This is a genomic window from Stieleria bergensis, from assembly GCA_007745635.1.
Classification (GTDB): Bacteria; Planctomycetota; Planctomycetia; order Pirellulales; family Pirellulaceae; genus Stieleria; species Stieleria bergensis.
This window is the reverse complement of sequence record CP036272.1, coordinates 1,517,806-1,575,476: the sequence shown is the minus strand read 5'-3', so window position 1 is coordinate 1,575,476 and position 57,671 is coordinate 1,517,806. Positions and strand designations below refer to the sequence as shown.

At 56.0% G+C, this 57,671-nt stretch carries 35 protein-coding genes and 1 pseudogene (1 of these 36 running past the window's edge); 27 read left to right on the top strand and 9 right to left on the bottom strand.

What is annotated here, in order from left to right; all coding sequences use genetic code 11:
- The 7 genes from SV7mr_RS05210 to leuD form a co-directional block, all read left to right on the top strand.
- Nucleotides 1–210, top strand: partial view of a DUF1501 domain-containing protein gene (locus SV7mr_RS05210; protein WP_145269877.1) — the 3' portion only. It extends 1,191 nt beyond the left edge of the window; 210 of the gene's 1,401 nt are visible here — the last part of the coding sequence; its start codon lies beyond the left edge, outside the window; the stop codon is at nt 208–210.
- Nucleotides 211–213: 3 nt separating this feature from the next.
- On the top strand, nt 214–2,667 hold the full coding sequence (locus tag SV7mr_RS05205; protein ID WP_145269874.1) for a DUF1549 domain-containing protein: 2,454 nt from the start codon (nt 214–216) through the stop codon (nt 2,665–2,667).
- Between the two features lie 30 nt (nt 2,668–2,697).
- On the top strand, nt 2,698–4,878 hold the full coding sequence (locus tag SV7mr_RS05200; protein WP_419188119.1) for a hypothetical protein: 2,181 nt from the start codon (nt 2,698–2,700) through the stop codon (nt 4,876–4,878).
- Between the two features lie 133 nt (nt 4,879–5,011).
- The gene (locus SV7mr_RS05195) at nt 5,012–8,104 is read left to right on the top strand and encodes a c-type cytochrome domain-containing protein (protein ID WP_145269870.1); all 3,093 of its coding nucleotides are present in this window, start codon (nt 5,012–5,014) and stop codon (nt 8,102–8,104) included.
- Nucleotides 8,105–8,267: 163 nt separating this feature from the next.
- Complete coding sequence (queA, locus tag SV7mr_RS05190) at nt 8,268–9,371, top strand: tRNA preQ1(34) S-adenosylmethionine ribosyltransferase-isomerase QueA (RefSeq protein ID WP_145269868.1); 1,104 nt, start codon at nt 8,268–8,270, stop codon at nt 9,369–9,371.
- 338 nt (nt 9,372–9,709) lie between these two features.
- Complete coding sequence (gene leuC, locus SV7mr_RS05185; protein ID WP_145269865.1) at nt 9,710–11,134, top strand: 3-isopropylmalate dehydratase large subunit; 1,425 nt, start codon at nt 9,710–9,712, stop codon at nt 11,132–11,134.
- Nucleotides 11,135–11,188: 54 nt separating this feature from the next.
- Nucleotides 11,189–11,782, top strand: a complete 594-nt coding sequence (gene leuD, locus SV7mr_RS05180) for a 3-isopropylmalate dehydratase small subunit (protein WP_145269863.1) — start codon at nt 11,189–11,191, stop codon at nt 11,780–11,782.
- A 98-nt stretch (nt 11,783–11,880) separates the two neighbouring features.
- On the opposite strand, the gene rarD is transcribed toward leuD, so the two are convergent.
- Nucleotides 11,881–12,816, bottom strand: coding sequence for an EamA family transporter RarD (rarD, locus tag SV7mr_RS05175; RefSeq protein ID WP_145269861.1), 936 nt, complete (start codon nt 12,814–12,816; stop codon nt 11,881–11,883).
- Between the two features lie 461 nt (nt 12,817–13,277).
- On the opposite strand from rarD, the gene SV7mr_RS05170 reads away from it, so the two are divergent.
- From SV7mr_RS05170 to SV7mr_RS05150, 5 genes are read left to right on the top strand one after another with little or no spacing between them, the layout of a single operon-like run.
- The gene (locus SV7mr_RS05170; protein ID WP_145269859.1) at nt 13,278–14,186 is read left to right on the top strand and encodes a DUF58 domain-containing protein; all 909 of its coding nucleotides are present in this window, start codon (nt 13,278–13,280) and stop codon (nt 14,184–14,186) included.
- Entirely contained in the window at nt 14,183–16,657 is a 2,475-nt protein-coding gene (locus SV7mr_RS05165) for a BatA domain-containing protein (RefSeq protein WP_145269857.1), read from the top strand. The genes SV7mr_RS05170 and SV7mr_RS05165 overlap by 4 nt, the downstream gene beginning before the upstream one ends.
- Nucleotides 16,654–19,038: a hypothetical protein gene (locus SV7mr_RS05160; RefSeq protein ID WP_145269855.1), complete on the top strand. Its 2,385-nt coding sequence runs from the start codon at nt 16,654–16,656 to the stop codon at nt 19,036–19,038. Before SV7mr_RS05165 ends, SV7mr_RS05160 begins: the two co-directional genes overlap by 4 nt.
- A 36-nt stretch (nt 19,039–19,074) precedes the next feature.
- Nucleotides 19,075–25,206 (top strand): hypothetical protein, encoded by a 6,132-nt coding sequence (locus tag SV7mr_RS05155; protein WP_145269853.1) that lies wholly within the window; start codon nt 19,075–19,077, stop codon nt 25,204–25,206.
- Complete coding sequence (locus SV7mr_RS05150) at nt 25,203–26,324, top strand: prenyltransferase/squalene oxidase repeat-containing protein (protein WP_145269851.1); 1,122 nt, start codon at nt 25,203–25,205, stop codon at nt 26,322–26,324. Before SV7mr_RS05155 ends, SV7mr_RS05150 begins: the two co-directional genes overlap by 4 nt.
- Here SV7mr_RS05150 and SV7mr_RS25085 read toward each other — a convergent pair.
- Entirely contained in the window at nt 26,315–26,524 is a 210-nt protein-coding gene (locus SV7mr_RS25085) for a hypothetical protein (RefSeq protein WP_419188118.1), read from the bottom strand. The two genes, SV7mr_RS05150 and SV7mr_RS25085, sit on opposite strands and share 10 nt — an antisense overlap.
- On the opposite strand from SV7mr_RS25085, the gene bshB1 reads away from it, so the two are divergent.
- Nucleotides 26,523–27,260 (top strand): bacillithiol biosynthesis deacetylase BshB1, encoded by a 738-nt coding sequence (bshB1, locus tag SV7mr_RS05145; RefSeq protein ID WP_145269849.1) that lies wholly within the window; start codon nt 26,523–26,525, stop codon nt 27,258–27,260. The two genes, SV7mr_RS25085 and bshB1, sit on opposite strands and share 2 nt — an antisense overlap.
- 84 nt (nt 27,261–27,344) lie before the next feature.
- Here the strand turns inward: bshB1 and SV7mr_RS05140 are convergent, their stop codons facing one another.
- Nucleotides 27,345–29,207 (bottom strand): hypothetical protein, encoded by a 1,863-nt coding sequence (locus SV7mr_RS05140; RefSeq protein ID WP_419188117.1) that lies wholly within the window; start codon nt 29,205–29,207, stop codon nt 27,345–27,347.
- Nucleotides 29,185–30,075, bottom strand: a complete 891-nt coding sequence (kdsA, locus tag SV7mr_RS05135; protein ID WP_145269845.1) for a 3-deoxy-8-phosphooctulonate synthase — start codon at nt 30,073–30,075, stop codon at nt 29,185–29,187. The genes SV7mr_RS05140 and kdsA overlap by 23 nt, the downstream gene beginning before the upstream one ends.
- A gap of 238 nt (nt 30,076–30,313) precedes the next feature.
- Between kdsA and surE the strand changes: the two genes are divergently transcribed.
- Nucleotides 30,314–31,075: a 5'/3'-nucleotidase SurE gene (gene surE, locus SV7mr_RS05130; RefSeq protein ID WP_145269843.1), complete on the top strand. Its 762-nt coding sequence runs from the start codon at nt 30,314–30,316 to the stop codon at nt 31,073–31,075.
- Between the two features lie 5 nt (nt 31,076–31,080).
- Here surE and SV7mr_RS05125 read toward each other — a convergent pair whose 3' ends face one another.
- Together SV7mr_RS05125 and SV7mr_RS05120 are read right to left on the bottom strand one after the other, a co-directional pair.
- On the bottom strand, nt 31,081–31,797 hold the full coding sequence (locus SV7mr_RS05125; RefSeq protein ID WP_145269841.1) for a PEP-CTERM sorting domain-containing protein: 717 nt from the start codon (nt 31,795–31,797) through the stop codon (nt 31,081–31,083).
- Between the two features lie 278 nt (nt 31,798–32,075).
- Complete coding sequence (locus SV7mr_RS05120; RefSeq protein ID WP_145269839.1) at nt 32,076–33,077, bottom strand: hypothetical protein; 1,002 nt, start codon at nt 33,075–33,077, stop codon at nt 32,076–32,078.
- A gap of 378 nt (nt 33,078–33,455) precedes the next feature.
- Between SV7mr_RS05120 and SV7mr_RS05115 the strand changes: the two genes are divergently transcribed.
- From SV7mr_RS05115 to SV7mr_RS05055, 13 genes are all read left to right on the top strand, one after another.
- Complete coding sequence (locus tag SV7mr_RS05115; RefSeq protein ID WP_419188447.1) at nt 33,456–34,565, top strand: glycosyltransferase; 1,110 nt, start codon at nt 33,456–33,458, stop codon at nt 34,563–34,565.
- A 119-nt stretch (nt 34,566–34,684) separates the two neighbouring features.
- Nucleotides 34,685–35,290, top strand: a complete 606-nt coding sequence (locus SV7mr_RS05110) for a lysophospholipid acyltransferase family protein (RefSeq protein ID WP_145269835.1) — start codon at nt 34,685–34,687, stop codon at nt 35,288–35,290.
- A 224-nt stretch (nt 35,291–35,514) separates the two neighbouring features.
- The gene (gene guaA, locus SV7mr_RS05105) at nt 35,515–37,110 is read left to right on the top strand and encodes a glutamine-hydrolyzing GMP synthase (RefSeq protein ID WP_145269833.1); all 1,596 of its coding nucleotides are present in this window, start codon (nt 35,515–35,517) and stop codon (nt 37,108–37,110) included.
- A gap of 2 nt (nt 37,111–37,112) precedes the next feature.
- Nucleotides 37,113–38,789 (top strand): energy-dependent translational throttle protein EttA, encoded by a 1,677-nt coding sequence (gene ettA / locus SV7mr_RS05100; protein ID WP_145269831.1) that lies wholly within the window; start codon nt 37,113–37,115, stop codon nt 38,787–38,789.
- A gap of 141 nt (nt 38,790–38,930) precedes the next feature.
- On the top strand, nt 38,931–39,170 hold the full coding sequence (locus SV7mr_RS25080; protein WP_419188116.1) for an RNA polymerase subunit sigma: 240 nt from the start codon (nt 38,931–38,933) through the stop codon (nt 39,168–39,170).
- A 132-nt stretch (nt 39,171–39,302) separates the two neighbouring features.
- Nucleotides 39,303–43,460 carry a hypothetical protein gene (locus SV7mr_RS05090; RefSeq protein WP_145269827.1) on the top strand — a complete coding sequence of 1,386 codons (4,158 nt, stop codon included), beginning with the start codon at nt 39,303–39,305 and terminating at the stop codon, nt 43,458–43,460.
- Between the two features lie 90 nt (nt 43,461–43,550).
- Entirely contained in the window at nt 43,551–45,071 is a 1,521-nt protein-coding gene (locus SV7mr_RS05085) for a rhamnulokinase (protein WP_145269825.1), read from the top strand.
- Nucleotides 45,072–45,091: 20 nt separating this feature from the next.
- On the top strand, nt 45,092–45,700 hold the full coding sequence (locus SV7mr_RS05080) for a 5-formyltetrahydrofolate cyclo-ligase (RefSeq protein WP_145269823.1): 609 nt from the start codon (nt 45,092–45,094) through the stop codon (nt 45,698–45,700).
- Nucleotides 45,701–45,898: 198 nt separating this feature from the next.
- Nucleotides 45,899–46,900, top strand: coding sequence for a ketoacyl-ACP synthase III (locus SV7mr_RS05075; RefSeq protein WP_145269820.1), 1,002 nt, complete (start codon nt 45,899–45,901; stop codon nt 46,898–46,900).
- Nucleotides 46,901–47,299: 399 nt separating this feature from the next.
- The gene (locus tag SV7mr_RS05070; protein WP_419188115.1) at nt 47,300–47,860 is read left to right on the top strand and encodes a YqgE/AlgH family protein; all 561 of its coding nucleotides are present in this window, start codon (nt 47,300–47,302) and stop codon (nt 47,858–47,860) included.
- 28 nt (nt 47,861–47,888) lie between these two features.
- A complete protein-coding gene (locus SV7mr_RS05065) occupies nt 47,889–48,782 on the top strand; it encodes a metallophosphoesterase (RefSeq protein ID WP_145269816.1) in 894 nt (297 codons plus the stop codon).
- Nucleotides 48,775–50,307: a sensor histidine kinase gene (locus SV7mr_RS05060; RefSeq protein WP_145269814.1), complete on the top strand. Its 1,533-nt coding sequence runs from the start codon at nt 48,775–48,777 to the stop codon at nt 50,305–50,307. The genes SV7mr_RS05065 and SV7mr_RS05060 overlap by 8 nt, the downstream gene beginning before the upstream one ends.
- A gap of 192 nt (nt 50,308–50,499) precedes the next feature.
- Nucleotides 50,500–51,186 carry a winged helix-turn-helix domain-containing protein gene (locus tag SV7mr_RS05055; protein ID WP_145269812.1) on the top strand — a complete coding sequence of 229 codons (687 nt, stop codon included), beginning with the start codon at nt 50,500–50,502 and terminating at the stop codon, nt 51,184–51,186.
- A gap of 1,362 nt (nt 51,187–52,548) precedes the next feature.
- Here SV7mr_RS05055 and SV7mr_RS05050 read toward each other — a convergent pair.
- The 3 genes and pseudogenes from SV7mr_RS05050 to SV7mr_RS05040 all read right to left on the bottom strand — a co-directional run.
- Nucleotides 52,549–52,844 (bottom strand): annotated as a pseudogene (locus tag SV7mr_RS05050) (IS256 family transposase); the annotation flags it as partial.
- Nucleotides 52,845–54,032: 1,188 nt separating this feature from the next.
- Complete coding sequence (locus SV7mr_RS05045) at nt 54,033–56,366, bottom strand: S9 family peptidase (RefSeq protein WP_419188114.1); 2,334 nt, start codon at nt 56,364–56,366, stop codon at nt 54,033–54,035.
- Between the two features lie 216 nt (nt 56,367–56,582).
- On the bottom strand, nt 56,583–57,422 hold the full coding sequence (locus SV7mr_RS05040; RefSeq protein ID WP_145269808.1) for a phosphatase PAP2 family protein: 840 nt from the start codon (nt 57,420–57,422) through the stop codon (nt 56,583–56,585).
- Between the last annotated feature and the right edge of the window lie 249 nt (nt 57,423–57,671).

Below are 57,671 nucleotides of genomic sequence, written 5' to 3'. Positions count from 1 at the left end.
GCCGGCGGCGGCATGAAGGGCGGACAAGCGATCGGTGCAACCAATCGAATGGGTGAAGAACCTGTCGAACGCCCCGTCGACATGCAAGAAATCGTTGCCACGCTTTATCATTGCTTGGGCATCGATACCCAAACGGTCACGATGAATGATCCTACTGGCCGACCTCAGTTCCTGGTCGAAAAGTCGCCCATCGCCGAACTCGTAGGCTAGGTCATGTTCCGATCATTCTTGCACATCAACCTAGCAGTGGTGCTGCTATTGGTTTCAGCGGTTGCCAGCGCTGATGAATTGTCCATCGACAACATCGACGGCAAAGCGGCCACACAACTGGAAGGCAGCGATGCTCGCTTGCAACTGATTGTGACGCAAACCAACGACCGCGGTTTGCAAACGGACCAGTCGACTGCGGTGACCTATGTTGCCGCGCCGGAGGCAATCATTGCAATTGACTCCGACGGGTTGGTCACCCCGCTTGCCAATGGCTCTGTCACCGTTACAGCCACCAGCCCAGAGGGCTTGTCGGCTCAGGCAACGTTAACCGTCAGTGGAATGGACCAGAGCAAGCCCGTCAGTTTCCATGGTCAAGTCACACCGATTTTCACCAAGCTTGGCTGCAACGGCGGTGGTTGCCATGGCAAGATCGCTGGTCAGAATGGCTTTCGACTTTCGCTGCTTGGCTTTGATCCAGCCAGCGACCATCGACGCCTGGTTTCAGAGTCTCGTGGACGTCGCGTTTCGATTGCCGCGCCTCAGCGCAGTTTGCTGCTACAGAAAACCGTCGGCGACCTCCCGCACGGCGGCGGTGCACGGACCGATCGCGATTCATACGAATACCGAGTGCTGCGGCGTTGGATTGCCCAGGGCATGCCAAATGACAGTGGCGAGATTCCCCAGGTGACCTCGATTCGTGTCTACCCCTCTGTGCGCCGGATGTTGCCCAGCACTCAGCAACAACTGGCCGTGATCGCGACCTACAACGATGGCACTCAAGAAGACGTCACCCGCGCGGCGGTCTACGAATCCAACGACAGCGCCATGGCGGAAGTCACCGCAACGGGCCAAGTCGCCTGCGCCGACGCAGTCGGCGATGTCGCCGTGATGGCTCGCTATCAAGGACATGTCACGGTGTTCCGTGCCGAGATTCCACTGGCTGCTGAAACTCAGATGGCAGCGACCGACTTTGGCAAAGACTGGCCCGTCAACGCCGTCGATCAGCAAGTCCATCACAAACTGGCATCGTTAGGTATCCCGCCATCACCGCTCTGTGACGACGCCACCTTTTTGCGGCGCATCACCCTAGATTTGACCGGCCGAATGCCGACCGTTGAAGAAACGCAGGCCTTCACTGCCGACAGCGCCGCTGACAAACGTGAACGCGCAATCGATCAACTGCTGGCCAGCGACGACTACGCCAGCTTCTTTGCTCGCAAGTGGGGCGTGATCCTGCGAAACCGCCGCACACCTGGCGCACTTCAAGCACAGAACATGTTGTTTCATCACTGGCTGAAAGAATCTTTTCGGACCAATAAGCCCTACGATCAGTTGGTGAGCGAACTACTGACCGCTCGCGGAACCCTTTACAGTAACCCAGCGGTCGCTTGGTTTTCGCAGGTCAAAGACCAGAACGAACGGGTCGAAGACATCAGCCAACTGTTTCTGGGCCAACGCATTCAATGCGCCCGTTGTCACCATCACCCCTATGAAAAGTGGAGCCAGCAAGACTACGCTGGCTTGCAAGCGTTCTTCTCAACCGTTGCCACAGACAACTTCGATGGACAGACAACGTTCATCAATCGCATTGCCTCGCCATCGGCAAGGAACCCAGGCAACGGGCAATCGGTAGCGCCGATCGGGCTGGATAGCGAAGCCAAAGTGATTGATCAGATCGATGATCCACGCGAAGAACTCAGTCGCTGGATGACTGCGGCGGACAATCCGTTCTTCGCCAAGTCGTTGGCAAACCGCTATTGGAAGCACTTTATGGGACGCGGCCTGGTCGAGCCCGAAGACGACATGCGCGTCACCAATCCCCCCAGCAATCCAGAATTGCTTGATGCCTTGGCCAAGCACCTGATCGAGAGCGGATATGATTTACAATCGCTGATTCGCCTGATTTGCCTGTCACGGACCTACAATACATCCTCGCAAGCAACTGACATCAATGTGATCGATCAACGCAGCTATTCACGCTATTATCCGAAACGGATGTTGGCTGAAACGCTGCTCGACTCCATCGACACCGTCACCGGTTCAACCACGGGGTTCGCCGGCATGCCGGCTGGCACCAAAGCGGTGCAACTTCCCGACACAGGATTCAACTCGTATTTCCTGACCGTGTTTGGACAGCCAGATTCCAAAACCGCATGCGAGTGCGAGCGTTCCGGTGAAGCCAACTTGGCGCAGAGCCTGCACCTACTGAATTCCGAGCAGATTCAACAGAAACTGGCCACCGCCAATGGGCGTGCGGTTCGTTTGGCAAAGGATACATCGCGTGGGGCGGATGCCAAACTGAACGAACTGTACCTGACAGCGCTCAGTCGCAAACCAACCGAGCGTGAACTTGAAACCGCGCTCAAGTACCTTGGTGATCAACAAGCATCACCTGAACCCTGGCAGGATTTGATTTGGGCTCTGGTCAATTCCAAAGAGTTCTTATTCAATCACTGATCGATTTGCCCCACCACACTTTGCCTGACCATGACCTGCCATGACTCCCTTGCTGACGGGAGCGTCAAACGCCGCGCGCCCTTGCGATGCGATTTGCCAACCCGCTTGATTCAGCTAACGGTGCTCGCGCTGTTTGCGTGCCTCGCTTGCCAGCGTGCCACCGCTCAGTTGCCAGCCTTTGAACTGCGCGGCGTTTCGCAGTGTTTCCTAGCGGCGGGCTCGGAGTCTGATTTCTCAATCACTCAGGGCACCCACAATAGCTTGGCCGATCGTTTGCTGTTTTCCGATCCTGGGATCGTTGCCCAGCTAAAGCAAGGCGCTGCCAGGGCCTTTGACAATGCAGCTCAACCCAGTTGGGGACAATTCAAAGTCAAGGTTGCTCCCGAAGTCAAACCGGGTCGCTATGAAGTCCGTGCCGGCGGGCGTTTTGGGTTATCCAATCCGCGCGCCGTCATTGTGGCGCCACAGGTCCACGCGCTGACAACCCCACCGCACGACATCAATAATCCACCGTCACTGGCAATCGACACGGTACACTGCCGGCAAACGGCGGCGGCCAAACGTGAACGCTATCGATTGCAAGCAGAAGCGGGAAAAACGTATCGCCTAGCAGTCTTCTGCAGCAGCATTGATTCGGAATTGATCCCCGTCATTGAAGTCGTTAGCCAACAGGGCAACACTTTGTTGCGAAAATTCGGCAATGATCGCAGCGACCTGACTGTGGATTTTTCCGCCATCGCTAGCGAACCTGTCACCGTTTGCTTATACGACGCGTTGTACCGAGGAGGCCCCACCTATCATTACGGTTTGCTGGTCGAAGACACCACCCAACCGCTCGAGTGGACTGATCACGTCCAAGCGTTTCCGCCGTCTGCGATCAGTCGTGTTGACCTGCCGTCAGAACTGACCGCAGAGATCTCCGACGCAACCACGCTGACGATTCCAGCGGCAATTCGAGCTCGCTTTGATCACAGCCGAGATCGCGATCAGTACTTGCTAAAGCTCTCACAGGGGCAGGCCATTGACATGCATGTTCTGTCCGACCGCATCAACCAACCGACCAATGTGAGAATGCTGATCGAACAACCGCAAGGCGAAGGCGATGGGCAGACATGGAAACGAATCGCGACGGTTGAGAACGGACAAAACGTGACAGACAGTGTGATCCGCTTGCAGACTCGCGATCCCATTCACCGATTCACGGCCCCCGCAGAGGCCACCTATCGAATCACGCTGATCGATCTTGACAACGGGCAGTCACTGAGCTCGGTCCAAGACTACGGATTCTTCGCTGCTCCGGCATCGGACCGCTTTCAACTGCTGGCCTATCACACCTATCCGCACAAGGATGCCAAGACTTCGCGTCCACATGGTTGCTGCCTGCGAAAGCATGAATCATGCGTGGTCCGAGTCTTTGCCTTGCGGACTGGCAAGAACGAACCGATCAAAATCACCGTGGATAACCTGCCTGATTCACTGACTTGCACAGAGACCTGGATTGCCAGCAATCAGAACCAAGCCGATCTGATCATCACGGCCAAAGAAGACATCGACGCCGCAACGATCCCGCTGAACATTGTCGGCCAGAGCATCAACGGCGATTCAACCTCTCCGCTGGTGGCGGCCAAGCCAGCGGTGGTTCAGTGGCCTAGCGGTGGCAGTCGCACCAGTCCCACAACTCGGCTGACCGACCAACTGATCGTCCAGACACAACCTCTGGACACCATGCCGGTTCAAGTCACTTTAGCGCCGGGCCAAGAGAAACTGCAGATCCAAAAAGGCAAACCGGTGAATGTAAAACTGCAAATCAAACGCGCAGAAGGCGGCAAGAATAATATCGTCTTACGAGCTCGTAATTTGCCCGCAGACACCAAGGCGGGTGACCTGACCATCCCCGGCGACAAAACCGAAATTGAATGGAAGATCGAAGTCGGCGGCAAAGCTGTCCCTGGCACCTATTCGTTTTGGGGACAAGGCGAGACCAAAGTCAAGCTAGGCGTTCATCCTGAAGTTCATACCGCTGAGGTCCAGTACCTCGAACATCTCAAAGCCTTGCGTGCCAAGGAAGAGACCAAGGATCAGCACGCCGAACTTGACAAGCAAATCGCCGCGACCACCAAACGAGTCGAGGACTTGCAGAAACAAACTCAGCCCAAAGATTACACCGTGTACTTGGCTGGCCCTGCGATCACACTAGAGATCACTCCATAGGCCGTCGTCCTAAGCCTCAGCTGATTCGGACCGTTCCCCTGACCTAGCAAGCCTCCCCCAACGACGTCTCGATTGATTGGCTGACCAGATTCCGCCCGATCGCGCAAGACGTTTTGCACTGCTGGCAACATTCATGCTTTACTTCGCTCGTTTTCCTTTTGTTCGCCACCTGCTAATGCTGGTTCTGGGCGTCTGTGTTTACACACCCGCCTCAGTGGCCCAAACGGCTTCCTCAGACGTTTCGTTTGCCAAGGAGATCTTGCCACTGCTCAAGCGAAACTGCATTGCCTGCCACCGCGAAGGCGAATCGGAAGGAGGTTTGTCGGCAGAAACCGTCAAGGACCTGTTGGCCGGCGGTGACAACGGCCCGTCACTGGTCGCGGGCGACGCAGACGGCAGCCTCTTGATTGAACGCATCTTGGCAGACGAAGACGAACGCATGCCACCACCGGACAATGCCGTCGATGCCAAACCGTTCACGCCTGAGCAAATTGAATTGGTCAAACGCTGGATCAGCCAGGGCGCCCCGTCGGATCTGGAAGGGGCCGACAGAGGCTGGCAATGGCACCCGATCCCAGAATCGATTCGCAATAGTTATGCGTCAGCGTTAAGCCCTGACGGGCAGCTGGCAGTTGTTGCGCGGGCCAATCGCGTCACAATCGTTGACATCGCCAGCGGCCAGCCTGTTCAAGAACTAACCGACCCGCAGCTCCAGCAAGCCGGTATCGCTGACCACGACATGATCCAAGCGATCGCGATCTCGCCGCTGGGAGATCGAATCGCCACTGGCGGCTATCGCTCCATTCGGCTTTGGAAACGCGGCCATCAAAAGCCCACCGTCCCAGACGCTCTCAAGGATGCCAACGGGCGATTGGCCGTTTCGCCAGACAGAAAATCGATGGTGCAGAGCGACGCTGCGGGAAACCTCCTAGTCACCGAAATTGCCAGTGGAAATCAACTGCACCAACTGGCCGGCGACAAGCCAGCCTCGCTGCTCTGTTGGGATTCGCCTCATCAGATCATTGCCGTCCACGCCGAAGGATCGGTCACCGTGCACGCGTTAAATGACGCGAATGCCAACTGGCAACGAACAGCTGACAAACCCATCGCCCAGTGCACGCAATCCGCCGATGCGGAATGGCTGGTCGCGCGCTGCAATGATGGCAGCGTGCAGACCTGGAAACAGGGACAGCCCCACGCCATCGATGCCGTCAACAAGATTTCGCAGGCGACATCGTTGGCGATTCTTGCGGGCAACCAGTTGATCGTTGGCAGCGGTAAAACGATCACCTGGATTGACTTGGCGGGCAGCAAACAAATCCGCCAAACCCAGCTTCCAGCGACAGTCACTGCAATCGTTGCCAATCAAGCGGGAACTCAGTTCGCTTGTGCAACAGAGCAGGGCAGTGTGCAGTGGATCAATGCGTCTGATGGCGCGGTAGCCCAGCAGTTTGCGGGCGATCCCCAAAGCCAATTACAACTCAGTGCGTATCAGCAACGAGTCAAGTTCGAACAGACTCGCCTGGAGCGTTTAAACAAGCAAACGGAAGGCTTGAAAAAGGCGGCCACCAAAGAAGCCGAAACGCTTCAAAAAGTCCAAGAGGCTCACGACACCGCAGTCAAGGAACGCGACGAAAAAAGCAAAGCCGCCAGCGAGGAGGCCCAGAAATTGACGGCCTTGGATCAGCAATTGGCCGCCACCAAAGCAGACCTTGCCGAATGCCAAAAACTGAATCAATCGCTGAACGAACAACTGCAGAAGCTCAATGCGGCTATCAAAACGCAAACCGAGCAGGTTCAGTCACTTTCCAAAACCGTCCAGCAAGCAAAACAACAGCTTGACGCGTTGAACAAGCAGGCTCCCGGCCCCGCCCAAGACAAAGACGCGCCAGAAGAGCAACCCAACACGGAGAACTTAGCCGCGATCGACAAAGCGAAGGCCCTCGTCACCGCAGCGATGGCGTCTCATGCCGACGCCGAAAAACAACTCAAGAACTTGCAGACGCGTTTGAGCGACACCGTAAGAGCTCAGACCGAGCAACAAAAGCTGCAACAGACACATCAAAAAACCATTGATGCAAAAACGAAAGAACGCCCCAATCTGGAAAAGAACAATCAGAAGTTGGCCGATGAGCTGAAACAAAAACAGCAAACCTTGATCGATCGCAAACAGGCCCTGGCCACTGCCACAATCACCCGTGATTCGGCCGCGGCAGCAGTCCCCCAACACGAGCAATCGATCAAGCAATGCCAGGCAACTCTGACGGGGTTTCAGACTCAGCAAACCGAACACCAGACCGCGATGAACTCGCGCGCCGTTGTTTCGCTGACGATCACGGAAAACGACCAGTCCATCATTGCCTTGTTCCAAGATAGCACCCTTGTCACCTTTGATCCGAGCACCGGTCACAGTTCGGCAAGAATCCAAGTCGCTGACACGACCGAGAGCGGATCGGGGACACTGACATCGGTGAACCCGCAACTTGTTGCAGTCACTTCATCGCACCGCAAGCCACGCTGGGTTTCGCTGCAGCAAGACTGGATTTTGGAATCCACGATCGGCCAAGACAATGCTTCACCGATCAGCGATTCGGTCACCTCCCTGGACTTTCATCCTGACGGAAGTGTGCTGGCCGCAGGCAGTGGTGTTCCCAGTCGTAACGGACAAGTGCTGGTGGTTGATTGCGAGACCGGCAAACTGCAAAAACAGCTCGACCAACTGCATAGCGATACTGTGTTATCGGTACGATACTCGCCCGATGGAACCTTGCTGGCAAGTGCCGCAGCAGACAAAAGCATCCGCTTGATCGACATCGCCACCGACCAAGTGATCGGTGCTCTGGACGGGCACACCCATCATGCCATGGCAGTGGACTGGCGCTGGGACGGACAGCAACTCGCCAGTGGAGGAGCCGACGGCACGGTGCGGATCTGGAACTTTAACACCCGCCAGCAAGAACGCTCGATCGGTGGGTTCCCTGGTGAAGTGACCGCGCTGCGCTACCTGAGCGCAACCTCGCGTTTGGCGGCCTCGGCCACCGGAGGACAAGTGCGAGTGGTCGAAGCAAATAACGGACAGAACCAAAAAACGCTCTCCGCCCCCGGCGACACGCTCTTCACGCTGGATGTTTCCGCAGACGCCACAGAGGTGCTGTCTGCGGGAGCCAAGGGCGAAGTCCGCCGCTGGAATCTAAACGACGGCAAAGAAATCAGCCTGTGGAAGTGATTCTGGCTGCCACTGAATCCCAGGTGGCGGGTCCAAAACTGCGGGCGAAAACTGCGGGGCCACGACCAAGGGTGGCGAATCGATTCCGGGCTGATTGAACCGCGGCAGGTCTCGTCTTGGTGCGTGTCTACCGGATTGGGGATCTCGCTGCTAAACTTCGGCAATGAGCGAAATCGACCAATACGACTATCAGTTGCCTCGCGAGCTGATCGCGCAGGAACCGTTGAACAACCGCAGTGATGCTCGGCTGATGCTGATCAATCGAGCCTCGGGTGAGATCCAGCATCACCATGTGCGTGATTTACCGGACTTGTTGCGCAGCGAAGACACGCTGGTACTGAACGACAGTCGTGTGATCCCGGCGCGAATGGTCGGCTATCGGACTCGCACCGGTGGTCGCTGGCAGGGGTTGTTTTTACGACAAGAACCGGCGACCGGCATCTGGGAAGTTCTGACCAAAACGCGCGGCACCTTGGTCGCTGGTGAAACGATCACCATTGAAGATCGCAATGGGCTGCCGGGGATGCGACTGCAAGTGGTCTCTCGAACCGACGACGGTCACCTGATCGCTGTGCCGATGCCACCGGAAGACCGCCACGCTGGCGGCGAACTCCCACCGATTGACGGTGACAGCATCGATGCAGCAGTCTGGCTAGAACGCTATGGCCGAGTCCCATTGCCACCGTACATTCGTGACGGTCACATGATGGATTCGGATGTGACGAATTACCAAACGGTGTTTGCCAAAGCGCCCGGCAGCGTCGCAGCGCCAACCGCCGGACTGCACTTCACACCGAACCTGTTGCAGCAGATTGTGTCCGGTGGAACGGAAACCGCCTCCGTCACGCTGCATGTTGGCCTGGGAACCTTTCGGCCGGTCAGTTGCGAGCGTCTGGAGGATCACCCCATGCACACCGAGTGGGGACAGATTACCGAGGAAAACGCGGAACTCATCAATCAGCGACGAAGCACCGGCGGTCGCTGCGTGGCAGTGGGCACCACCAGCGTGCGCGTGCTGGAGAGTGCCGCGGCAGCCAACGGCGGGCAACTCAAGCCTTGGACGGCGACCACGGACCTGTTCATCCGGCCGCCACATGACTTCAAAGTCGTGGACGCCCTGATGACCAACTTCCACCTGCCCAAAAGCACGCTGATGGTTCTCGTCAGTGCCCTCGCCGGTCGAGAACTGATCATGGAAGCGTACCGCCAAGCGATTGCCGAAGAGTATCGTTTTTACAGTTATGGCGACTGCATGATGATCGTCTGATCTGGCTCTGCCTGGATTCATCGACTGAAGTCATCGGCAGGCAGCCGCGACCGCGACCGATGCGAGGAATTCTCGACTGCCCCCAGCTTCACCCCCAGGTCAGCTGATTCTTACCCGCCTTTCGGCGTGTGGGGAGCCATTACCACTTGAATATTTGCTGGTTTCAGCGGACAGTTAGGGTCCGTTGGGCGAGGTCTGCGAACCGCGAAATCCGCCGAAATCTCTGGCTCCTGATCGCACACAGAGGATCTCATGATCCGCCAGCGTTGGCGACGCTCGCACGCTGACCAGCCCATCACGATTTTTGCAAACGAGAACCCCGTTCCCCCTTCACCGTTATGACCGATGCACCTTCGTCCGCCCCGCGGACCTTGCTAGATAAGATCTGGGACCAACACGTTGTCGACCAGCCCAAGAGCGGCCCTGCGATTCTGTACATCGATCTGCACCTGGTTCACGAAGTCACCAGCCCGCAAGCGTTTGAAGGCCTGCGCATCAACAATCGCCCCGTTCGTCGTCCTGAGCGAACGCTGGCAACACCTGACCATAACGTCCCCACCACCGATCGCTCACTGCCGATCGCTGACCCCATCAGTCGCAAGCAGATCGAAACGCTTCGCAGCAACTGCAAAGAATTTGGCGTCACGCTGTTTGATATCGGTGATGTCCGCCAAGGCATCGTTCACGTCATTGGCCCCGAGAACGGTTACACTCAGCCAGGCATGACCATTGTTTGTGGCGACAGTCACACGGCAACGCACGGTGCCTTTGGTGCCTTGGCGTTCGGCATCGGCACCAGTGAAGTCGAACACGTTTTGGCCACACAAACACTGCTGCAGTTCAAACCCAAAAACTTTGAACTACGTGTGGATGGCTCACTGGCGAAGGGGGTCACTGCCAAGGACATGATCCTGTACCTGATCGGACAGATCGGAACCGCTGGCGGCACCGGATACGTCTTGGAATACACCGGCGACGCAGTGCGTGCGATGACGATGGAAGAGCGCATGACGGTCTGCAACATGTCCATCGAAGCCGGTGCACGAGCTGGCATGATCGCTCCTGATCAAGTGACCTATGATTACTTGAAAGGCTTGCCTGAAGTCCCGCAAGACTTTGACGCAGCCGTCGCTCGCTGGAGCGAATTGTCCACCGACACCGGCGCCAGCTACGACAAGTCACTGCACTTCCAAGGCAGCGACATCCAGCCGCAAGTCACCTGGGGCACCAACCCGGGTCAAGTCATCAGTGTGACCGACAACACACCCAACCCGGCGGACTTCTCCGACGCGACCGACCAAAAAACCACCCGTGATGCACTGAGCTACATGGGCCTTGAGGCCGGCACCGCGATGCAAGAAGTCGGCATTGATCGCGTCTTCATCGGATCCTGCACCAACGCTCGAATCGAAGACTTGCGTGCTGCGGCCGATGTCGTCAAGGGACACCGTGTGAAAGATGGCCTGCACGCGATGGTTGTCCCCGGCAGCGGCAAGGTCAAAGTGCATGCCGAAAGCGAAGGGCTGGACAAGATCTTCCGAGAAGCAGGTTTTGACTGGCGTGAAGCCGGTTGCAGCATGTGCTTGGCAATGAACCCCGATAAGTTGGCCCCGGGTGAACGCTGTGCCAGCACCAGCAACCGTAACTTTGAAGGCCGCCAAGGAAAAGGGGGACGAACCCACCTTGTCAGCCCAGCCATGGCTGCTGCGGCCGCAATTCAAGGCCGATTTGTCGATATCCGTGACTGGTCCTACAAAGCTTAATCGCTCGACCTGTCTGATCTACAACGAACACACCTTTCTCCAGGCCATCATCCCATGCAAAGCTTTACCGTACACACTGGCGTTGTCGCCACCATGGATCGCGCCAACGTCGACACGGACCAAATCATCCCCAAGCAATTCCTCAAACGCATTGAGCGCACCGGGTTTGGGCAGTTTCTGTTTTACGATTGGCGTTTTCAAGAAGACGGCGAAACATCGAACCCCGAATTCGAACTCAACCAAGACGCGGTCAAAGATGCGTCCATCCTGGTTGCTCGCAAGAATTTCGGCAGTGGCTCCAGCCGCGAACATGCCGTCTGGGCGCTCGAAGATTACGGCTTCCGCAGCGTGATTGCCCCTTCGTTTGCCGACATCTTCTACAACAACTGCTTCAAGAATGGCGTGCTGCCGATCACTCTGCCCGAAGCAGATATCGACACGCTATTTGCCAATTCAGCAGAGCAGGGCACTTACCAACTGACCGTCGACTTGGAAAACCAAGTCGTTAAAGATGGCAGTGGCTGGGAACGCCCCTTCGATGTTGATCCCAGTCGTCGCGAAAAGCTGCTGCAAGGCTTGGACGACATCGGCCAAACGCTGAAGTCCGAAGAAAAAATCAGCGCTTACGAAGCCGCACGAACGTGGTAATCCACTCGCAGTTCGATAAGGTGCCGTCCTTGCACGCACCCTACGTTGCTAGCCCGAAGAGCTTCAATGCGATACCTGTAAGCACGCACCCCACCTAGCTAATCGCGTGCGATCAAGAATAGCACGACGCCGGCCCAGACGAAAACAAAGCCAACGGCGGTCAGCAGATGCAAAGGTTGTTGCATGTAAAAGACCGCGACCAGGAACTGCATCGTGGGGCCGACATACTGCAGCATTCCTAGCAGCGAAAGCGGAATGCGCTGCGCGGCTGCTGAAAACAGGACCAGGGGTGCCAGCGTCACAAAGCCACCGGCGATCAACAGCAGATCCATGCATCGGCTGCCAGCTGCAAAGACATGCTCACTGGAGGGAATGTAAGCGGCCATGAACAGCAACACGGGCAGCAACAGAATCGTGGTTTCTAAAAACAGGCTGTTCAGTCCATCCAGTTTGCCAACTTTTTTGATCAAGGCATACAAGGAGAACGAAGTCGCCATGATCAAAGACACCCACGGTGGCTGACCGGCGGCGTAGGTCATCACCGCGACGCCGATCCCCACGCCCACCATGGCAATCTTCCGTCGCGACGAGAGACGTTCGCCAAGAAACAACACGCCCAACAGCACATTGCACATCGGGTTGATGTAATAACCCAGCGAAGCAGCCAAGTACTGATCGTGATTCATCGCCCATAAGAACGCCCCCCAATTCAAGAACACCATCAATGCGGCGGCGCCATAGACCAACCAAGTGCGTGGCCGGCGAAACAGCACGATCCAGCGAGCGCGACGTCGTGGCGATGCCAACGCATACCGCGAGGCAAAGATCAGCAGCGAGAAACCAAAGGCCCAGACCACCCGATGACAAACCAATTGATTCGTGGGCACGCTCTGCAGCAGATTCCAGAAAATCGGAAACAGCCCCCAGATTACGTTGGCACTGATCGCGAAAATCCATCCCGTGGGTGATGACTTGAAGTTCAACGCGATGGTTCCGAAGCTAAATGACTGGGCAACGTGGTGAATCCTGAGCATCGGTCGCACCACCCGACAGCAAGGCAATGTCACCCAATGCCGGGAATTATCCAGGTTTCCCAGAGCCTTCCGAGTCCGGATCGCCAATGCGTGCGTTTAAATCGTTAGAATTGCAGGGCTCACGCCCCCACACTGGCAAGATTCCTGCGGCATTCTATGCTCGGCGTGTCTAGAATATCAGGCGACGGCCTGAAGACTTCTCCGCACTCCGAAACGCCAGCGGGGGGGCGATCCAGCCTGACTCACCGACCAGCGACTCCATTGCTCACTTCATTCAGAGCCAAGCGGCCCCGGCGAGGTTCGCCAGGATCGTGAGTGAAGGCAGATGCCGAATCACACTGCTCAGTCATTCTGCTCAGTCACACTGCAAAGTGATTCTGCTCAGTCATTCTGCAAAGTGATTCTGTTCTGCGGTTTAACCCAGTGGTTCTGCATTTCCCATCCTTTTCCTGACACGCCCCATGCGCATACTGGATCTCGTCAAGCCGAAAGACCTCTCCAGGCTCTCGCAATTGCAGTTACTGGCCAAGGACGTCGTCGAAGGTTACACCACGGGCAGGCACCGCTCGCCCCACAAGGGCTTCAGCGTCGAGTTTAAAGAACACCGCCAGTACGTCCAGGGCGATGAACTAAAGAACATTGACTGGAAAGTGTACGGCAAGAGCGACCGGCTTTACATTCGCCAATACGAAGAAGAGACGACCCTCCGCTGCAATCTATTAGTCGACGTCAGCGGCTCGATGAACTATGCCGGTGACAAAGCGATTGAAGGCAACAGTAAACGCGAGTACGCCGTTGGCTTAGCGGCTTCGTTTGCCTATTTCATGCTTGGCCAGCAAGACCCGGTTGGTTTGATCACATTTGACAACCAACTGCGACGCGAGGTCCCGCTGCGTAGTCGGCCCGGTCACTTGACGCCCATCTTAACCGCACTGACCGATAAGCCCACTGAACGTGAAACCGACTTGGGATCGGTGTTTCGCAAGATCGTCCCCAAGATCGGGCGACGCGGATTAGTGGTCATCATTTCGGATTCCATGGGTGACGTCGATTCGATTGCGACGGGACTGGCACAATTTCGCTCTCGTAAACACGAAGTGCTCTTTTTTCAAATTCTGGATCCTGACGAAGTTGAATTTCCATTTGGCGGTCGAATTCAGTTTCATGACTTAGAGCATGCGATTGCTGAACAAACGGTCGACGCCGCCTCGATACGCGGTGCGTATCTGGAGCGACTCGAAGCGCACAACGGCGCCTTACGAGATGCTTGTCGACGCAACCGAGTGGATTGGATCCCGGTCACCACTGACCAACCGATGGTGGATGTGTTGCATCAGTACGTCGCTGCACGGAGGCGTCTGGTCCGATGAACTTCATCAATGGAATCCTGGGCTTTGGAGCGCTCGCCTTCACGGTGCCGCTCATTATTCACTTGCTGTTTCGCAGTCGTTTCAAGACCGTTCAGTGGGGCGCGATGCACTTGCTGGACAACGTGCTGAGAGTGAATCGAAGACGCATGCAACTGACGCAACTGCTGTTGTTGTTACTGCGCTGCGTCATCCCGATGCTGTTGGCCTTTTGCCTGACCCGCCCGGTGCTAACCGGCAGCCGCGCTGGCAGCGGTGAGATCCCCAAAACGTTGATCATTGCATTAGATGATTCACTCAGTCTGGCTGCGGCCCCTGAGGGCGAACAACCACGAATCGAATACGCCAAAGCGGAACTGACCAAGGTACTTAACGAACTGACGCGTCGCGACGAAGTCATTTTGGTGCGCTCCTCTCGACTCGGTGCAGTGCCGGGCAAAATGGGCGCTTCGGAAGCGGCGAATGTCCTGCGTCGTGTCAGTGCTCAAGGTGATGCGGTTCCGCTTGGCCGGTTGATTGAATCGGCGGTTTCGGCAACACAGCAAGCCTCCAACGACCGCCGTCAAATCCTCCTGGTTTCGGATTTTCAGACCGCAGCACTGGACAGCGCTTCGCTAGAGATTTCGCGGCAAGTCGCCTCGGAGCTGGAAGCCGACGTCGCAGCCGAATTGAACGCGCCAGTGATTGACATCATGAATGTCGCCGCGCCGTGGAACCAGCTGAACAACGTCGCGATCCAGTCCGTTGAGCTGACTTCACCGGTCGTTGTACGATCCCGTCCAGCAGTCTTTGAAGCAACCCTTCACAACGCTTCGGACACACCGGCCAGCGGCCTGCGATTGGTCTGGTCCATTGATGGACAACCGCTTGAACCGCGTTCAATCAATATCGATGCTCGTTCGACGTTAACCAATCGACTGACGCATGTGATCGATCAAGCGGGCGAGCACGTCGTGTCGATCTCGGTGGACGCTGCCGATTCTCTGTTGGATGACAACCAGCGTTCCACCGTGGTCTCGGTGGCGGATCAAATTGACGTGGTGCTGGTCGATGGAACCCCAAGCAACCAAGCGTTGGGCGGTCAAGCTGATTTCCTGGCCATCGCGCTAAGCCCCTTCGCCTTCGGTGGCGACGAACGCCCTGACCCAGTTTCCGCGACGGTCACCTCCGCGTATCGACTGATCAAGCAATTGGATGAAGATCCGCCACACGTGATCATTTTGGCTGGCGTGAACCGTCCGCCCAAAGAGTTGATGCCCAAGCTTACCAGCTTCGTTCGTCAAGGCGGCTCACTGATCGTCCTAGACGGCCCCCAAGTCACGGCGGAAGCGGTCAACAAAAGCTGGCAAGCCGGTGAAGACCAGATCGCTCTGCCGGCATTGCTCGGTGAGATGACTGGCGAGATCAATCGGCAGCCCGATGAAGAGAGTTCCCGCTACCAAGTCGATACCCCTTCGTCACAGTACCGTCCCTGGTCGATTCTAAGCCAGGATCAAGAAAACCCCTTTGGCAGCATCGATTTGTTTGCTTATCGCAAGCTAACCTTGCCCGAGACATCGACCATCCCCGACGATGTGGACCAGCCAGCGCAGCAAGCGACTGACGACATAGCGGCCCAATCCGATGCCAACCGGCAGACCTCTGCCAGCCAAGTCCTGTTGCGAACGATGCAGGGTGATCCGCTGGTCATCACGCAAGCGGTCGGACAAGGAACCGTCGTTCAGTTCGCGTTCGCCTGTCACGACGAATGGTCGAACCTGCCGCTGCGACCGGTTTTCCTGCCCATGATTCAGCAGATGGTCTTGGACCTGGGCGGACATCGCGGACAGCACTTGCTGTCACCGGGACAGCCGATCGTGATCAAGAAAAGCCAATGGTTGCAGGCTGACAACGACCCAGACGATTCAGCGCAGAACGCGAAACAGAGCTCCCGGGAAGACCGACAATCGGTGTACTGGCTGCAAACACCCGATGAACGCGTCCAATTGCAGCCTGTCGGAGACGATGAAACAATTCAATGGACGGCCACCTACCAGCCGGGATTGTACCGCTTTGAAAAGCTGACTGCGGAACGTCAATCACTGCAGCCAGCTGCGGGGGCCGACCAGTCAAAAAGCCCAGACAAAGCGGCCGATCAAGTGGATTCAACTCCCGCCGAAAGCACGCTGCGACTGGCTGTCATCGACGCCAACGAATCAATGCTCAAAGGAGCGACGGACGCCCAAATGGATGAATTCGCCAAGACCTTGAAGGCAGAAGTCTTTACCCAGGCGACCTCCCTGGTCGACGCCGATCGCACGCGAAGCTTCGGCAGAGAAATCTGGTTCTGGATCTGGGTCGCGGTCGTCGTCTTTCTAGTTGCTGAACTGTGGTTGCAGCAACACCTCGTTCGACGCAATCGCAACCAATCCGCGAGCAGCCTTCCGGGGTCCGCTCATGCAAGAACATCATCGACTGTAGGAGGCAAAGCATGATCGACAGTTTGATCGCACAGATGCGTTTTGCCGGCAGCTTAAGTCTACCGGTCGTGGTTGGCATCGCTCTGGTGGCCGTGCTGGCAGTGCTCGCCTTATACACACGCGAAACGAAGACACTCCCGCAGCCGTATTCGTTTTTGCTGCCCGCGCTGCGAGCGACTGCGGTGTTCCTGACCGTGTTGATCCTGGCCGGCCCCGTTTGGCACCATCGCCAAGTGGTCGGCACACTGGGACGAGTGGTCTTCGCCGTCGACACCTCAGGCAGTATGGCACTGAGTGACAGCCAGAACAGCAGCGACAAAGACTCGCGTCTCCAGCGGGCTTCCGATCTGTTGCTTGGCACAGCCACAACGCCCGGTTGGCTGGAAACGATTTCAAAAACTCACTCGATTGATGTCGTCACCTTTGACCAAGGATCGCCGACACTGCTTTGGTCATCGGACAGCGAGACCGATCGTCCGGCGACATTCCAATGGTCTGCCGAGGGCAAGTCCACGGACTTGTCTGCGCCTCTGAGCAGTGTTTTAGAAACCATCAACCTCAGTAGCGATGGCAGTGGTCAAGAATCGACCGCAAGCGACGAGGAAAACGATTCCATTCGCCGTGCAGCAGTGGTGCTGATGACCGATGGTCGCGACACCAGCACGGGCTTACAAAAAGGCACCAGCACCGCGATCGCCCAGCGGCTTAGCAAGCTTGGCACGACCGTCAACACGCTCGGCTTGGGATCTGCTGATGAACCACCAGGGGTGGGAATCGTGCGAGTGATTCGCCAGGAAACCGTTGCCGCAGAAGCCACACTCGCCGGGGAGTTGCTGATCAAACAATACGGTGTGGATGGTCAGCCGATTCGTTTGCGGATTGAATCCCAGGGCCAAACAGTTTGGGAAGAATCCATCACGATGAATCAAGCGGGACAGCAAAGCATTCCGTTTGAAATCGACATTGCCAAGCTGGTCAAAACACTTGAAGAACAAACGCCGCACGGACTGCGACGCTTGAACGAAGTTCTGGATTTTGTTGCCAAAGTTGAAACCGATGGCAACGATGTTTATGTAGGCGATGATGCTCGTGACTTTCGAGTCGCAGCCGCCAAACGCAATCGACGACTCTTGATTGTGGATAGTTCAAGTCGCTGGGAAACACGTTATCTGAAAAACCTTTTTGTGCGTGATCCATCTTGGGAATGTGACGTGGTGCTGTTCGGCCCGCAAACTCATCACCCCACCATTGAACGCGGCGACACGCCAGACACCTTTCCCGCCACCGACGCTGGCATGGGCCGTTACGATGCCATTTTGATGGGCGAAGTTGACGCTGGACAGTTCACCGAAGAGGACCGTTTGCGGATCGCTCGGTTCGTTGCCTCCGGTGGTGGCTTGGTCATCATTGATGGACGCCACGGCGAGCTTCGCAAATTAGCCGAAACACCGTTGGGCGAAGTCTTTCCGGTTCGTTACACGGGGCCGGCCAAAGAATCGCCGATGACGCTGCGTCCCACCACCGCTGGCCTCGAAGAACCCGTTCTCGGTTTGATCGATGACAACCAACAGCTCAACACGCTTTGGAAATCGCTTCCCAAACCGCACTGGACCGCGTCAGTTGAGTTAGCTCAGGGTGCTGAAACCTGGGTGGAAGCAGGGGATGGCGAAGCTGACTCGGCGCGAAAAACGCCCTGGCTGGCAACCCGCATGTATGGTGCAGGACGCGTTTTCTACCTGGCGTCGGACCAAAGCTGGCGTTGGCGATACAAAGTAGCCGATCGATTCTATGGCAGATTCTGGAATCAACTGATTCAAGCCGTCGTCCAGCCACCTTATTCGGCAAGCGACCAGTTCCTGGCGGTCGGTACCGACAAGATCGAATACGAAAGCGGTGAATCGGTGCTGTTGCGTGCTCGCTTGCGTGACACCCGAGGCAACCCAGTGACTGATTCGACGGTCGATGCTTTGGTGGTCCATCAAGGCAACACCATCGCGACGGTTCCAATGTCGCTGGAAAACGTCGACCGTGGCACCTACACCACGATGATTCCGCCACTGCCCGATGGCGATTATTCGATTCGTGTCCGCGCCAGTGGGTATGACGAATCAGCGTTACTCGCTGACGCACCGATTCGCGTTCGGCAAACCAATCATGCCGAAATGGATCGTGTCAGCCTGAATGAAGACTCGCTTCGACAGATCGCCGAAGCGGGCAACGGCATTTATGTTCATCAGTCGGATGCTCAATCTCTGATTGAATACCTCAAACCACTGAGCAGTGGTACGATCATCGAATCGGACACTGTGCTGTGGCAATCGTTCTATTGGTTCATTCCAATCATTCTGTTGTTAGCACTGGAATGGTGGCTGCGAAAGCGCGCCGGACTCGTCTAAAAACCGGATTCGTTTACGAAACAGAGAACAGAAATCATGGCAAGCGTCACTCCATCGGATCTTCATCCTGCCGACCGACGGTCTACGGAACTTGATCCTGTCACACTTGAATCATTACAGCGTTTTCGTCGCCGTCGTGGGCTGCTATTGGCACTCCGAGGACTGGGCGTCGGCCTGCTGGTGTTTGTGACACTCACGTTGCTGCTGGCGTTACTGGATTATGCGTTCTTCTTGAGCGACACAGTCCTGTGGAGCCTTAGTGGCCTGATGTATGTGACCACGCTGGTTGCCGTTTGGTATTCAGGGATCGCGCCCGCTGGCCGAACCGACACGCTTTCCATTGCCCAGCGTGCTGAATCCGCCGCGCCGCAGTTGCGTGAAGAATTAGTTTCGGCGGTTGAGCTTGCGGATCCCCAGGGCGCCAATGGATCAGCCTATTTTCGTCTCCTGCTGCAATCTCGTGTCGCCAAACAACTGAACACCATTGACCTCCGCAAAATGCTGCCGTTGGGTTTAGTACGTCGTTGGGTCGTCAGCGGTGTCTTGGTGACCTTGGTCTGCGTGAGCTTGCTGTTCATTCCCCAAGCTCAATTTGGGCGTCGCCTCGCTCGTGCGGCTCTGCCACTCTTGAAAATTGAACGCGCCTCGCAAACCAAAATTGCCGTCCTAGAACCCTCACCAGCATCCACTTATGTCGCACAAGGCGATGCCATTGCGGTTGTCGTTGGTGTTGGCGGTGGACGCTATCACGATGTGGTGCTGCAGTGGCAAAGCGAAGATGGCAACTCGGGCGAAACCTTCATGACCCGTCGCGTCGATGCCTCGGACTTTCAGCCAAACGCCACCGCAAACAACGACAATCAGCCATCAGCACTGGCCCCTGACCTAGAGGTCGATGCAGAGCGTTTCGCGGCCAACCTGTCAATCAGCAGCAGTCCGCTAAGCTATCGCATCAAAGCCGGCGACGCGATCACGCTGTGGCACCAACTCACTCCGCTGCCGCGTCCGCGCGTTGTGAGCTTCGAAAAATTGCTGCAGCCACCTGCGTATTCGCAGTTACCAGAACGTGTAGAAACAGCCGAACACGGTGATCTGAGAGCCCTGCAAGGCACCAGTGCTCTGGTCACGGTCACGTTTGATCAGCCCGTCGAAGACGCCACCATCTTGTTTGGCCTGCGTGGCACGCGGAGTCAACTGGAACCAGTGGATGAATCTGGAACCAAATTCCTGGCCAAAATCTCCATCAAGACTTCCGGCCAGTACCAGATCGATGCGACCAGCATCAAAAGCGGTTTGAACAATCCGTTTAGCCCCTCCAACACCATTACGCCCATCATCGACAATGCTCCGTTAGTACGCTGGGCAGATTTTGTCGAACCACAGCAATTGGTCTCGGCAATCGATCGCATTGAACTGGGCGCTGTGGCGACCGATGACCTGCCGCTAAACAGCGTGGTTCAGCAATACAAGATTGGCGGTCGTGACTTCGTTGATGTTCGCCGCGAAATTGAACCTCCGGCAAAACGCAGCGAGATGCGATGGCAATGGGACTTGCTGGATCCCAGCGGCGCCGGCCAACCAGCCGAGCGTCTGTCTCCTGGTGATGTGATTCAGTTGCGTCTGAAAGTCCGTGACCGAAAAGGCGCGGAGGCTTTCTCCGAGACGATCAAGTTGCTGATTGCGGAAGATGCTTTCAATGCCCACCGGCATGATCATATCGATCCACTCGCACAACGCACTGAGCAGATTTTGCAGTGGTCGGATCAATGCAAAGTGCTTTCGGAACGCCTGTACGAAGCCACCAAGTCTCCGGACCTGAAAACCGTTGCCGCTGACATTGATCAGCTGGCCACTGAATGGAAACCTTTGCAAGCCCAAGCCGTCAACCTGATCAAACAAGTCAGTGTCGGGCTGTCGCAAACCGCGAACGCGCCGGATGCTTCCTTGTTGGAATGGATTGGTCGTGGAGTGCTGGACATTGAAACCCGCATCGATAGCAACTTGAAACTGGCGCAGTTTGCCGCCAATGAACAACGCCCCGAGTGGGCAAACCAGGCCAAGCGAAACTTAGAAAGCGTTGCCTCGCAGTCTAAATCCTGCGCCTACCAATGCGACCGAGTCTACAAGTTATCGCAGGCACAGTTTTCGACCGAGCTGTCGATCGCCATGTACCAAGACGTGCAGGGACTAAAACTGTACCTGGACCGCGTGCTTTCCACACCTGCGAACCAGCGCACCAAGAGCCATGTGATGCTGCTTGATGGCTGGATCACTGAAATCAATGAGTTGTTGGACCAGCACCTCGCACTGCTTTCACCACAAACACAGCAACACATGCAAGGGGATCACTGGGAACGCTGGAGCGTGCGTTGGAAGACCCAACTGTCCAACGCCATCGAAGATGACGTTGATCCCGACCAATACGAAAGCCTGTTAAAGTCACTGCAGGGTGAAATTGAAAACAAACCCCATTCATTGGTCTATTCCGGCATCCACAGTGAAGCGGTGCGTTGGGCGCGAGACAATAATCGCGAGATGCACTACTTGGCCTACCTAGTCCGCCAGCTCGCCGAGACCGGTCGACACTACCAATACACCCAGAGCAAACACGAAGCCGCCAAGGATGCAGATTCAGCAAGCTTGATCGGGATCGATCTGGCCTACGCCGAATTACGTTGGCAGACCGCTCTCAAACGATTGAAAGTGCGCACCGCCGGTCAGGAAAAACTGAACCGAGCCAAAATCACCACCGACCTGCCGTACGCGGCTGATCAACGTCTATTCCATCGCGCGATCGATAACGTGACCGAACAGATCTTTAGCGACTACAAGGAAACCAAGGCCGATCAAGTTTATGGCGAAATCGAAAAAGCCATTCGCGTCTTGCAGGGAACACACGACCTGACACTCTGCCATCGCGACCTGACGGTGATCTTCAAGACAGAACTCTCGCCCGATGAATCTGCCATTCGCAAAATCGCCTCACCGCTCTGGTTCCAGTTGCAAGACGGGCGATTGGAACAGGTCGTCGAAGAGCTTCGCCAAACCGGACTCGACTGGAATCAATTCCTTGACCCGATCAATCAAGTTCGGCACGGCGAGAACCACAGCTTGGCCAACAATCGCTTGTACACCAGAAAATGGAGCACCGATCCATTCCTGACAGCCAAGCGTTCCGTCGAAGGCATGTCGGGTGAAGTGCTGGGAACCATTCGGCAATGGAAACCCCATCAGATTGAAGCTCGCCAGACATTACAAAAATACGTTCTCAGCCTTCCCGAACAAGCGCGCAAAGCAGCCGAACAAGCAGAAGAAGCCGCCGACACAACCGAGCAACAACGGACCGGTAAAACGAATCCTGAAAAGCAAGAAAAGCCGGAGCAGAAACCGACCGAAGAGCAACCAAAGGATCCCGCCGATTCCAAACCCAACGATCAAGCGGACCAGCAAACCGATCCGCAAGCGGGGGACATGCCTGACGCTGCCGAACAGCAGAACGCAGATCCAGACAAGCCCGATGCCAGTGAACAGGCTGATCCAGAACAGCCTGGCGATGCCGACCCTGCCATGCAAGACCAGCAGCAGGCTACAGACGCTCGCCCACCAACCGCTGAAGAGCTGGCCGCCATGGCTGACTCCGAGCAAGACGAAGCGATCGAGCAGGCGACCGATACGATTCAGGCGCTGATTGATAAAGCCAACACTGCGGACGTGATCGATGATCAGAGCCGTGAAGAAGCTCGTGACGCGGATGCCGCCGCTGAATGGATCGCCGATGCAGTCCGGCAAACCCGTCAAGCCATGCAAGCGAAGGACGACAATGATCCTACCGTCAGCCGAAATGAGGCATTGCAAGCGGTAGAAAATTCGCTCGACGAACTGGCCGACCGCCTGAATGACACCGCCGATCACTTTGAGAAAATGGAAAACGGCGAAGATGTTTCTCAGTCGCGTGAGATGCTGCGCGAAAACCAACAAGCCATCGAGGCGGCAAGCAATCTGGACCAGCGCTATCAAGACGCGGAACAGATGGCAGAGACCGCCAAACAAGATCCTCGTGAGTTGCTTCGCCAACTTGAAGAGGAACTCAAAACCAATCAACCGATGCAGAACGCGCTAAGCGACATCTCTGCGGACATGGTGCGTGATGCACAAGACAGTTTAGAACAGGCTGCCCGCAAAGAAGACTCTCTGAAACGCAAACTTGAAAATGACGACGAGTCATTCAAAGAACAGAAACGCCAACAGCGCGCGTTGCTGGACGAATTTGTCCGCCGTGCCGACGCAGTACGAAACAACGCGCTTTCCAAAGCGGCTTCAGCGGCCGCCGCTGGCAAAGACTTTGATGCTCAAGAAAAGATCAATGAAGTTCGCGATGACCTCAGTCAGGCGGCTCGCGAAGCTCAGCAGGTCGCCAACCAGGAACAATCGACCTTAGACGAAATCAAACAAGCCAACCAAGAGCTTTCGGAGGCCGTCAATCAGGCTGCTCAATCTGCCGACGAAGCTGCTAACCAACTGGATCAGTCCAGCAAGGAAGACGTGTTTGCAGAGAAGTCGCAACAGAACGCGATGGTCAATTCACTGAACGCGCAACGCAACCAACTGAAAAACGACGAACTCGCTGCGATCAATGATCAACGTCGACAATGGCAGCAAGTCGAGCAAGACGCAAACCGCCGCGCTAGCCAAGCCAAGGCGGAAGCGCGTCGTCAAGAAAGTGCGATTCGACGCGATGAAGCCCGTTTGAAACGAGAGCCAGACAACCAAAGCTTAAAGGACCAGATCGAAAACCTAAAAGAACAAGTCCAAGCGGCCAATGATGCTGCCCAGCAAGCAGAGCAAACGAAGAAACTGGCCAAGGAACGCTATCAAGCTTCCAACCAGCGTGCCAATGAGATGAACCCCTCGTTGCAAACGCCCTTGGATCGACCCAATCCAGCAGCTCAATTGGCTCAGTCCCTCACCAATAACAGCGGTGATCGCTTGGAACAACTGGCGAAGGATCTTAACCAGAACGCCGAAAAGGCAGACTATGCCAACGAACTGGAGATCGATCCCAATACCAGTCGCCGGAGCCAGCAAACGCAGGAGGATATCTCGCAAGATGTCCAGTCAGCGGTCGAAGATCTGGATCGCGCAGCGAGGCACGAAAACCGACTCGATCAGCAGGAAATGGCACAGCAACTTCAACAGCAAAGTCAGCAGACACAAGAGGTTGCTGGACAAGCCACTCAGCAAGCACAAGACGCCTTGGACCAAGTCGCTGAAAACGCTGGATCCAGCGGCGAAGCTGCCCAGGCAGTCGGTGACGCCGCCGAAGCCTTGGACCAGCAAGCTCAATCATTAGAAAACCTGATGGAACAGAATCAGCAATCCGGTGAGCAAAACGGGGAAGCCAACAACCCCAGCAACACCACCGCGAACGCACCCGCCGAGCCCGGCCAACAGGGCCAACAGGGCCAACAAGGCCAACAAGGCCAACAAGGCCAACAAGGCCAACAAGGCCAACAAGGCCAACAAGGCCAACAAGGCCAACAAGGCCAACAAGGCCAACAAGGCCAACAAGGCCAACAAGGCCAAAGCTCGCAAGCCACGGCGATGCAAAAAGCTCAGACGCTGGACGAACTGGACCGTGCCATTGCCGCCCAGCAAGCCGCTCAAGAGGCGGCCCAACAAGCCGGCAACGCGCAACAAGGACAGCAGGGCCAACCGGGACAACAAGGCCAACCTAGCCAAGATCAAAATGCAGCCAACCAAAATGGACAGCAACAGCCGGCAGGTGATCAAGGACAACCAGGTAGCAATGCCTTGCAAGCCTCACCGACGCTGGCACAAATGCTGGAATCGCAAATGCAGCAGGCTGCCAAGCAACGCTTGCAAACCCTGCAGCAAGCCTTGGCCAATCAAAGCATGCAGCAATCCAGTCAAATGGCTGAAGGTCAGTCACCTCAAGATCAAGCCGGCCAAGGGGAACCACCCTCCGGTTCAGACGAGATTGACTTGATCGACGAAAAGCTGGCTGACGGTGACTGGGGCAACCTAAGAGACCAAAACGTTGAAGATGCCTCACAGGGCCGTAAGCAGAAGATCGTGCCGGGCTACCGGAATGAGGTCCAAGCTTACTTCAAGGCCTTGTCACGACGAGCTGCGGAGAAAAAACAATGACCCACATTCGCCACTCCCAATCGTCTGCATTGCCGCGGCGCAGCCTGCTGCAACTGGGCGCCCTTGCGGCGTGTCTACCGCTGACCAAACGTCTGGCCGGTGGACAAGAACCAACGCCTGTCGATCAACTGTACGTTGATGATGAACTGGATCGTGCCGTTCAGCGAGCGACGGCGTTCCTGCTGAAAAACCGTCAGTCCACCGGGACGATCAGCGGCAATCGGCACCAAGTCGCCCTGTCCTCATTGGCGATCATGGCGCTGGCATCAGTTGGCAACGAACCAGGCGATCAAACGCCTGAGGGCGAAGCGATGAGCGCCGCGATTGACTATGTCCTGGAACCAAGGCGTCAATCCAAAACAGGCTACTTGGGGCAAACCGATGGCTCGCGAATGTATGGTCACGGCATCACCACATTGATGCTAACAGAAATGCTTGGCATGGGTGCCACTGCGAAACAAAACCAACGCATCCATGAAACCTTGACCGCAGCGATCCGCTTGATTCTGTCCTCGCAAGCGGTCGGCAAGCAAAGCAAACTGCAAGGTGGCTGGCGGTACGCTCCAGACAGTAACGATTCGGACCTTTCGGTTTCGATCTGGCAACTGATGGCTCTGCGTTCAGCCAAGAATGATGGCCTGGATGTTCCGAGTGAAGCCATTGATGATGCCTTGCAGTACCTACGAAACAGTTACACCGGTCGGCCCGGAGATGCGCCGGGCGAACATGCTGGATTCAGTTACACCCCCGGACAGCCGCGTCCCACATTTACAATGACAGCGGCAGGCCTACTGGCGATGCAAGTCTGTGGTCAGTATGACGCTCCTGAAGTCAAAGCTGCCGCGCAGTGGTTGCTGGATCATCCGCCCAAACGCGACGAGCACTACTTGATGTACGGCTTGTATTACTATTCACAAGGCATGTATCAAGTGGGTGGTAAGTTTGCCAAAGAGTCCCGCGAACTCACTTCTTCGATGCTGCTGCCCACCCAGCAGCGTGATGGTTCCTGGCAAGCTCCCGGTGGCGAAGAAAAGAATATCGGTCCAGTCTATTCAACCGCCTTGGCCATGCTCTCACTGTCGGTCCGTTATCACTACCTGCCGATCTATCAGCGGTAGGCGTTCGTCGTGTCAGATTGCAGTGCCTGGCCCCACGATGCGTGGCGCATGGTTTCGGGCCGCATGGTTTCGGGCCGCATGGTTTCGGGCCGCATGGTTTCGGGCCGCATGGTTTCGGGCCGCATGGTTTGCAGCGTGATCGCGGCGGCGTACAATCCGATTCCATTCATTGAATCGCTTGCCACATGAGGTGTCGCCATGACCACCGTTCATCGCTCGGGCCCGGAAACCATTGTTGACGTTGCGCCACTGGACATGCTGGTCGTTGCCCCGCACCCTGATGACGCGGAACTTGGCATGGGCGGCACGATCATCAAAATGATTCAACAAGGCATGCGAGTCGGCATCCTCGATCTGACCAGCGGAGAACCAACGCCGCTGGGATCCGAGGAAATTCGGCAACGCGAAACGCAAGCGGCAACCGAGATTCTGAATCCGACGTGGCGAGGCAATGCGGGACTGCCGAATCGTGAGCTCCAGCACACCATTGAATCTCGCAAAGTGGTCGCCAGTTACTTTCGCATGCTGCGTCCCCGCTGGATCTTTGCACCTTACTTTCATGACGCTCATCCCGATCACGTGGTCGCGACCGAACTGATCGAGGCCGCTCGCTTTTATTCCAAGCTCAGCAAGACCGACATGCCCGGGGAACGCTATCACCCCGAGCGTTTGTATTACTACTTTTGCATTCATCTGCGACTGGCGATCCAACCCCACTGGATCATCGACATTAGCGATCAATTTGAAGCCAAGCAACAGGCCATCGCCGCCTATCACAGCCAGTTTGTCCAAGGTCGCGAAGAGATGTCACCCACGATACTGGAACGTCTGGAGAGCGACGCGGCCTATTTTGGGAACTTGATTGCAAGACGCTACGGTGAGCCCTTTGCCACCAAAGAGCCACTGGCGTTGGAAAGCATGCGAGACTTCATCTGAACACGACCTGACGTCGATCTGGAAACACGTCAGCGCTAACAGAAGTCAGCGCTAACAGAAGCCACGCATGTGCTAGGGCAGCGATCACTGCGTGTCAGCTGGCAGAGTGTCAGCCGGCAGAGTTTCCACGTATTTGGCGACCAGACGAGCGCGAATCCGGTTGCCATGCTCTTGGGGTTCATCTTCGCGTTTGTAGGCCTCCATGGCCTGTTGGAATTCCCCCAAACGCTCGTCCACGCGAGCACTGTTGTAACGGGCTGCCGGTGCGATCAAAGCCACAACGGGGACGCGACTGCCAAGGTTCTCCGACAAGACGCGATCGTCCAACCAGCTTTTGGCCGTCTCGTAAAGCTCGTCATCGGCCTGCAGCAGAGCCAGCCAGTAGGTTGCCAGATACTTGCCCAGTCGCAGGTTGCTTTGGGCTTCCAAGATCATGGAATTGAATTGTTGATCATTGGTGTTCAGCGGCCGACGAACACCATATTTAATTTGCAGGTTAACGTCGTTTCTTAGCTCATCGATCTCAAACGATGGCGAGCGTTCTTCGAGGTACAACGTGCGCGCCCCTTTGGCTCGCTCCAGTTCATCTGACTGAAAGACGCCGCATAAGTGCTGCCAACGGCCTTCGCGGAGCGTCTTCGCCATATCGAAATCGCCTTCCAGCATGATCCAGGGCCCCGCATGCCAGAGACTGAATGCGGGCTTGCGTTCTGCAAAGGCTTCGCAACTGACCTGATACCGTTCGGCAAGCAGTGGCACGTCCCAGACTTTTACATCACTGATCCCGATCGAGGCATCAAATTGCTGAGCCCATTGATCCGCATCAACGAAGACATTGATGCGACGATTCCCAGTCAATGCGGCCTCCAATCGGCGCATCCGCTGGCTAAGCATTTCAGGTTTCACATTCAGCAGCGCCACACATTGCTGCACATCTGATTTTGAAACCGGATACTTAAACTGGTCCAAGCCGGCGATGCTCAACCGTCGCAACACCAATTCGTCGGTGCGGGCCTGCGCCAGCGTCGCGATGCCCTCTTGCCCAGGCCCCGGCACATGAATTCCAAGTCGTGGTTCGAACAGATAGATCTGCTTGCCAATCAGCGCACCGCAGAAGGCGGGAGTGACCTGGCCATCATTGGGATCGATGGTGCCGATCACCGCGGCGGGGATTCCCGCTTGATTGCAAAGCATCGTGAACACGGCGGCGCGCTGCAGACCGTCGCCGGTACCACGCAATGCACACTTGAACAGAGTCTGGCGATAACCGGGGCCACCGTAAGCGATTTCCGAAGGCAGCTCCGGGGTGGGAATGCCGCCGGGAACGGATAACTCATCAGGTTCGTAGCGAATGTTGCGGACAGTCCAATCGAATAGCCGGCTGCTGGTCCGCAGTTGCTCAAGCTGCTCCTCGGGAAGATCGGCTTGAAGGCTTTGGAACCAATCTGCCAGAATCGGCTGATCCATCGCGGGCGAATCGATCCAGCTGTACAAGTGGTGAAACAGGTAGCAATCACGAAGGTGCAACGCATCACTGCCATTGAACCGGGCGGCGGCGAAACGCCGATCGAGTTGCTCGGTCGAGAGCAGGCCCTTGACCGAATCGATCAACTGGATCGACTTAACCGGGGCCACGTCTTGCTTGTCGTCTTGTGTCGCCACCCAGCGATTGAGCCGATAGGCGATCTGTTGCTGAGCCTGCTGGCCGTTCAGATTGACATACTTCGGCAGCATGTCAAAAACGCCTGCCAAATGATCCTGATTTGATTCGTCTTCGTTTCGCTGGAGGTTCCGAAGCTGAATCTGCTGCACCGCCTTGCGATCGTCCCCACAACCGACAATCGCCAGGACAAACACAAGCGAGGTCAGCGGAAACGTCAGCAAGCCTCTGATCTGAAAAGACAGAGCGTGCGGACCAGAGCAATCAGGAATCCGAGTCAGTGCCATCGAGAGGGCCGAAGGATTGAATGGTGTGGCGAATCTGCAGAATGCGATCGATCAGCCCTTCAAACCGTTCCAGTGGGACCATGTTGGCACCATCACTGGGGGACTGGTCAGGCTGCGGGTGAGTTTCAAAAAAGATCGCGTCGACACCGATTGCTACGGCCGCGCGAGCTAAAGGTTCGACCATTTCTCGGTTCCCACCGGTAGAACCCTGCTGTGAACCGGGGGCCTGCACGCTGTGAGTTGCATCAAAGACCACGGGAACACCCAGGGACCGCATGATCGGCAAGGATTGCATGTCGTTGACCAGCCGCCCATAGCCGAAAAAGGTGCCCCGCTCACAGAGCATCACGCCGCCCTGGCCAGCGCTGCGGCATTTCTGCACTACATACGCCATGTCTTGGGGGGACATGAACTGGCCTTTCTTGACATTCAAGGCTCGTCCGGTCGCGGCTGCAGCGACGACCAGATCCGTCTGGCGAGCCAGAAAGGCAGGGATTTGCAGCAACTGGCAGACCTCCGCCGCCGGCTGAGCCTGCTCGGGAAGGTGAATGTCCGTGGTCACCGGCAAACCGGTTTGCTGAGACACCTGTTGCAGCATCGCCAAACCCTCTTCCAGGCCAGGGCCGCGGCCAGCGGCAGCACTGGTGCGGTTGGCTTTGTCAAAGGAAGCCTTGAACACGACATTGACGTCATCTCGAGCATTGAGCTTCAACAAGACTTCACAGATCTGATCGTTGATCGTTTCGTTTTGCAGCACGCAAGGACCGGCGATCAGCAGCAAGGGCTGATCTTGACCACATTGGTAAGGTCCGATCTGCACGGGAGTCACAGGAGTTGGCTGAGTATTCATTCCCGCAGTTTCGGGCATTCAGCCTCCTGATGCAATCCGGTTTGGCAAACAATTTGTCTCACCTGCGTTCAGCGATCTGGCACTCGATCAACAAACTCGCCTCGCCGGCCAGGGAACTCAATCGCGGAACCCTCGCGCCAACCAGTCGCACCACCAAGCAATTCCCATTCGCCCACTTCGTCAGCCAGCCTTGCAATCCTGACGGTGATTGGCACACTGTACTGTGAACCACAACCAATCTCTGGGAGCTCACGCGATGCGAATTCTATTGACCAATGATGACGGGGTGTTTGCTCCGGGGCTGGCCGCGCTGGAAAGCCAACTCAGGCACTTGGGTGAAGTGATCGTGATTGCACCAGCAACCGAGCAGTCGGGAGTCAGCCATTCGATCACGTTCCTGACCCCATTAGTCTGCAAATCAATTCATCGCGATGGCCGACACTGGGCTTGGGCAGTGGAGGGCAGTCCAGCGGACTGCGTCAAACTGGCGATCGCAGAACTATTTCGTGATGACCCGGTGGACTTGGTCGTCAGTGGAATCAATAACGGCTTGAACGCGGGGATCAACGTTCTATACAGCGGCACCGTTGCCGCAGCCATCGAAGGCGCTTTCTTTGGCACAACAAGCGTGGCGGTTTCGCTGGAATACGATCCCGACGCGGACTTTCAAGCGGCCGCAGTCATCGCCCGCAACGTGATTTCAGGAATCATCAAGCAGCCTGAATCCAAGGGCAACCTGTTCAACATCAACATTCCCACCGCAGCGACCGAAGGCCCGGCAGAGCTAAAGATCGTCCCCAAAGGCCTGGCACAGTACGGAAACCGCTACGAAAAACGCCAAGACCCTGGCGGCCGTGATTACTACTGGGCTCTCTGGGAACAGCCTTCCCAACCACCATCAGACAACACCGACGTCACAGAACTGCGCGCCGGCAATGTCACGTTAACCCAGCTGCAGTTTGACATGACAGACCATCAAGCCACCAAAGAAATGCAAGCCTGGAATCTGAAGCTGTAACGCAATCACTTGCGACGGCGGCGGAGGTAAACGGGAATCGCTAAACCAGCCAAAGCGAAAACCGCTGAGGGCTCGGGAACCGCTGAGACATTGGAGACCAGAAAGTCCAACTGGTAAGAGTTCTGTGCTCCGGTTTCTTGTAAGTACACCGTGTAGGAACCTGCGCCCAGCGGCCCCAGTGCCGGTGCATTGCCACGCAGTGCTGAACCGCCAGTCAATTCCAGCAAGTTCCCGCCTGGGTCAAGCTGCTGATCTTGATCACGACCCACCAGCCAACCGTCGACCAATTCTGCTGAATAGTCCCGGTCTCTCAAATTGATTTCATAAGGTGGGTAAGCAAATGTCGACGCATCATCAATCGCCATGAAGATGTAAGCGTCTTGAACATTGGCAGTGAAGTCGGTCAAGAAAATGCCGTCCAATTGCTTACCAGCAGCGATCTCAAACGTAAACAAATCGGCCGTACCCAGCAGATTATCGTCTGGAATATCCAACGGGTTCCCGATCTCTTCAACGCTACCGATCACACGATAGCGAGCCGTCCCCTGCACACCGCCATCCCAGGTTCCCAGGTCGCTCGGACCAACGGAGCTTGCATTGATCTCACCATTGATGCTCTCATCCCAAGCTGTGATGACGGTTTCAGCAGAAACAGGGACAGCACAACGGACGATAAAGCAAATGCCCAAAGCACAGCAAGCAGCAAACGATTGCACGGTCATGGTGATAACGCCAGATTGAAAAGCACGGCAATCAGAAGCCGTCGAAGAGAAGCTCAGGTCACCTGAGCGGAGCCGTTACAGGATAATAGCTGCAGACGGGCAAGGGGCCGCTTCCGATGCAAACACAAGTGTTTTTAAAGATTTTGCACGCCGACCGGAGAAGCCGACCGGAGAAGCCGACCGGAGAAGCCGACCGGAGAAGCCAATTTGGGAGGCCAATCACAGCCCCGCAACGAGGGGGGAAACGATCAACCAGCATCGCTGAATCCAGCGATGCTTTAGAACTGAGGATTCGGACGACGCCAATCAAGTTGCTGAGTGCTGTCGAGCGGACGCACGGGATTCTGAACCGCGGGCGGTTGCGATCGTGTTGTCGGCATCGGAGATGCCCCCGAAGTCGCTACGACCCTCCCTGGCTCGGCCGCTTGTGGCACCCCGGCGGTGGAAAAACCGCTGGGCTGACGAATCATCGGCTGGCTGTAGGCAGCTGGCTGGTTGTAATGAGCTGGTTGGTTGAAACCAGCTGGCGAGACCGGTTGCAACCCCTGACCCGTTGCCCGATGAAATCCAGGTCCTGGTTGCAGCGAAGCAGCAGGCACCAAGCCGGGAGCCTGGTAAGCATTGGTTTGGTAACCATTGGAACGATAACCCGGTGGCGGTGGCGACTGAGTCAAATCGATGGCTTTCATGGCGCCGGGAAGCGACGAGGATCGATTGATGTTGTCCATCGCCGGAGGAATCCGGTTCGTCGCGGGACTCGCCTGTGTGGACCAGTTTGCGGGCTGAACCGCTCTGCCACCAAAGGGGACAGACGGAGAAACAGCACCCGCAGGCATGACTGCCCCGGCCGGATTCGTCCCCATCACCGACGGCGTCGGCACAATCCCCACGGCATTCCATCCATTGGGAGTGGTTTGATTGTAGGAAGTGCTTCCCAGTGGCTGGATCTGAGTGCTCACCGGACTTGCTGGCTGGGCCGGCAAGTTGGACGGCAGATTGTATGGATTGGTCGGCGCATAGGATCCCGTGCTAGGCGGTGGCACGCGGGTCGCTTGACCGAAGGTTGGCGCCGCAGGCATGACTGGAAAGCCAGCGGCGGGTTGTGCAGGCTGCATCGCCCCAGGAGCCACTGGATAGGCCGCGGTCGAATTCGGATTCCGGCAACCACCCAAGAGCGTGATCCCGCAGGCAGCGAGTACCGCGGGGATCAAGAGGTTCCATCCAGACCGAGACTCGGTGTTACTGGACATGCCACGGTGGTTTTCTGGTCGCAATTTCATGGTCAATCATCAAAACAGAATCGGGAAGCTCATTGGCTTTAACAAATCTGCAGATTTTGCGTGAAGCCCAACCTGAGTGGATTGATGAAAAAGGATGCGGAATTGACAGAATCGTTAAAGATTCGCCGTTTTGGCGCTCAAAGACGACCGGTCTCGGACAGTTAGCAAAAACTGGCGGTTTCAAGCAACTGGGTAAGCTATGGGATAAGCACCCGATGATGTGCACCGCGCGATGTCTGAATCCATCTCCGACTGATCCCACCGAGTTAGCAGATGCTAGCGGAATTACAGAGCAGAATTCGACGACGGCTAGGCAGCCCGCCGCAGCGCTGCCCATCCATCCAATTGCCGCTGCGCTGTCAATTCCTGATCACCAGCATGCCCGTTGGCGGCGCCGAAACGCTGCTGGTCAATCTAATGCGGCGTCTGGACCCCAATGTGCTGCAGCCGGAAGTGATTTGCCTGAAGGAACCGGGGCCACTGGGGGAACAAATCCGCGACGAGTTTCCTGTCCACAGTCAACTGATCGGCAGCAAATACGACGCCACGGTGTTGTATCGCCTGGCACGTCTGATGCATCACAGCCAAACCGATGTTGTGATCACGGTTGGCGCTGGCGACAAAATGTTCTGGGGGCGTTTGGCCGCGCGGCTCGCACGCGTCCCGGTGGTGATCTCCGCCCTGCACAGCACTGGCTGGCCCGACGGGGTGGGGCGTTTGAACCGTTTATTGACGCCACTGACGTCAGCCTTCATTGCGGTGGCCGATTCTCACGCGGAGTACTTGGTTCACCAGGAGCGATTCCCGGCAAACAAAGTGCATGTGGTTCGCAATGGTGTCGACTGCAATCGATTCGCTCGCGACCCGGCTGCCAAAAAACAAGTCTGTGCGGAACTCGGCTTACCAACCAGCGTCCAGTTCGCTGGCATCGTAGCTGCCTTGCGTCCCGAAAAGAATCATGCATTGCTGGTCGCTGCGGCAGCCAAGCTGCGCAAGGTGCACCCCGATCTGCACTGGCTGATCGTGGGCGACGGCCCCGAGCGTGAAGGGATCGAGTCACAGTGCCGACAATTAAACGTTGCCGATCGCGTCCATTTGCTGGGCGTCCGACACGACACACCTCGGCTACTTTCGGCACTGGATGTCTTCACGCTCTGCTCACTCAACGAAGCGTCACCGGTTTCGATTCTGGAAGCATTGGCCTGCGAAGTTCCCGTCATCGCCAGCGATGTGGGGTCCGTCGGCGAAACGGTTCTCGAAGGCCAAACGGGCCTGTTGTTTGCGAACGAAGACCTGGAGGGCATGATCGCGGGTCTCAATCAATTGCTAGGCGACGGTCTGTTGCGGGAAAGGATGGGGCGGACAGGTCGCCAACTGGTGTTGCGGACCGGTTCGCTTGAATCGATGGTCAAAGGATACCAGCGGTTAGCGACTTCGCTGTACGACAACGTCACAGGGGCCTCGTCATCAGCGGGCGTTGCAGTTTAGAATCAGGGGTTGTGAGTTCTGGCAAGCCTGCGTTGGCCAGAACTGGTTGCTTTGCCATTGTGCCCGCTGTGCCATTGACCCCGCTGGCTTCTGAAGTCTTCCTGCGTTGACGTGATGCTATGAAAATTACCAGTCATGTCATCGTGATTTTGGCGAAGCTCTTCACCGGCTTCACTGTTCGCTGGAAAGATTGCCAGCCGGACACCTGCCAGCGCGTGTACTTTGCCAATCACACCAGTCACCTTGACGCGGTCGTGCTGTGGTCGGCATTGCCCACCGAGATTCGCGCTCTGACGCGGCCGGTGGCTGCCAAAGACTACTGGTCCAAGGGCTGGCTCAAACCGCGAATCGCAGCCAGCTTTAATGCGTTGCTGATCGATCGCAAAGGCATCAAAGTCCACCGCAGTCCGCTGGACATGATGTTGGAACAAATGGGCGACATTTATTCGCTGATCGTCTTTCCCGAGGGCGGCCGCAGCGCTACCGGGGAAATGGGCGCCTTTAAGAGCGGCCTGTACTACATGGGCAAGAAACGGCCAGATTTGGAACTGGTGCCGGTTTACATCGACAACGTCAACCGCGTGCTACCGCGTGGCGAAGTGCTGCCAGTGCCGCTGTTAAGCTGCATCACCATCGGCGCGCCCATCTTTCTGGAAACCGGTGAATCGAAGCAAGCCTTTTTGAAGCGTGCCCGCGAGGCGGTTCTGAAACTGAAAGAAATGTAATGCCAGGAGCGCGATTTCCGTCACGTTGGGCCCCTTGGGAAATAGGCGGCAATTTCCTACACTTCCCCCTAGCGACGCATGTTGGCACCTAGCGACGCATTTTGGCTGCCCGCCCCGAGACCATTGAATCGGCTGGCACCTCTTAGACACCATGTTTCGATCTCTACAGCGCCCCAAGCTGGACTTGGGCTGAACTGTAATCTTCCAACCCCGGTTACCTGTGCATGAGTGATTCGCACGAGCGTCAATCCGACCTGTCCAACTCATTGACTCAGCAGCGCATCGTCGTACTGGATTTCGGCTCACAGTACGCCCAGCTGATTGCTCGTCGCGTTCGTGAACAGAACGTGTATTGCCAAATCCTTCGCCACGACCTGTCCGCCCAGCGAATCGCCGAACTGGCTCCCAAAGGCATCATCCTTTCGGGTGGCCCATCGAGCGTTTACGAAGACGGGGCCCCACGCTGCGACCCCGAGCTCTTCAAGCTGGGCATTCCAGTGCTAGGCATTTGCTACGGCATGCAATTGGCTTGCGAAGCCCTGGGCGGCAAAGTGGCCAATGCAACCAGTCGCGAATACGGTCACGCCAGCTGTGAAATCCTTGAACACAGCAACGGCGACGACGATCTTTTCGCCGGCCTTGAAGACAGCATTGATGTCTGGATGAGCCACGGAGATCAGGTTTCGCAGATCAGCGAACAGTTCAGCACACTGGCTCAAACCTCGACCTGCCCCTTTGCTGCCATCAAGCACGATTCGCTGGCAGTCTACGGCATGCAGTTTCACCCCGAAGTCACCCACACGCCGCAGGGCGGCCAGATCCTTGCCAACTTTGTTCGCAACATCTGTGGCTGTGAAGGCAGCTGGCAACTGAGTGACTTCGCCGAAGCATCGATCCAGAAGATTCGCCAACAAGTCGGCTCCAAACGTGTGATCTGCGGACTCAGCGGTGGCGTTGACTCCTCGGTCGTCGCGGCCATGCTGTACAAAGCCATCGGGCCTCAGCTGACCTGCATTCTGATCGACAACGGGTTGCTGCGCAAGAACGAACAGAGCTTGGTGATTGACGAGTTCACCAACCACTTCAAAACCGACCTGCATGTTGTCAACGCCGAAGACAAATTCCTGGCGTCGCTAGCAGGTATCAGCGAGCCCCAGGAAAAGCGCCGCCGCATCGGACACGACTTTATCGAGTGCTTCAAAACGGAAGCCAACGAAATCGAAGACGCACACTTTCTGGCTCAGGGCACTCTGTATCCCGACGTAATCGAAAGCGGCGCCGATCCCGATGGCCCCGCGGCAACGATCAAACTGCACCACAACGTTGGTGGTCTGCCAGATGAGCTTGGCTTTGAACTGATCGAGCCGCTACGCGACCTGTTCAAAGATGAAGTCCGCCGCTTGGGACTGGAACTGGGATTGCCGGAATCGCTCGTTTGGCGTCACCCCTTCCCAGGCCCTGGCTTGGCCGTGCGTTGCCTGGGTGAAGTCACCAAAGACAAATTAGTTGTGCTGCGAGCAGCAGACGCGATCGTGATCGAAGAAATCGAAGCAGCGGGCCTGTACCGCGACACCAGCCAAACCTTTGCCGTGCTGCTGCCCGTGCAAAGCGTCGGCGTCATGGGCGACGCGCGAACGTATGACAACGCAATCGCGGTTCGCAGCGTGAACACGGACGATTTCATGACGGCCGATTGGAGCCGCTTACCGTACGACTTATTAGCTCGTATCAGCACCCGAATCATTAATGAAGTTCAAGGCGTGAACCGAGTTTGCTACGACATCAGTAGCAAACCTCCGGCGACGATCGAATGGGAGTGATCATGTCAAGGCAATTCATTTATCAAGTCGAAGGCCTGACGAAAAAGCATGGCCAAAAAGCAGTGTTGGAAGACGTCCATCTGGCGTTCTATCCCGGTGCAAAGATTGGCGTCCTGGGACCCAATGGTGCCGGTAAAAGTACCCTGATGCGAATCATGGCCGGCCAGGACACCGAGTTCGATGGCACTGCGCGGCTGAGCAAAGGATTCACCGTCGGCTACTTGGAACAAGAGCCGCCGCTGGACGAAACCAAAACCGTTTTCGAGAACGTGCAAACGGCCGTCGCCGAACGCCGTGCAGTGGTCGATCGATTCAACGAAATCAGCATGCTGCTGGGCGACGTCACTGACGACGACGAAATGCAGAAGCTGTGCGACGAAATGGCGACCCTCCAAGACACCATCGACACCTACAACTTGTGGGAACTCGATCGGCAAGTCGAAGTCGCCATGGCGATCATGAACCTGCCACCGGGCGACGCCGATGTCAGCAAACTCTCCGGTGGTGAACGGCGGCGTGTGGCGCTATGCCAACTGATGATTCGGCAACCTGACCTGCTGTTGCTTGACGAACCGACCAACCACTTGGACGCTGAAAGTGTCAGCTGGCTGGAACAGCACCTGGCCAAGTACCCCGGCACCGTGGTCGCCGTGACTCACGATCGCTACTTCTTGGACAATGTTGCCAAGTGGATTCTGGAAATTGACCGCGGCCGTGGGATTCCCTTCGAAGGCAATTACACCGCGTGGCTGGAAGCTCGCCAGAAACGAATGGAACTGGAAAAGCGACAAGCCAAGGCCAAAGAAAAAACACTGGCTCGCGAACTGGAATGGATCCGCATGAGCCCCAAGGCGAGACAAGCCAAAAGCAAGGCGCGGATCAAAGCCTACGATGACTTGGCCTCACAGACCTTCGAGGATCGTCCGGACGAACTGGAGATCCAAATCCCCTCCAACCGCAACCTGGGTGACTTGGTCATCGAAGGTCAAAACATCCACAAAGCCTTTGGCGAGAAAGAATTGATCAAAGATCTTTCCTTCCGTCTGCCGGCCGGTGGGATTGTTGGTGTGATCGGTCCCAATGGCGCTGGGAAAACCACGCTGTTCAAGATGTTCACCGGCCAAGAAGAACCCTGCCAAGGATCGTTCAAGATCGGCGAAACCGTTGACCTGGGCTACGTCGACCAAAGTCGAGATGAACTGGACGACAACAAATCGGTCTTCGAAGAAATCAGTGGCGGAACCGAAACCATCATCTTGGGTGGCCGAAACGTGAACGCCCGAGCCTACGTGTCCCGGTTTAACTTCCGTGGCCCCGACCAAGAAAAATTGGTCGGCAAGCTTTCCGGTGGTGAGCGAAACCGCGTTCACCTGGCCAAACTGCTGCGACGTGGCTGCAACGTTCTCCTGCTTGACGAACCAACCAACGACTTGGATGTCGATACGCTGCGTGCGCTGGAAGAAGCGATCCTTAACTTTGCTGGCTGCGTCGTGGTCACCTCCCACGACCGCTGGTTTCTGGATCGACTTGCCACTCACATCTTGGCCTTCGAAGGCGACGGCAAAGTCACCTGGTGCGAGGGTAATTTCGAAGTCTATGAACGCAGTTTGCGTGAACGACTTGGGGAAGACCCTGATCAAATCAAACAAGCTCGATACAAGAGCATTCACGCCGGTTGATCGAACGGCACGCCTGGACCTATCCTGTTAGCCCTCTGACTGCCAGCGGCAGCGATTGCGTTTTACCAGGCATGTCCCGGTGCCGATCAATCAAACCAGCAAGCAAACATTCAAACCCCTCTCCCTTCAGCACAGCAAATCATGACTATTCTGCGAATCGGAACCAACGAACAATACTCCAATAACTGGGACAGCATCTTCGGAGAAGCCAAGGCGGCGAAGAAGACCACCAAGAAAGCCACCAAGAAGAAGGCGACGAAGAAAAAAGCCACCAAGAAGAAGGCCACTAAAAAAGCAGCCACAAAGAAGGCCACTAAAAAGAAAGCGACCAAAAAGAAAGCCGCGAAGAAACCAGTGAAGAAGAGCAGCAAGAAGAAATAGCCTTCGACTCGTCCTCACGGTCGACGTCAGTATCCTTTGCACCAACCTGTGAATCAGGACTGCACAAGGGTCCGCCGACCACTTGCCTGTTGGGCTTGCCCAAGCCTCGACTCCTTTTAGTCCCCCGCCACAATGTCCAACGAGCCGGTTCCGCAAACGATCAAAGAGTCGCTCAAGCGGCTAGCCGGCTATCTGAATTTTTCAGGTGGTAGTGATGCCAGTGACATCACGGCGCTGTGGAATGAGGTGTATCAGCGTGCCAGTCACGGAAACCCGCTAACGGGCACGCCGGCTTGGTTGGTCTTGCACAATTGGATCGAAGAAACCCTTTCGGAACTGGCTTCGGAACAATCGGCGTTCAGCAACTGCGATCAAGCACGCACCATTGCTCGCTTGCTGTTAAGCGAACTGTTGCCCGCCTACATGGATTACCATCGCGACCTGTTGTTTCATCAGGAACCGGAGATCCTGTTCAATGGCCTGTTCTTTGCCCAGGCTTCGCAGGTCTTGCTGCGTCGTTACACCGAATCAGGCGAAAGCCAGCACGACGCTGCTGCACGATCGCAACTGGTCCAGGAGACGATTGAAGAACTGAATGACTTCGTGGGTTATCGCCCCGTGGCCATTCTTGAAAATCGCCCCTGTCAGCCGTACCCGCATGAATTTGTGCGGCCGATCCCCTTGTATGTCACCGATGTTGGCGTCAGTGCAGGCCCTTTCCAGGAACTGATCGAACGCTCCATCGGGATCTTGCAAAACACAAGCGGCGATGTGCTGCGAGCGGCATCGTTTCACTTTGACCAAATGGATGAACTCGCGCTTGACCCGCGCGCTTATGACTTTGATCATCCAGTCAATCGTCGCCCCAACTATCACTTTGGTGGCTGGGATGAACGAAGCGTCAATGCCGAAGGCTTCTACAGCCGCTTCGTGGTTCGTCAGGTCACTCTGGAATCGTTGCTTTCACGGGTCGAGCAAAAACTCAAGCAACAGCCAGAGATTCAGCGCGATGAACTGCTTGATGAAGCCGCGACGGTGCTTGCCGGCACGATCTTGATGGCCAGCGGCATCAGTGGCTGGGGGCCGTCGGCTTATACCAGCGATGTCACGCTGGGAACGCTGATGAAGCCGATCGCCGAGTTTCGCGACGCGTTCTACGAAGATCGCCTGCATCAGTTGACCGGCCCGCACCGCGAACGACTGGAAGACGAACAGAAAGCTCGGCGGCAACCCTTTGGCGCTGCCCGCCAAAACCTGAACGCGGCACTTGCCGAGCGACGTGCAATTCAGTTGCAACACGTTCAGCTGGCCCGACTGTACGCGCGAATGGGCTACCCGGATGCCGCATCCAAGCAAACCGACATTGTGCCGGCGGCTTCAGCGCGGATGATCTGCCGGATTGATTGCCGCATGACGCTTGGGTTGCGAGCCTTGCGAAGCGGCAATCTCCAGCAAGCGATGGCCGTTCCGGAAGAAGTCTTTGATCTGATCAAACGCTCCATTCACTGCGGCGCACTTTGTGATCCGCGTGATTTAATTGGCTTCGGTGGCGAGTTCAGCTTGCATCCCAGCCCCGACTGCACGGTCCATGATTCACGTGTCGATGACCTGTTGTATCTGATTGATCAACTGTTCAGTTACCTGGCTCGGCTGTGGAGCGAAGCGGCCGCTCGCAACGACAGCGAAGCCTATGCCAAGATCAGTCACCTCTACAGTGAGATCGCCCAGTGGTGGCGTCAGTATGGTGCGCATACGGTCGAAGCCTTAGAAGCTGCTGACCCGCTGGAGTCCTATGACTCGGCCAGTCTGGTTGCCCGTGCCCTGAGAATCTGGCACGAAGGCGGTGCAGCTGCGGGCGATGTGAAGTTCTGGGCTCCGCACGCGGAATTCTTTGACTCTCCCAGAGCCTATTCACTGGTCATCACAGCCTTGCTGGAACGGGCGGACTTCCTGCCTGCGATGGCGCTCTTGATTCACTGGTTGGGCAACGCCGGCGAGATCGGCCTGCGGCAGGGTGCCAACTCATTGCCACGCTTGGCCGAACGCTGGCTCCTGAAGCTGCGACGACATGGCCTGGGGCATCCTGAATCCGACCATCCCGTCGACAGTGACGCAGAACCGGCCCGTCCGATCGATTCCAGTTCCAGTTCCAGTTCCAGTTCCAGTTCCAGTCCCATCGAACGCTCCGAAGTCTGGACGCTGACACGGAAATTGATGGACTACCTGGAAGCCAATGCCGAAGACTTTTGGTCGGCGCCAACCTTTCAGCTCGGCGAAGAAAATCGCACACCAAAGGACTGGGAACAAGAGCTTGCCGATGCTGAGCATGGCGATCCGGATGACATCTATGCATCCTTGAATGAAGGCCGGACCTACAAAGACTCGACCGATGACGGCGTCGACGGCCAAGTCTTCGAACCGGCCAACGAAGCCAGCCATAACGAACTCGAATTGGAATGGAAACGCTTGACCGATCGGTTGGCGTTCCTGCAATCCCTTTCACGCATGTGGTCCGTTGCCGCCGACGTCGTGGCCACCGACGATGACGATGCACCGCAGCGAGCAGCCGAACAATTGGACTCGCTCCGCTCGTGGGCCAGACGAGCCAAAGAGAATCGCGTTGGCCTGTTGGAATTGCTCGACAGCGTCCGCAACTACAATGTTGCCCCGGCCGGCAGCGACAAGGACTCGATGCGAGATTACGACCGCATCCGCGTGCTGCGTGATTCGTTAATGGAACGGATCATCGGAGCAGCCGTTGAAATGTCCGACGCGCGACGTTTGATTTGCGGAACCATCCTGTCACACGTCAGCCGACAGCCAGAGATTTTCCAACAAGACACCGCGAACAAACATAGCGCCGATTACGCTGGCCTGGACGAGATGTCGGCGGATGATATTCAGGCGGTCAAACTGTATGCCTCACTGATTGCCGGGCAGAGTGAAACGACGCGCAAGTTATTCCCCGACTATGTGCAAGCCATTAGCCAGGAAAACCTGCTCTACATTCCGCTCTCACGCGGTGGCGACCCGGTCAAGATCTACTTGGCTCGCCTGCGGCAGCGCGTCCTGCGACACCTGATGCACTGGCTGCCTCGTCGAGGCCTGATCAGTGAAACCTGTCGCTTGATTGAAGTCTCCCGTCAAATGGAACAAGAGAACATCGTCGGCATCGGTGCAGTGACCGAATTCGATAGCTTGTTCCGCGATGGCTTTACCTCGCTGATCGATGCACTGACCGCCTCCGTCGCCCGCCAGCATTCGTTACAGCAACTGAACGAAGACGAAGACCTGATCGACGACGTGTTGATCCCCTTGGTCGAACGCATGACCGAAACCATGCTCGGCTCATGGCTGGCGCATAGCACGACGCTTCGACTGTCCCCTTTAGAGTCCGTCAGCGATCCCAAGGCTTGGAAGCTACTGGTGGACTTCATTCGCAAGTATGGCGATCCGATCTTTACCCAGGTCTTTTTGCAACTGAGCAACGTGCGTGCGATTCTGCACCAAGGCGTCGGAGACTGGCTGCAACGCGTCCTGGAAGAAGACGATCCGCAGATTCAAGACATGCGATTGTTCCAAGATCTGCAATCGGGTGAATTATCAATCGGTCAGGCGGAACGCTGGATCACGCTCGTGTACGAATCCTTATTGGATCATCACGCCGAGTACCAGGACTACAACAGCACGACCACACAAAGCGACCGTGGTGATCTGGTGTACATGTTCATGGACTTTCTGCGGGTCCGAGCAGGCTATGAACGCATTGCGTGGAACCTAAAGCCCGTGATGTGGGCTCATGAGGTGCTCGTGAAACGCTCGCTAGAAAAGGCCGCCATGGTCTGGCGACGAAGCTTAAGTGAGCGAATTGGCGCCGAGTCCGACAAGTTTGTCACTCGGCTGCGAAAGCTGCAAACCGAGTATTCGATGCGGATGCCGACCGTTGCTGATCGCATTCTAGAGCGTTTCATCCAACCGATGACGATCACTCGCATGCGAGCGTTAGTCAAACCAGCAATGCTAGACGCCGAAGCGGGCCGCGCCAGCAGACGCTTTGAACTGCTGGAAGAGGAAGCCGAGTTGCTGGCCCGCACGCCAACGGGCGCCGGCCTCGACATCCCGGCTTGGTTGACGGCACTCGAAGACGAAGTTGAGCAGCTTGCCAAACGCAACGCCAGCAGCGAGATCGATCCAGAATCACTGGTCACCATTCCGATCGTTCCGCTTTCGGTTGACCGATTAAGCCATGAAATCGAAATTGCGCAGTCGCAAGGTCGTCGCCTGAATTGATTTGACCTCGGCCATGCCCACCGCCGCGCGGCACCCCACCCCTTTTCCCACTTTTTAGCAAAAGCAAGCAAGACCCCCCGGAGGCTTCTGATGCGTGATGTTCATTTGGCGATTGACTTAGGCGCTTCCAGTGGTCGAGTGATTGCAGGCTATCTCAACGACAAGGGCATGCTTGAACTGGAAGACGTTCATCGCTTTGCCAATGATCCGCTGATGATTCAAGACTCGCTGCAATGGAACATCGATGCCTTGTGGGTCGAGATCCTGGAGGGGCTACGACTTGCCGCCGGGCGTTTTGAAAACATTCGCTCGGTAGGTGTTGACACCTGGGGCGTGGACTACGTTTTGATCGACCGGAACGGCCAAATCGCTGGTCCGGTGCGTCATTACCGCGACGCTCGCAACAACGGCGTCATTGAAAAAGCTTGTGAAGCACTTGGTGGCCCAGAGCAGGGCAGGGACAAGATTTTCTCTGCGACCGGCCTGCAGTTCTTGCAAATCAATTCGTTGATCCAGTTGTATTCGTCGGTGATCAACAAGGAATGCTGCATCGAAATCGCCGAGCACTTCCTGATGATGGGCGACTATTTTCATTGGCTGCTCTCGGGCAAGTACAGCATCGAAGCGACCAACGCGTCAACCAGTCAGATGTTGGACCCGCGCACCAAAACCTGGGCGACCGACCTGCAGGAATCACTGAGCATTCCAACAAAGATGTTTCAGGACGTGACCGCACCAGGGACTGTGTTGGGACCGGTCCAGCCAAGCGTCGCCACGGCCACCGGCTTGCAAGAGGTCCCGGTGATTGTGCCGGCCACTCACGACACCGCATCGGCCGTCCTAGCCGTCCCAGCGGAGGGCTTTGCCAAAGAGAAACCGGATTGGTGCTTCATTAGCTCTGGCACCTGGTCTCTGATGGGCTGTGAATTAGCCTCGCCAAAGATCACGCCGCTGTGCTCTGAATTGAACTTTACCAACGAAGGTGGTGTCGCTGGCAGCACTCGCCTGCTGAAAAACATCGGCGGCCTGTGGGTGTTTCAGCAACTGCGCAAAAGCATGACTCGGCGTGGTGAAACACCATCCTGGGAATCCATGGTTCAGGACGCCGCTGCGGCGACGCCCTTTGAAATCATCCTGGACCCTGATCACCCCGAACTGGCCGCTCCCGACGATATGCTAACCGCCATCGAACGCGTGGCGGAACAAACGGGCCAGAACAAGCCTGCATCGGTTGGCACTGCCTATCGCGCGGCGCTGGAATGCCTGGCGCTGCGCTACCGCGCCTGCCTGGGCATGCTGGAGCAATTGATTGAAAGCCCGATCAAGACCATTCACATCGTTGGAGGCGGCACGCAGAATGAACTGCTCTGCCAAATGACTGCCGATGCCTGCAACCGGACAGTGATTGCTGGACCGGTCGAAGCCACCGCCATCGGGAACGTCGCCATGCAAATGATTGGCCTGCAAGAACTGACCGCAGAACAGACCAAGCAAGCGATTGAAACGTCTCGTGAACTGGTCCGCAACAGCTTTGCGGTCAAGACTTTCCAACCGCAAGAACCACAGGCTTGGAACGAACCCTACGAACGATTCCAGCAATGGTACTGCTAGCCTGACGATCACGAATCACCATGCAAACGTCGCCCGATAAGTCCGCGCTCAGACGCACCGCAGCGCGTGCCCGTGCTCAGATCAGTGACAAGCAGTCCGTCAGCGAACAAATCATTGATCGGCTGATTGCCTCCCCCCCCTATCAACAAGCCCAGACGGTGCTCTGGTACTTGGATGTGCGCCACGAGGTACGAACCACCTGGTACGTGCAACAGCAACTCACGGGGGCTCTTCCGCCAGCACTTGGCCGGCGCACGCGCAAGCGGCTGGCGATCCCCTATTGCGTGGACGACGATCTACAGGTCTTTCGGCTCGATTCGATGGATCAGTTACAGCCGGGCGCTTATGGAATTCTGGAACCCAAGCCGGAGCTCCGAAACGATCCCAAGACGCAACTGCCGGTGGACCAGTTTGACCTGATCATCACGCCAGGTGTTGCGTTTGACCCACAGGGAGGCCGAATAGGGCATGGCAAGGGTTACTACGACCGCCTGCTGGCGAGGAAAGGGCAGCAGACGCTGGCAATTGCCCTCGCGTTTCACTGCCAAGTGCTCGACCGAGTCCCAATGAGTGCTCACGATGTTCCGATGGACTATCTTGTCACTGAAGACAGCTGGATGATGTGCTAAATCGCTCGCTGGGCTTAGAAAAGCGGACTCCGTCGATTTCCGCCTGGCAGTGGGATGCTTAACGAGCTGAAAACGGTCAGAGCAGTCTGGCTGGGGGTGCATCCGGACGCGGCGCCTGCTACTCTAAGATAAAAAAGAGCGTCCACCTCGCCGCAGTTTTTACCCGTCTCTTGTCCTGGCAACTTGGGGAAGCCGTCTGTGCCCTACGCCCAAATTGGACCGATCGCAGTTCAGCTGCCCGATCGCATTGAAACCAATCAACAGCTCCAAGACTTCTTTCCCAATTGGGATCTCAAGCTGATCGAAGACAAAACGGGGATCCAGCAACGACACATTGCAGCTGAGGGAGAAACATCCAGCGACTTGGCCGTGGCTGCAACTCGCAAGCTGTTTGAACAGCACCAAATTGATCCGGCCTCGATTGACTTTGTCTTGTTCTGTACACAGACGCCAGACTATCCGTTGCCAACGACCAGCTGCCTGATCCAAGATCGGCTTGGCCTGTCCACCGATTGCGGCGCCCTGGACTTTAATCTTGGCTGCAGCGGTTTTGTCTACGGCTTGGCCATGGCCGACGGTTTGATTCAAAGCGGGACTGCAAAGCGAATTCTGCTGCTAACAGCAGAAACGTACAGCAAGTTCATTGACGACGACGATCGATCGCTGCGAACCATTTTTGGTGACGGCGCCGCAGCAACGCTGATCGATGCGAGCGACCAACAATCGTTGTGGGGTTTCAAGTTCGGCAGTGATGGGAGCGGTGGTGACATGCTGCTGGTCGGTGACGGGGGTGCGCGTCCAGTCGAAGACAGCATTCAGCCACGGCATCGCAAACGCTGGAAAAGTCGCTTGTACATGGATGGCCCCAGCCTGATCAATTTCACTGTCGAAGCGATCCCTCGACTGGTCGAACAGATCCTCAGCGCCAATGGCCTCAAGGACGATGACATTGGCTACTATTTGATGCATCAAGCCACCTGGAAGATGCTCGATCAACTGCGCACCCGGATGGAAGTCGAACCTGAACGGCTACCCATTGAGCTCGCCAAGATTGGGAACACGGTGTCCTGCACGATCCCGATTCTGATCCATCAGATGCGCCAAAAAGAAAGCTGGAACCAAGAGTCCAACAACATGCTGGTCGGTTTTGGCGTGGGCTTGTCCTGGGCTGGCTGCCTGTGGAAAGACCTGTACCGTTAAACGCACAGGTCGGGCGGACGTGACGCATCTGGCGGCCGCCACACGCTTCCGTGCCGCCCCCTTCCGGCGAACGACGATCCCCCGCCATCTTTCCGCGAATCTGTTCCCAAACGGCCCGCACTGCGGCGGCGGATCCTCTGAACGTCACTGCACCGGCAGAGACTGGTGAGTGGCACAGGCTCATTTGCGAGACCGAGCGAAGGCGTTGGAACCCGAAACCGTCTCGATAGAATGTTGGCTTTGGTGCGGGTGAAGCAATTTCCCCCTGCTCGCGAGCGGGTTATGATAAAGGCGGAGGAGAATCCTTCGCCGAAGCCATCTTGTCGTCTGCCAGCCTGTCTTTGGCAGCGTCACAGCAGCAGCGATGCTCTTCCCACATCCAACCAAGATAGCAGCCTGATGCCTGAACCAATCAGCGGAAAACTTCTCGTCGCGTCACCGTATTTGAACGATCCGAATTTTTTACGGAGCGTGCTGCTGATCGTAAACCATGGCAGTGAGGGTGCGTTTGGATTGTCATTGAATCGCCCGACCGAACAACGGCTTAGCGAGGTGCTGGAAATGTCGATGCCGATGACTCCAGCCCGAGCCGATGACTACATCTTTGAAGGTGGCCCCGTTGAAGGCCCGCTGCTGGCTCTGCATGACCTCCCGGACCTCGGTGCTCCAGTGGTAGGGCACGATGGCAAGACTTGGATCACAGGCGACGAAGACCATTTGCGAATGCTGTTAACGCGAATCGACGCATCAGTGCGTTTCATTGCTCATTATTCCGGCTGGGGACCAGGCCAATTGGATGCCGAACTGAGCGCAGGCGGTTGGATGGTTTTGGATGCACTTCCTGAAATTGTCTTTGGACATCACGATCACATTTGGGAAACTGCCGTCAAGCAATGTGGCTTGGATGTCATTGCCTCACTTTCGCCGGGGGTCACGACCAGCGACCCCTCGATGAATTGACCGCTGGTGAGGTGAGACAAGAATTCAGATGCGGCGATTTGCGATCGGAGATATTCATGGATGCTCGAAAGCGTTGCACACGCTGATCGAGTGCATTGATCCTCAACCCGATGATGATCTAATCTTCCTGGGAGATTATGTTGATCGTGGCCCCGATAGTCGTGGCGTGATTGATTTGATCTTGTCCCTGCAAGACCAGTGCAATGTGATCGCGCTCAAAGGGAACCATGAAATCATGCTCTGCGGAGTTGCCTTCGGTGGCCTCGATCCGGACATCTGGATGCAATCCGGGGGGAAAGCAACGGTCTCTAGCTATGGTGGATCACTGGAAAAAATCCCAGCTTCACACCGCAGCTTCTTGCAATCCTTGAAGAACTTTCATGAAACCGACGGAGCCATCTTCGTTCATGCGAGTTATGATCCTAACCTTTCAATGGATCAGCAGAAAGACGAGCTTCTCTTTTGGAATCACCTGCCACCTGTTCCCAGTGAACATCAAAGTGGCAAACGCGTTTACGTTGGCCATACACCCCAGGGTGACGGGACCATCATGGACTTGGGGCACATCGTTTGTATCGACACCTATTGCTTTGGCACTGGCTATCTGACCGCAATGAATGTTGGTACCGACGAACTCATTCAAGTCGACAAAAAAGGCTTTCGACGGCGCGTCCCAGCCGAAGCGTTCTTTGCACTCATTAGTTCAGGCTGCAAACGTCTCAAGGGGCTGCTAAAACGCTCTCCCAACGTCCCCAGCCAGAGCAGCAGCGAACCGGCACGCAGGAAGCAACAACGGCCGGCCAGCCCATCCGCGGAGCCTGATCCCTCGCTGCTTCAAACCACTGCCGCCCCCTCGCCCACCGAATCAACCGTCACCGCTCAAGCGGTTTCCAGCGAACGGCAGGAATCGCTCGATGGCTAAACAAACAAGTTCACCGTCGACCAAACGCCGCTTGCAAAACGATGCTCCAGTAGCTGGCAGATCCACCTCCAGCGTGCCAATCAACCAACCGGTCTCGGAACCTCCCTCATCAAAGACACTCTCCCGCGTTCCCAGGCAACTCGGCAGCGGAGTCTCAATCGCCAGCAGCTCCGCCCCCAGTCCCGATGACAGTCAGTGGGCACGTCCCATTGACCATGTCGCCTTTCGCCCGCGCGCAAGCGCAACCATTGCGGGCATGCTGACGATTTTCTTGGCGATCTGGTTTTCTTCGCTCACAAGTGACTCCCCCACGGCAATCATCGTGGTCGCTGCGGCCAGCTGTTTCTTGGTGGGCACCATCACGATCGTGCACAATCTGCTTCGCTGGGAGAATGCTGAAAGCGTTTACGAGAAGGAACGTTCGGCAGCCGAGATCTGGCACAGTAAATTTTTGCGTTTGTATTCGCAGTGGGAACGCACGACATCCGTCCTGTCCCACATGACTGACGGCATTATCATGCTGTCTCCAGAGCTGAACATCGTTTTGATCAATGAAGCCGCCAGGCACTTGCTCGCGCTGCCAAGTGATCGGACATATCTGGGACGGAAGTTCTCTGAAATCATTCGCATTCCTGAAATCATCCGCGCTGTCAAGCAAACCGATGCCGACAGTACAGCGGCAGGAATCAATGTTGAAATCGTTGACGGGCACACCGTTCGCCCCATCGCGGTCCGCATCAATCCGATGGGCACCATTGATCGGCCTCACATGTTGCTGGTTCTCAATGACGAAACCGAACGCCAACGCTTGGAGGCGATTCGGCGCGAGTTTATCGCCAACGTTTCGCACGAATTGAAAACTCCCCTTGCCGCGATCAAGGGTTACGCCGAAACGGTTGAATTGGCGATCGAAGACGACCCTGAAGCCGCCATTCACTTTATCAGTCAAATCGATGATCAGTGCCGACGACTCGAAGCCTTGATCGCCGACATGATGAAACTGGCCCGCGCACAATCAGGGCCCGACACGCTGCGGATTCGCTCCATTGATCTCCATGAGATTATCCGCCAAGCAATGAACACCTTCCTGCCGGTCGCCGCAGCGAAGGAAATTGAATTGAGCGTCACCAGGCAAGCCAGCACCGACGACGACACTGAGAAAAGCCGCTGCATGGTGACCGGTGACGAAGAGGCGCTGCTGACAATCACGCAAAATCTGGTCAGCAATGCCATCCGACACACACCGCAAAACGGCCAGATCGCGATTCACTGCTACCCCGATGACAAGGGCGTTGTGCTAGCGGTAGAGGACAACGGCGTGGGCATTGCGCCTGAATATCAAGAACGTATCTTTGAACGCTTCTACCGAGTTGAGAACACACGAAAAACCCACGATGGTGGGACGGGCATTGGCCTTTCAATCGTGAAAAACCTCGTACGAGCCCTTAACGGAAACATTCAAGTCATTAGCAGCCCCGGCCAGGGAGCTCGATTCGAAGTCTGGCTCCCTTCACCATCCACCTAGGGGGGTCGCCTTCATAAAAGTTTAATGGCAAGAACTCCCCTGACGGCCTACACAATTCTGCGAAATAGAGCAGGATGTTGTACAACACTCTTGGTGGATTATCGAAAGGAATTGGAGTTTGTCCCAGAGAGGTTGCAGCGAAACACTTTCCATCGCGAATGCCGCTCTGTCCCTCAACACGATCAAAACAGAATGTCCAGCACAAAAGTATTGGTGGTTGAAGACTACAGCCCATTGGCTGAGAGTTTGGAATATCAATTGAAACGTGCCGGCTACGAAGTCTATCGAGCCAGCGACGGTCGCGACGGCGTCGACCAAGCGAAACTCTATCTTCCAGACTTGGTGGTCCTCGATGTCGACTTGCCAATCCTCAATGGCGTCGAAGTCTGCAAACAACTGCGTGCCGATCCTAAGACTCGCGAAGCATTGATTTTGATGCTCACCGCGATGGGTGAAGAGTCCGATCAAGTGGTCGGTTTTGCCGTCGGCGCTGACGACTATGTTGTCAAACCGGTCGAAAGCTACAAGGTTCTGCTGCAGCGCATCAAAGCCATGCTCCGTCGTCGCGAACCCGTCTTGGATGACCATGAAGCGGTCAGCCACCAAAACATCACCGTTGATCGCCGTCGCTTTGTCGTCACCATCGACGAAACACCAATGAAGCTGACCAAGAGCGAGTTTCGCTTGCTCGACACGCTGATCCGACAACCCGGTCGCGCCTTTGGACGCAGTGAACTCGTTGACGCCGCGTTGGGTGAAGACACCATCGTCTTGGACCGAACCATCGACGTTCACGTGCGAGCACTGCGAAAGAAAATGGGTGAGTCCGCCGATCTGATCGAAACGGTGCGCGGAGTGGGATACCGATTCAAAGAGTAATCGAGTCACAACCCACCCATCGCGGGACGCTAGCCATCTGTTGCGTTCCAGATTGCAACCCAATCCTCGCAGGACTGTCCCCAACCTCGGCCACTTCGAAGCACATTCCATTCGGGGACACAGTCGTAACACCAACGAGCAAGGTGTTACGATCCAGCCAACGGTCGCTTCAACCGGCTAGCCCCTAGGCCGGTAACATGCAAGCCCCGCAGAGCTTGCACAAGTCCTACGTGCAGAGGGATCCGATTCAGGGTGTTGATCCGACGGGGTTGGTTCTTGAGTGCGCTACAGGGAATTCATATTTCTGTAAAGTTGGACGTGCCGTCCACTTAATAAGCCATCAACCGAGTCCTGAAGCGGAGACGGATTTTGAGCCTTGATGGGTTGCCTGGTTTCACTTGGGTGCCCAAGGCATTTTTGACTGGGCGGCTGGGTTAGAGAGGCCCGCTAGATCGACGGCTTGGCAGTGTGTTGACGCGGTGAGAGCGCGTTTGATTGGCTTGGTGGATTGAAATGGCTTGACCAACAACCGACCAATCCGGCGTCTGATGTAACGCTCGATAAGGTGCTTGCTTGCGTTCTGATCGGGCTTGCCAAGACCCTTTGTAGAACACCTTCGGCGTTCGGAGAGGGTGTGCATGGGGCCTGTCCCCAGGGTGCGCTGCGCGACCCTGGGCTATGGGGTAGAACACCTTCGGCGTTCGGAACTCTGGATACGATTGTGAAAGCCACCGCCTTGGATTTGGCAGGTTGCTTGGGCGTTTCTCTGATGATGTGATTCTAAGGAACGTCAGGCTGGCCTGCCGAACGCCGTAGGTGTTCCATTTTCACTGCCCAAGGTCGCGAAGCGCACCTTGGGTCATTGCAACCATCAAACCTCCGAACGCCGTAGGTGTTCTACATGCCGCTTGGGGCACACCGACCGGAGAGCAAATGTTCTCTGCTGCACAAGGATACTTCGGGGACAAGGATACTTCGGGGACAAGGATACTTCGGGGACAGTCCCGGAGGATGATCGGGATTCCCTCCTTCGTGCTCATCGTGTCCTTCGTGGTTCATTCTCGGTTTTGCGACGATTGCCGGTTTCGGTGGACTGTCCCCGGCAGATTATCAGCGTTTGCATGGCCAGCGGCGCTGGTGTCAGTTTTCTAGTGCAAGGGTTTGGGCGAGAAGCCTTGTACTTGCTTGTGTTCTCATGGGCTTACCAGCTCCATTTGTAGAACACCTACGGCGTTCGGAAATCCTGTGCCTGGGGCCTGTCCCCAGGGTGCGCTGCGCGACCCTGGGCTATGGGGTAGAACACCTTCGGCGTTCAGGCATTCGGACCGAACTGGCATTCAAGACCGGGGACAGTCCCAGTCCAATGAGCCCCGACGCTGAGCCAGCGCGGCAATGACCACTGGAGGAGGGTGCGTGCTTGGGACTGCAGAGTCCGGGGACTTCAGCGGCCATGACTTCGCAGATCATCTCCCGCAATTGGCCTCGCAAAAAATCACGAAAGACTATGCCGGTTTCGGATGCAGAAACTTGCCCAAGAGATTGTAAAAGACTAACTTCGTTCATGGATGGTCTCCCCGTCGGTTGCACCCGACGTAAATTGAGAAATGGCGAAAGGCAGTATCCTGCCTTCCGGGAGACCATCCTTCAACTTTTAACAATCAGCGGGACACTTCCTCACGCTGCCCCCATGCTTCACGCTCGTCGTACAAGAGACGGAATGTTCGACGTCTTGAATCGGGAACACTAATAGGCACTCATTTCCACTAATTGATCAGTGTTGATAAGTGCTGATTAGCGTTCTCCCTTTCCAGCAATTGCCTCCATTCGCATTCGAGGCAGTGGACTTGACTTAACAAGCCATCAACCGAGTTCTGAAGTGGGGACGGAGTCTGAGCCCTGATGGGTCGCCTGGTTTGACTTGGGTTTCCAAGGCGTGTTTGATTGGGCGGCTTTGTTAGAAAGGCCGTGCGTTTGACGCCGTGGCGATGTGTTGACGCAGTAAGAGTGCGTTTGATTGGCCCGGTGGATTAATCGCTTGGTTTTGATGGCTTTGGAGTCAGTAAAGACAAACCGCTCGCCGGATCGAGTTTGAACGGCTCGATTTCCTGCTCATCAGTCGTGGCCCCGTTGTTATTGATCATGGTGGTGGCCGCTCCTGGTTGGCAGGCCGCAGCTCGTCGAGCAATTCCATCGTCTATCGCGACCTCCGCCTCCGTGCTCTTCGCGTCCTTCGTGGTTTATCCCCGCTTCCACTACGATTGCCGTGGGTCGCAAGTTTTTGGTGGAATCCGTTACCGGGGACACTCCCGCACGACCGCTCGATTTGACGAATCGCAAGCGCCATTCCACTGCCAATGGAACGATTGATCGACGAGCGTTCCCGCGTTGGCTCAAAAGCCTGAACTCGAAAAATTGAAACACAGAGGAACAGAGGTCACGGAGGAAACTCTGTGATCTCTGTGTTTTCCTTCTCCCTGATCTGTGACAGGATCAACGGTTGGCTGGCGAAGCTTCAGCGGGCATCACCAAAGAGCACGACAATGCAAGTGATGCTTGCAGAGAATAGAAATCAGCCCACAGTACCAGCCACCCGCTCGGGAAGCCGACAGCGCTCGCGGCCCATGAAAACCGGCTCATCAAACGCTCACCTCACCACCATCCCCTAGAACCCAGAAAACCGCCTATCGAAACAAACAGCCAGCAATGCCCTTCGCATCGCCAACCAAAAGCACGTCCATCAGCAAAAAGGGAAACGCATCACTTTGTCCCCCACGCCCTAATCGTTTGGGTGTCCAGTATTGCCGCCGTCGCACTCTGCAGCTTCAGGCAGGCTTGCGATTCTCTGCTCACTGCCCAACGGGCAGGTGCTGGTGGAAGTAATCCGTCACAGCCTTCATCAAGTGCGGCCTCGTGTTTGCTCGTTCACTGATCGAGTGACTGCGACCGGGATAGATCAGCATTTCAAACTGCTTATCCTGGGCGATCAGCTCGTTGATCAGCAACTCTGTGGCTTGATAATGCACGTTATCGTCCGCCGTCCCATGGATCAGCAATAGTTTGCCTTTGAAACCTTCCACGAAGTGGATGGCTGATCCTGTGCGATAGCCATCAACATTTTTGGCGGGTGTACTCATGTAGCGTTCTTCGTAGATCGTGTCGTAGTAGGCCAGATTGGCCACCGGGGCGATCGAAACACCACAGCTGTAAAGATCTGGGTAGCGAAACATCGCGTGCAGGGTGCTGGTTCCACCACCGCTCCATCCCCACATTCCAACGCGTTTGGCATCGATAAAGGGATAGTCCTTTAACAACTGCTTGGCTGCGGCCGCTTGGTCGTTGGGCCCCAACGTGGCCAGCAGCTTGTAGACGCTTTTGCGAAATGCATTGCCACGTGGTGTGTCGGTTCCGCGGTTGTCGATGCTGACGACAATGTACCCCTGCTGCGCCAACATGCGATGCCACATTGCCGACGAACCACCCCATCGATTGACAACCGTTGAACCGGCTGGTTCGCCATAGACGTGGACCAACAAGGGGTACTTTTTTTCGGAATCCAAATCACCGGGCGTCATCATCCAGGCGTTCAACTTGACATCACCGAGATCGACTTGGATGAACTTGGTATTGACTGGGTCCAGCTTCTTGATTGCTTGCTTCAGCGCCGCGTTGTCTTCCAACACGCGTATGGTCCGGTGATTGGGCAACGAAATCACTTCGGTCACCGTCGGCGTGTCGACGTTACTGAATTGATGAATCGCGTATTTGCCATCGGGTGAAATCTGGTAGCGATGTGAACCGACGTCTTCACTGGGGGTGACACGGCGTGCTTTGCCCGTGACCGAATCGATGGCATAAAGATAACGTTCGGTGGCATTCTCTGGAGACGCAATGACGTAAAACGTGCGAGCATCGGACTGCAATTCGGTCGGGTAGATCCAATCGACAATATCAAATTCGTTCTTGCCGATCGATTCGACTTTGGATTGACCACTGGCGATGTTCACATGTGTCAGTTGCCGCCAACCGGTCCGATCGCTCAAAACGTAAAGGCTTTCTGCATTGGAGGAAAACAGCAGTTGATCGCGCAGATCGATCCAGCGATCATCCTTGTCCACATAGATCAAGCGTTTGGTTTCTGAATCGAAGTTCACCAAGTAAAAGGACTCTTCGTTTTGATCACGATTCATGCGGCGAACCAATAGTTCACCGGTTGAATCAATCCAATGGATCCGCGGAAGATAGTTTTCGCGAGGGTCACCAGAGAACTCAATCTCCTGCACATTTCCGCCTTTGATGTTTTGCACCAAGACGCGAACATCACTGTTGGTCGTTCCCGCTTTGGGATAAGCAAACACCTTATTCTTTGGGTACAACGAATCGGTGTTGTTGATCATGGTAAAGCGTCCAACCTGACTGGTGTCGAACCGCCAATACGCGATTCGTTTTCCATCGGGGCTGAAACGAAAACCATCACGCAACGTGAACTCCTCTTCGTAAACCCAGTCGCTCATCCCATACAGCACCTTGTCGCTCTCACGCTGGGTCAGTTGCTTGGTGCTGCCGCTGTCCAGATCCTGCAGATACAAGTTTCCATCAAAGACATAACCAACAGACTTTCCGGTGGGGGAGAACTTGGCATACATCAACGACGATGCCGGATGCTGTTGACCGATCTGGGTCAACTGCCCACGACTGCGATCAAACACCCAGTAGTCCCCACGGGTGTTCTGTCTCCACACGCGAACCGATTTCGTAAAGATCAAGACCTTGTTGAAATCCTTCGACCATTGGTAGGCCTGGATCGACAATGGATCGGAAGCCTGTGCGGGAATCAAATGTTCGGCGGCAACCAGGACCTCTGTCTGACCGGTCTTGGCGTCCACTCGCACAATGTCCTGGCCACCTTTGGAACCGCGTTTCAGTTCGGTGTAAGCGGCCTGTTCACCGGCACTTGCTGGCAACCAGTTGCCGCCAGCCGAACGCGAAGAGAACTCCGACGACCGATAGATGCGATCGAGTGTCAGTTTGCCATCGTCCGCCGATTTTTTTGCTGTTTTTTTTGCTGACTCATTGCCAAAGACAAGGGCATTGCCATCGCCCAGCAAACAGACAGGCGACAGCAGAATCCCGACAAAGAAAACGGCAAACAACAAACGTAGTGAGAGAATTCGATGATGCATTGGACCTAAGCTGAACAACAAAAGCGTAAGACGACGATGAGACGACGCTGGTGCGTCAGATTGTAGTCCATGACCTAGCATCGCTGAGCGCATTTCCATCCCACGAACTGGCAGATTGATCTAATCCAATGCTGGCAGAAGCTCCCGCAACCCCAGGGGGCAGGGCAGTGGTTTTCGCACAAAACAAGAGGACGTCACTGAAGGACGCGTCACCGGCTAGGCAGCTCGATGGTTTGGAGTCTGCGTCTCGCCAGGATCCGTTTCAGCTGCGGGAGTTTGGCCGGCCACCGCGACGCTGGATTCAACCTGCCAGTCTCTGACCGTTAGCGGCATCTGATGTGCTTCGCTAGGGCTCATTTTGTCAAACAGATTGCCCAGCATGCGATCACTCAAGCAAACGTAGCCCCACAATAAACCGGCAACGCACCCACCGAGCACGTCACTGGGAAAATGCGCTCCGCTTGCCATGCGTTGTAACGCTGTGCCACAGGTGATCATTGCAAATAAGATTCGTCCGCGGGGAAAGATAAACCACAGCCCAACGGCAATCGCCGTAGCCGTGGCAACATTGCCACTGGGAAACGAACGCGTGCTGGCATCGAAAGCAGCAATCTGGGACAGGGAGTAATCAAATTTCCAGATCCAAGCAGCATCCATGGAGGCAACATCAAGATTGATGCCGCTCGGTCGCGGACGCAGTGCGAACATCTTCGCCAACGTGGCCAGTGCACCTGCCCCCAATGCCATCACGGCCAGCCGAGGTAAGTGCCAACGACATTGTGGTGCCATCAGGAAGATCGCAAACAGAATCAGGACGACTCCGCTGCCATCAGAGAACACTCGCATCAGATCCAAACCGCCGCGTAGATCTCTAGAGATCGGATCACCATCAAACCATCGCGCCACCGAGACATCCAGCAAGGTGGCCATGGGAATCAACAATAGCACCATCATGGCCAACCAAAGCAACGCTCGCAGCCGAAAGATCTCTCCATCGGGCAAATACAAACGACCGTTAATCGAACGCAATGATTGGGGTGTTTTCGTGGCGGACATTCCCGGGACTCACAAGTGGTCGATCCGCTCGCAACCCACCTGGGCGACAAGCAACATGCGACGGCAAGCAAATTAGACCGAACGGCTGATTGCCCAACTTGTGTGGGCACATCGACAGGCAAGCAGTGCGTGAAACCAAATGCGTGAAACTCATTGGAGCGGCTCGCATTTCAATCGCCTGTAGCCAGACACTAGCGAAATCGCGGCAGCCAGCGGAAGACAGCTTTCAAACTTCACCGCTGGCAAGGT

Coding starts and splice junctions, on each gene's coding strand:
- SV7mr_RS05205 (WP_145269874.1), top strand. CDS start 214: ATGTTCCGATCATTCTTGCACATCAACCTAGCAGTGGTGCTGCTATTG.
- SV7mr_RS05200 (WP_419188119.1), top strand. CDS start 2,698: ATGACCTGCCATGACTCCCTTGCTGACGGGAGCGTCAAACGCCGCGCG.
- SV7mr_RS05195 (WP_145269870.1), top strand. CDS start 5,012: ATGCTTTACTTCGCTCGTTTTCCTTTTGTTCGCCACCTGCTAATGCTG.
- queA (WP_145269868.1), top strand. CDS start 8,268: ATGAGCGAAATCGACCAATACGACTATCAGTTGCCTCGCGAGCTGATC.
- leuC (WP_145269865.1), top strand. CDS start 9,710: ATGACCGATGCACCTTCGTCCGCCCCGCGGACCTTGCTAGATAAGATC.
- leuD (WP_145269863.1), top strand. CDS start 11,189: ATGCAAAGCTTTACCGTACACACTGGCGTTGTCGCCACCATGGATCGC.
- rarD (WP_145269861.1), bottom strand. CDS start 12,816: ATGCTCAGGATTCACCACGTTGCCCAGTCATTTAGCTTCGGAACCATC.
- SV7mr_RS05170 (WP_145269859.1), top strand. CDS start 13,278: ATGCGCATACTGGATCTCGTCAAGCCGAAAGACCTCTCCAGGCTCTCG.
- SV7mr_RS05165 (WP_145269857.1), top strand. CDS start 14,183: ATGAACTTCATCAATGGAATCCTGGGCTTTGGAGCGCTCGCCTTCACG.
- SV7mr_RS05160 (WP_145269855.1), top strand. CDS start 16,654: ATGATCGACAGTTTGATCGCACAGATGCGTTTTGCCGGCAGCTTAAGT.
- SV7mr_RS05155 (WP_145269853.1), top strand. CDS start 19,075: ATGGCAAGCGTCACTCCATCGGATCTTCATCCTGCCGACCGACGGTCT.
- SV7mr_RS05150 (WP_145269851.1), top strand. CDS start 25,203: ATGACCCACATTCGCCACTCCCAATCGTCTGCATTGCCGCGGCGCAGC.
- bshB1 (WP_145269849.1), top strand. CDS start 26,523: ATGACCACCGTTCATCGCTCGGGCCCGGAAACCATTGTTGACGTTGCG.
- SV7mr_RS25085 (WP_419188118.1), bottom strand. CDS start 26,524: ATGGCGACACCTCATGTGGCAAGCGATTCAATGAATGGAATCGGATTG.
- SV7mr_RS05140 (WP_419188117.1), bottom strand. CDS start 29,207: ATGGCACTGACTCGGATTCCTGATTGCTCTGGTCCGCACGCTCTGTCT.
- kdsA (WP_145269845.1), bottom strand. CDS start 30,075: ATGCCCGAAACTGCGGGAATGAATACTCAGCCAACTCCTGTGACTCCC.
- surE (WP_145269843.1), top strand. CDS start 30,314: ATGCGAATTCTATTGACCAATGATGACGGGGTGTTTGCTCCGGGGCTG.
- SV7mr_RS05125 (WP_145269841.1), bottom strand. CDS start 31,797: ATGACCGTGCAATCGTTTGCTGCTTGCTGTGCTTTGGGCATTTGCTTT.
- SV7mr_RS05120 (WP_145269839.1), bottom strand. CDS start 33,077: ATGAAATTGCGACCAGAAAACCACCGTGGCATGTCCAGTAACACCGAG.
- SV7mr_RS05115 (WP_419188447.1), top strand. CDS start 33,456: ATGCCCGTTGGCGGCGCCGAAACGCTGCTGGTCAATCTAATGCGGCGT.
- SV7mr_RS05110 (WP_145269835.1), top strand. CDS start 34,685: ATGAAAATTACCAGTCATGTCATCGTGATTTTGGCGAAGCTCTTCACC.
- guaA (WP_145269833.1), top strand. CDS start 35,515: ATGAGTGATTCGCACGAGCGTCAATCCGACCTGTCCAACTCATTGACT.
- ettA (WP_145269831.1), top strand. CDS start 37,113: ATGTCAAGGCAATTCATTTATCAAGTCGAAGGCCTGACGAAAAAGCAT.
- SV7mr_RS25080 (WP_419188116.1), top strand. CDS start 38,931: ATGACTATTCTGCGAATCGGAACCAACGAACAATACTCCAATAACTGG.
- SV7mr_RS05090 (WP_145269827.1), top strand. CDS start 39,303: ATGTCCAACGAGCCGGTTCCGCAAACGATCAAAGAGTCGCTCAAGCGG.
- SV7mr_RS05085 (WP_145269825.1), top strand. CDS start 43,551: ATGCGTGATGTTCATTTGGCGATTGACTTAGGCGCTTCCAGTGGTCGA.
- SV7mr_RS05080 (WP_145269823.1), top strand. CDS start 45,092: ATGCAAACGTCGCCCGATAAGTCCGCGCTCAGACGCACCGCAGCGCGT.
- SV7mr_RS05070 (WP_419188115.1), top strand. CDS start 47,300: ATGCCTGAACCAATCAGCGGAAAACTTCTCGTCGCGTCACCGTATTTG.
- SV7mr_RS05065 (WP_145269816.1), top strand. CDS start 47,889: ATGCGGCGATTTGCGATCGGAGATATTCATGGATGCTCGAAAGCGTTG.
- SV7mr_RS05060 (WP_145269814.1), top strand. CDS start 48,775: ATGGCTAAACAAACAAGTTCACCGTCGACCAAACGCCGCTTGCAAAAC.
- SV7mr_RS05055 (WP_145269812.1), top strand. CDS start 50,500: ATGTCCAGCACAAAAGTATTGGTGGTTGAAGACTACAGCCCATTGGCT.
- SV7mr_RS05045 (WP_419188114.1), bottom strand. CDS start 56,366: ATGCATCATCGAATTCTCTCACTACGTTTGTTGTTTGCCGTTTTCTTT.
- SV7mr_RS05040 (WP_145269808.1), bottom strand. CDS start 57,422: ATGTCCGCCACGAAAACACCCCAATCATTGCGTTCGATTAACGGTCGT.